The sequence below is a fragment of the Jejuia pallidilutea genome (assembly GCF_002973595.1).
Lineage (GTDB): Bacteria > Bacteroidota > Bacteroidia > Flavobacteriales > Flavobacteriaceae > Jejuia > Jejuia pallidilutea.
The window spans coordinates 173,014-230,684 of sequence record NZ_PVEO01000007.1 but is presented as its reverse complement, the minus strand read 5'-3'; the positions used below and the strand labels follow the sequence as shown (position 1 = coordinate 230,684).

The window sequence follows — 57,671 nt, the reverse complement described above, 5'->3', positions numbered from 1 at the left end:
TTGTGTATCGTTCACTAATGGCAAACTTAAATTTGGCACGTTATGTTTTGGCTTAATCATATATATTTTATTTTTTATTTTGTTGATCCTTTATGGTGTCAGAGTCGATATCAAAATCGTTTGTTTCAGATGTATCGTTACGCTTCGGATTTGTTGGATCGTGTTGTTCTTCTTTTCGTTTAAATTTCTTTTGATCTTTTATTTTTCCCATGATATTGTGTTTTTAATTATACTTTTTTATCTGTTAAATGGAATATAATTATCATCCGCAGATATAATTAACCCGAAGAAAATAATAATTGACTCAAAAGATAAAATTCTAAAAACCAGAATTTTGTCTTCTTTTTTTTTGATATCGTTAAAAAATTTTTTTTTTAAGCAAAAAGGTACGCTATTAATAAGGTACGTTTAATGGACTTTAATAAAAAAAGAAACAATATGAAACTTGAAGGAAAAAAAATAGCAATTTTAGCCACTGATGGCTTTGAAAAATCAGAATTATTTCAACCCTTAGAAACCTTAAAAAACGAAGGTGCTACGGTGCACATAATTTCTAATAAAGATGGAGCTATTAAAAGTTGGGACGACACCAATTGGGGCAAAACTATAAATGTTGACAAAACCCTAAACCAAGCAAATGAAAGCGATTACAATGCGCTAGTATTACCTGGCGGACAAATAAATCCAGATGTGCTAAGAATAGAAGATTCAGCCTTAAACTTTGTTAAAGCATTTTTTAAAAGCGGAAAACCAGTAGCTGCTATTTGTCATGCACCTTGGCTACTAATTAGTGCCGGTGTTATAAACGGTAGAAAGGTAACCTCTTATAAAAGTATAAAAGATGACGTTATAAATGCTGGTGGCAATTGGGTTGATGAAGAAGTAGTTGTAGACAGTGGCTTGATTACAAGTAGAAACCCAAAAGATTTACCTGCTTTTTGCAATAAAATTATAGAAGAAGTTAGAGAAGGCAAACACGAAGCACAACACGCGTAATTGAAAAAACCCTCACCCTTTTTCTACTAACAAAAAATAAAACTAAAATGATTATTAATTATGAAAGTGCCATAAAAGCATGCCAACAATGTTTGGTAGACTGCCAAAATTGTCTTGCGGAAATGGCAGGTAAGGAAAGTAAAAACCAATGTCCATATTGCTGTATGCAGTGTGTAGATGCTTGTTTAATTTGTATAAAATTTATGGTGGCAGACTCACCATTTGTTAAAAAATATGCACGATTATGCGCCGAAATTTGCGAGTGGTGTGCAGAACAATGTGAACAACACGACGATGCACATTGCCAAAAATGTGCTGCTTCTTGTAGAGCTTGTGCCCAAGAATGTAGAATGCACATGGCGTAAACACTAAAAATACCAATACACAAAAATTATGAAAAATACAGAAGATATAAAAAAGATAAAGTCCTTAATAGACACACCAAACGTAGTAATGATGGCTACCAGATTACAAAAAATCCCCTTTTCGGTATGCCCAATGACCATCCAAGAATTGGATGAGCAAGGAGATATTTGGTTTATTAGCAGTAAAAACAGTGGCCATTTTAAGGATATTGAACACGATAACAAAGTACAGCTTATTTATGCAGACGACAAGGCCCAAAAATACATATCTATTTTTGGCAATGCTACACATGTTGTAGATAAAAAAAAGCTGGATGAATTTTGGAGTCCGCAACTTTTACAATGGTTTACAGGAAAAGACGACCCCAATATTGCGCTCCTTAACGTAAACATTTCTAGTGTTAGCTATTGGAATAGCCAATTATATAAACTAGAATCTGTTTTTTCTAAAGATAACAGTGCTATTGCAAAAAATGAAACTGGTAATATTAATATGCAGAATTACTAATGCCATAAAATTCTCAAATTAGAAATCCGTTATATATTTTGAGTAAGAGCAAATCATAAGATATGTTGAAGTAATATTTCTTCAAAAGTATAACAAATTACATTGTTGGTTTATTAACCCAATAAAATTGTAAACCAAAAGAATCCCGCTTCTGGCGGGATTCAAAAATTGGAATATCAAACTAATTAACACTTTGTATTACGAAAATTATTTCCAATTCATTTTCATAATATCACCTATTTATTTTGCTGTATTTAAAAATTTAGGCTTAATCACCAACATCGCCCAAGCCCAGTTTTGCGTATCTTTTACTCCTGAAATATCTGCAACATCACTTGGCTCAAAGAAATGAGAGTAACCGCCTACTAAAGTAAATTCCTTAAATTTCTTAGCTAAAACAATATCTATTTCAGATCCTAAATCGTTACCCATACCGTCAAGATCAGATTGCTCAGTAAAGTAATGTCCAGCAACTGTTAGCGCTATACCTGCAATTTTAGTTTTATACGTTAATTGAAAATCGTTTAAACCACCTGCATTTCCATGATTACCAACATAAAATCTATCTATTAAACCATTAAATGCATGATTTGTTCCGTACAGTGGGAAGAAAGCAGCAGTCTCGCTATTTCTTCCAGAAATACGCTCTACCGTGGCAATAAGAGTACTTTTATCTGTTAATTTATAAGCAGCAGCTAAACTAGCTAAGTAGGCGCCTTTAACATCTACACCACCTAGTCGCTCTCCTTCTTGAAGAAACAAGTTAGTGGTTAACGTTAAATCGCCCAATTTATAATCTGCATGGATACCTGCTGTTATCAAACTAGATTTATTAGACCCGTCTACGTTAGCATCTTGAAAGGTATTTACCAAACCTAAAAATGTAAAATTTAATTTTTCACCCTTGCTATTTGCTCTTACAAACACCATATCTCTATAAGAAAATAATGCCGAGGTATCGTAAACCTCATCTAATGCAGTATTTAAGGAGCCCCCAATATCTAAACTCAATTTATTTTTATTGTATTTGTAAACCGCAGCATCATGCGTTCTTGCTTGTTGTGCCCATCCTAAACCACCAAGAATTCTTTGGTCATCATAAGATAATTGCTGACGACCCAATTTTAAACTAGAAGATGCACCCAGTTTTAAATCTGCCCAAGCCTCTTGTACTCTAAAGTTACCGTTTCCAGCCGTTGCTATCTGTGGTCTATCACCAAAGGCAAACACTTCTTGAAAATTAATAAACGCGGTATACGTTTCTGCTGTGTATTTCGCTTTTATTGCTGCTCTTATTGTGGTTCTTAAAAAGCCTTCATCGGCATCAGTAGCAGTTTGCGCAGGAAATGTACCGCCTGTAAAATTACCACCATTACCAAAATATTCACTACGTGGTCTAAATTCGCCTTCTAGTGTAAACTGTGCTTGCACATATTGAACTATCAATGCCATCACCCCTATTAAAATATATTGCTTTCTCATTTTCTACTTGTTTTTACGTTTAAATTGTGTTTGAGTTTTTTAATTATTTGTATGTTGTTTTTAGGCTGTAATTCGCCTAGGCTTGTAAAATTTCATCAACTTCACAAACTATTTGTATGTATTTATTTTCTTTGATGGGTTCTGCTTTTTAGTGCTCTAGAAAGTCTATCAAGTGTTTTCTGTATTTATAATAATCGTCGTGTTCCAATACGGCTTTACGTGTTCTTGGTCTTTCAAATTCAATATCCAGAACATCACCAATTTTTGCTCTGGGTCCGCTGGTCATCATCACTACACGGTCTGCTAAAAATATTGCTTCATCCACATCATGGGTAATCATTACCGCTGTAATTTTTTCTTTATTCCAAATCTCTATCAAAATATCCTGCAATTCGCCACGTGTTAATGAATCTAGCATCCCGAAAGGCTCATCTAGCAACAACACTTTTGGCTTTATCGCAAATGCTCTGGCAATACCCACACGCTGTTGCATTCCTTGTGATAAATCAGACGAACGTTTGTTAAATGCATCCTCTAAACCCACTTTCTGTAAATAGTATTTTGCAATGTCATTGCGTTGCCCTTTTGTTGCATGCGGAAATACTTGATTTACACCTAGCATTACATTCTGTAAAGCCGTCATCCAAGGCATTAAACTTGGTGCTTGAAATATCACACCCCTATCTGGTCCCGGGCCTTTAATATGTTTTCCTAAAACCGAAATATTTCCCCCAGAAATCGGATTCAATCCTGCAATCATAGAAAGCATCGTCGTTTTTCCACATCCCGAATGTCCGATAATAGTTACGAATTCCTCTTTTCTAATTTGAAGATTTAAATGTTCCAAAACCACATAGTCGCCTTTTGGTGTTGGGTACACTTTCTTTAAGTCTTTTAAATCAAGCATCACTTCATTAGAAGGAAAAATGCCATTATATCCCGTTGTTTTAGCCGTTTCTGTAATAATAGTACTCATAACTTGATGCTTATCTAAATTGGTTAACAAAATCTTTTGGTGCTAAATCTGGAAGTACAAATTCTTCCGAAGCTTGCGACTTACGCTCCTCCCCAATATCCATCAAATACTCAATAATGGCATTTCTGGTTTTTTTATAGTTTGGGTTGTCGTTCATTTCGGTTTTATCACGCGGACGCTCAATATCAATCTTAAACTCAGGTCCCAACGTTGCATTTGGTCCGGGACGCAAAGGAATGATACGATCTGCCATATAAATCCCTTCATCCACATCATTGGTAATCAACAGCGCCGTGCGCTTATCTTTCCCCCAGATGTTTAAAATCTCATCCTGCAACGTGCCTCGTGTTAAAGCATCTAGCGCTCCTAAAGGCTCATCCATAATAATCATCTCTGGTTTCATGGATAGTGCTCTCGCTACAGACACACGCTGGCGCATACCACCCGATAATTCTTTCGGTCTTTTATTAATCGCAGGCGTTAAACCTACCATATCTACATAATCCGCAACAATGGCGTTCAGCTCTTTTTTGCTCTTCTTTGGGAAAGCCTCTTTCACCGCCATATACACGTTTTGCCCCACGGTTAACCATGGTAATAAGGAGTAATTCTGAAAAATCACCCCGCGTTCATGACTCGTCCCAACAACCGGTTCACCCTTAAACAACACCTCACCTTTTGTAGGCTCCAGCAATCCATTTATCAAGTTTACCAACGTCGTCTTTCCACTTCCCGTAAACCCTACAATCGCTACAAACTCGCCCTCCTCTATTTCTAAATTAATATTAGATAGTACTTCGGTGGCGTTCTCGTCGGTTCCGTAGGTTTTATAAATATTTTTTAATTTTAAGTATCCCATTTTTCTCTGGTTTAAGCGTTTATTTGTTGATGCGTTTAATCGATTCCACGATTAAACAGTTAAACAATTCAACATTTTTAGGGCGTTCCCTCCGTTTCCATACCTACAAGGTTTTCAGAAACCTTGCAGGAGTCACTCCGGTCGGGCTTTCCGTTCCAAGTCCTCGCTTCACCCGCTTAGGCGGGATCCGCTGTGGGCTTTCCTCTGCAATCCCTAACGCGGGTCTATCCGCCAATTTTGTGTTTCAACCCTAAGCCTCAGTGTATCCGCAAACTTTCTCAACTTTAAACTTTGAACTTGAAACTTTAAACTCATTTTATATCGCATCTGTTTTTTCAAAAGACACCCAGTTTTGTATTGCTAACATCAAGCGGTCTAATAAGAACCCTATGATACCAATCACAAACATGGCAACTATTATTTTTGCGTTCGAGTCGTTTGCACCGTTTTGGAATTCCTCCCAAACAAACAATCCTAAACCAGGACTCTGCGCTAAAAGTTCAATAGCAATCAATACCATCCACGCTACAGATAATGTAATTTTTAAACCTGTAAAAATTAAAGGTAAAGACGATGGCAATACCACCTTAAATACCTTTTGAAAATTCCCAAGTTTCAACACCTTCGCAACGTTGATGTAATCTTTATCAACCGACGACACACCCATGGATGTGTTTACCAATGTGGCCCACATAGAACATAAACCTACAGCGATAAACGAAATTGAAAACGAACTATCTTCACTAGAATCTATCAATAATGTTTTTACAATCATAAACACTAACAAGTACCAAACTACGGGCGATACAGGTTTAAAAATTTGAATAAACCAGTTAAACGCACTCTTCAATGTTGGACTCAATCCAATAAAAATACCAAGAGGCACAGCAATTAATAAGGCTAAAAAGAATCCCGCGAAAACCGTTTTTAAACTTCTAAAAATCTGGTCTACAAACGATGGTCTACCTGTGTACACAATAGCATCTTTACCTTCGGCAATTCGCTTTTCGTTTAAGGCAGCCGTTTTTTCAATAAACGCCGCTTTATCAGCACTAATCAACGCATGATCGTTCAACAAGGATTGAAACGATGCCCAAACCTGAGAAGGCGATGGCAATGTATTGGGTTGACAACTCACATCTCCAGAAGCAATACAAGCAGCCATTTCATCAGCAGCGGCTTGCCCTTGTTCGTTTAATGCTTTTTCTATTCTAAAATCAGCTTCAACATTGTAAAGCGCTTTTGCACCCATGTGCCAAAGCCCGATAAATAATAGAACGGAAGCAATAGGCACAATGACTTTACGTAAAAAGGCTTTATAGTCTTCCTTTTCTAGCTTCCCAGTGAATAGGTCTTTAAAAGAACTTAAAAAACCTAAGCCCATAAATTTGGTTACTCTTCCTAATGTTACACTCTGCTTCATGATTCTTTTGTTTTATTATCGTTTAGTGTTTGTTATTTATAAATACCATTTGTCATTCCGAACGCAGTGAGGAATCTCATGAGATTTCTCGTCGTTCTAGCCTCACTCTGTCGAAATGACAAACGACATTAATATTTTACTGTACAGCCTTTTCTTTGTTACCAATTTTAAAACTGTTGATGTATCCAATAGGATCTTTAGCATCATACGTTGTACCGTCAATAAAGTCTGCCGTTGCAGGCTTATAACCATCTGTTTCTGGAATATCGCTTGCAGGAATATTACCTTCTTCAACTAAAAGTTTCGCAGCTTTAGTCCAAATATCAGGTCTGTAAATATCTTTAATTGTTGATGCATACCAATCTGCTGGCTTAGACTTAGGAATTTGTCCCCAACGTCTCATTTGTGTTAAGAACCAAATACCATCAGAGTAGAACGGATACGTTGCGTTGTACTTGTAGAATACGTTAAAATCTGGCATCTCACGCTTATCACCTTTTTCAAATTCAAACGTACCAGTCATAGAGTTTGCCAATACAGCCTCATCAGCTCCTACGTATTGAGACATAGATAATATTTTTACAGCCTCAGCTCTGTTTCCTGGTTCGTCTAACCACTTCCCTGCTCTAATTAGAGCTTTCGTTACAGCAATGGCAGTATTAGGATTTTCATCCACAAATTTCTTAGTCATTACAAATACTTTTTCTGGGTTGTTTTTCCAGATGTCGTAGTTTGTTGTTACAGGTACACCAATACCTTTAAATACCGCTTGTTGGTTCCAAGGCTCACCTACACAGTACCCGTAAATAGTTCCAGCTTCTAGTGTTGCAGGCATTTGTGGCGGAGGCGTTACAGATAATAATACCTCAGCATCAATTTGTCCTTGTACGTTGTCAGCAGTATACATTCCTGGGTGAATTCCAGCTGCTGCTAACCAATATCTTATTTCGTAGTTATGTGTAGATACAGGGAACACCATACCCATTTTAAACGCTTTACCAGAGTTTTTATATTCATCAATTACAGGCTTTAACGCCTCAGCTTTAATGGGGTGAATTGGCTTACCATCAGCACTTTTAGGTACATTTGGCTTCATTTTGCTCCAAACGTCGTTTGAAACCGTAATACCGTTACCGTTTAAGTCCATTGAAAATGGTGTTACCAATTCTGCTTGACGGCCAAAACCTGCGCCTGCAGCAATGGGTTGACCCGCTAACATGTGCGATCCGTCTAACTGACCATCAATAACGCGGTCTAATACGTTTTTCCAGTTAGATTGTGCCTCAACAGAAACAAATAAGCCTTCGTCTTCGAAGAATCCTTTTTCTTTAGCAATTGCTAAAGGTGCCATATCTGTTAATTTGATAAAACCAAAGGTTAACTGTGGCTTTTCAATGTCTAATGTTTTTGTAGTACTAGCTGGCGTAGCCTCTGCTACAACCGTTTCTTTTTTCTTTTCGCCACCACAAGCAAATAGTAGAACTACTACGGGTAAAATCCAAGAGGTGCGTTTTAATAGAGATTTCATGTTACGTGTTTTTTTGAGTTAACTAAGTATAAATACTTATTTTTTTGACAAATATATAAGTACACTTAGATTTTACCCATGTTAATCCCCATAAACACACCTCTTTTTACACATAAGCAAACCTGTTAAAACACAGGTTTTTATTTTATGTATTTGATTTTTAGATTATTAAAATAAATTTAAGCACAGGAAGATTTACTTAAAACACTACGTATAAACATGCTATTGTTGATAACATTTTACGTATTGTTTTAGTGACAAAGGGAACTATTGAACAGGAAATGGTGGGTTTTTTGGAAAAACTACGTAGTTTTCTTAACTACTAAAATATAATACAAGGCTTTTGATGAACAAAGCTAGAATTTAGAGTATATTATTTGGAGGAATGCTTATCGGTTTTGTATATGAAAAGTAGCGGATTTCTATGCACAAACTTTTCGGTTTTGCAATGACCTTTGTTCTATGTTTTTACTTTCTGTATTTATTGATATCATTCACTAAACAAATCGTTTATCCTATCAGTTTCATTGTATGAATTTGAGGAGTAACTACTGTTACCTCTTGGTCTTTCATCATAATAGTTTTCTGCTGAACTAATTTGATATTCAAGATAACCTTCTTCCATTCTTGAAACCAAATCTGAAGTGTCAATATTTAAGTCTGAGCTGGTTATAAATGGGCCATCTGATAAAAATATCATGTCTTGATACTTTATCAACTCATCTTCTATAATGCCATCGATATCATCACGTAATTCGAAACCATGAGTCTCTTCGATATATTCTTGCCATCCAACTTGTGTGTATTCTGTTTTGGGTTCAAAATCGTAATCTGTAACACTATCAATAATAGTTTGGTCGATTATTTCCGTTAAATAATTGATTAAAAGTTCTGAAACTGTTTGATTGTTATCACTATCGTTGATAAATTCATCATATGACTGTGAATAATCTTCAAATAAACTCACAATACTATTATATCTCGATTCATCATCAGCCCAATAGTACAAATCAAGAATTAATGTATTCCAATTCGCAATTATTATTTCTTTTAATTCATATATATGGCTAATTCTTTCAAGAACATAAATAAAGCTGTCAATACTTGTACCATTGATATTTTCTAAGTCCAACTTTTTGAATAGACGAATAATTACTTTTTCTTCAACTATACCATAGAATAAACTTAACAGGGTTTTTAAGAATTCTAATTCAAATCTTTTAGTACTTGTTAATTCTTTAATTTTATTCTCATTATCTAAAATTGCTTTATAATACTTTTTTCCCTCGGTTTTATTAAAATTCAAATAATCTTTGAAACTTGGATCGAATACATTTACGATTTGCTCAATAAATACCATCCCTTTAATCAATCTTAATTTCTCAAAATTGGATTGTTTTAAATAATTAATAAGAAAATCTGAGATAGAGGGATTAACAAATGAAATTATAACAGTTTCGTTTTTACCATCATAACTTGTTTTCAAATAAGAGCCTTCTAGATTTTTTATTGATTTGTTGAAAGAGTCATTTTTCACCACATGTCCAAAATTTTCAGCTTCATTTTCAATTCTTACATTAAATGCTTGTTCTAATGAATTTAATGTGGCCTCACCTCTTAACGTGAATAATGAATTTAAAAGAAATCTATCTTCGCTATCTATTTGATTTTCGTATGAATTACGCCAAATTTCGTCAGGATTATCCAAATTTTCTAGAATAAAATTCAAATAATTTTCTGGAGTTATTTCGTTTAGGTGAATTTCATTGGTGAAATATTCAATAAGTCTGGGATTATAGTTGTCGTGCTTGATAATTTTAAAATAATTTTCATCCTTAAAGATAAAACTTCGGTATTCGTCATTAAGGTTGCCAAAATAAATATGGTTATATAAAATTTCTGCTTTATGATAACGAGAATATTCGTCTAAATAAATTTCGAATTTAGATTCTTCGTGAAGTTTACGATATCTGAGTTTTTCGTAAGCCGACAGAGCTTGATTTAGAATTGTTGTTCTTGTCGTTAGAACTAAAAGCTTATTAGGATTTGCTCTAACTCGACTTATAAACCTAATTAGTGAATTCTCATTGTTCCTTGGATTCAATATCTCATAGATATTTGAACCAAGAAAATCATCAAAATATATGATTTGCTTCTTATTTTCATCTGGTGACAACAAATTTTCTGCTTCATTGATTTTGTCTTCAATTACCAAATGTTCGTATCCGTTATTGATAAAATCTAGAATAATCATTTGGGCTAAAGTGGTTTTCCCTACACCTGGAGCACCAGTTATTAAAAGTACCTTTTGGGTCTTTAGTATTTCTGTAGCCTTATCATGAAAATCAGTTTTTACATAATGACTTATTTTATTTTCTAATTCCGTCTCGAGATACGCAGATTTTAAGTAAGAACTATTGTTTAAAATATTAGTTAGAATTGAACTACTTGAAAACCATAATTTAAAATGATTCCTTTCTATATCTTGAAATTTTGAAAGCAATGCATTTATTCTCTGATTCCAATAAATGTCATTTAGACTAAGCACGAAAGGAGATAATATTTCTTTTATTTCCTCTGTTTCTTGAGGAGAAAGTTCAAGAGAAGTAGCTACAATGTAACGTTCGGGCTTCAGTTTCTTAATTTTTGGAAGTTCAGTATTGCTCAAAGTGTGTTTTAATTGAGCAAAAGTCGAATTAGCGTAGTGTTTAATCTGAACAACAATTTTATTATCTCTTGTTGTTGAGTATCTTAAATCTATACCCTTATCTCTTCCAGATTTAAAGCTTTGAAATTCAATTTCCATCTCAGCTGAAAGTAAGTCTCGAGTTAAATTCTCAAACTCTTTATCATTTAAGGTTTTAAAATTATAGTTACTCATTTGAACATTTGAATTTTCGGCATAAATTGTGTTTTTTTATAATGAAGGTCAACGGTTAGATATGGTTCAGTTTTTAATGCACTATAATGTCCGAAAAACAAAGCTAGACTTTTCCTACGATAAAACCAATACATACTTATACCTAGTTTTCAACAAAAATGCATTTTGATGAATGATGCACGAGTGTCTTGGTAATCTTGCGCAACAAAAGAACTATTTTATCTTTTTTATAGGGAGATTGCTTCACTGTGTTCGCAATGACGGGGAATTTAGAAGTGCGAGTTTCCCCTCTAAAAGCCTGTACTGAGCTTGTCGAAGTAAGGGGATTAAGGGGTGTGTAAAAATGACATTTGCAACTGTGATTGAAAAACACCTCCCTTACTCCCTCCTTATTAGGAGGGACACTCATGCCTTAAAACATGTTGCAAAATATTTTTGTGTTTTCAAAAAAAACGAATATAATTTTGGGGTTGGTAATGAAGCTGGCGGGTTGGCCCGCGTTAGGGATTGCAGCGGCATCCTTTTGTTTTTCTATTGATATATACGAACTATTCATTATAGCTTTTAATAGTGTTGTGGATTCCTGCCTGCGCAGGAATGACAAAACAAAAGATATAGCGGAAAGCCCGACCCGAGCACGGTAGTTTCATGAAACTTTATCATGTAACATCGAGGGGAACGCCCAAAACCTAACTATCTAAAAAGTAATTATGGTCGTTAATTTCTTTTTTAAGCGATTGGATAGCGTTAATACCAATTTTCTTGCCTTTAGCTGTAATTAGGTTTTCTTTTTTTAAAGCTGAAAACACGCGAATAACTTGCTCTTCTGTTGTACCAGCATAATCGGCATATTCTCTTCTACTTAAAGGAAGGTTTAGAAAGCCATTTAAATCTCCAAACTTTCGGTGTATGTATAATAGGGAATCGATGACACGCTCGCGCACCGTCATTTGCGAAATAGACTTTACTTTGTTTTCGCTGCGGTTAAGTTCGTTGGCATAAAACAACATCATATCGAAGGCAAACTTAGGATTGTCTAGCAGGGTTTCTTGCAGGTTTTCCTTAGAAAAATAGCACAATACAGCATCTTGAAGCGCTATAGCACCAATGGAATAGTACTCTTCTGTACCGAAACCGCGGTGGCCGATAATTTCGCCTTCTTTAGCTAAACGCACAATTTGTTCGCGTCCGTTAATTCCAGTGCGAAAAACCTTAACCGTACCTTTTAGAATGAAAAAGAGTCCGTTTACCGGCGCGCCCTCCATAATAAACTGTTGCCCTTTTTTACAACGCAAGGTGCTTTTGTTGTCTACTAACGTGGAATTTTCTAGAATGGAAAGGTTTCTATTTACTATACAATTTGAGTTATCGCAGGACGCACACGACGTATCTTTTAAGGAGCGAAATCTGGTATATGTAGACATGGCGACTGCGGGCATGTTAAGTGTTATTACTCAAAATTAAGTAATAATACTTAGTTTTTATAATTTAGATTAACTTTTATGAATTTGGTAAAATTTGAAAGGTTTTTTTCTCAAAACTATGTTTTGGTGCTTCACAAACTGAGCATTCGTAAGTACTTGGTAAATTCTCAAACGGTGTATTGGGCGCAATATCCTGAGTAATATCTCCATAAGTCTCACAATAAACTGTCTTACAATCTGAGCACTGATATACTTCTTCTTCCTCTCTTTCCTTTTGCGTCTCTGGCAGTGTTTCTGTTTCTTTCTCAACACCTAATTGCTCAAAATATAATTTGCTTAACTCCATTAATAATCCCGGAAGCTCCACCATATCTACATCTTGCACATGCATGATGTATTCGCGCGTATTTGGATCAAAATCTTTTGCGTACAAAAGGTTATAAGTATCTCTTATTGTAAAATTTCCAACCGTTTTGGGCTGTCTGTTTTTTTCAATTACAATTGAAGTAAAATTATAGGTATCACTATCATAACTTGTTATGCCAAACGTTAAACCATACGTACTTATATCGTTTTGATCAAAATTAGTTACCAAATACTTTTTTAAACTTAGCGCTTCTTTATCGTTAACAGGTACATGCCAGTTCATTTCTAACATGGAATGTCGCACATTAATACCAAATTTACCTAGAAGTTTTTCCCAATTGAGTTTTGAATGTAAGGGAATGCCTTTTACGATAAATGATTTCCAAGGTGTAATGGAAATCTTTCCTATTTTATTATCTGAACACAAATCGCACATGGCCTTTAAAAACTTTATGTCATACCGGTTATTTCTCCAATACAATCCCAACCAATACCTATCTGTTCCAATTCTATTCATACCTTCATAATACGGAAATGGGTAAAACGGTACTTCTAGAGGCTTATCCACTGTTCTATTATTAGTGTCTACAGCGTCACTAACTAGCTCAAAAACAGTTTCCATGGTTTCTGGTTCTTCAATTAGAATATTTTCAATGGCTAGCTCTATTCTATCTATATCCCAACTGTAAATTAAAGCGGGATATATTTCGGTGTTTTTCCAACCCGGAAGTCTTAAATACAAATACCAATAGTCTTCATGTTCTGAAGCTATAAAATTAACGTTTCCCGTAAACAATGGTACTAAGCGCTGTTTAGGATCTATAACATTTATCCTTAATTTAGGTTTATGTTTAAATTGTTCTAAAACATATAAGTAACGGTCGCTTGTTAACCAAGACGTACTTGGTAAAATTTCGGCTGAAACATAAGATGACGCAATATTTTCTACACCATCTCGCTTGGGTTTTACAAATTGAATTTTATCAAACTGGCAAAACTTGCTTTCATCTATTTTTTCAGGAAAAATAATGTCTTGTCGCGAGCCAAAAGAAATAGCATCTAAACCTAAACCTTCGGCAGCTTCACAAATATACTTCAACTCTCCTGGTGATAATACACCGCCGTTAATCATTAATCTATAGCGCTCTTCCATTACATTAAAACTTTAGAATTCATAAGTATCTCACGCACTTCACTTTTACAACTGCCACACCCTAAACCTGCGCCAGTTTCACTACATAGCGCTGTAAAATCCGTACAACCTTTTGCAATGGCATCCTCAATGTTACCTGCCCCAACCTGACTACACGAACACACTAATTTTCCAAGAACAGGCTCATCTTTAGATGAACCTCTCAATAAGGTATTTCGCTTATCGGCCATTTCAATTTTACCCTCTATCATGGTTTTAAATTCAGCAAATTCATTTTTATCACCCATTAAAACCGCACCAACCAACAAATCGTCTTTTACAATACATTTTTTGTAATAGCGCTTCTTTATATCAGTAAATATAATTTCCTCAAAACTATCATCGTTTTCAGGTACATTGATTTCTCCGATACTACATAGATTCAAATCGTTGAATTTCAATATATTCATTAATACTGAGCCTTTATAGGCATCACTTATATCTCCTGCAATAAAATTAGCCAGAATAGTAGCTTGCTCTTCCGCTGCGGAGGTTATTCCAAACAATTGATTATTAAATTCAGCTATTTCCCCTATGGCAAAAATATCAGGATGAGACGATTGCAAGTGCTCATTTACAATAACACCTCGTCTGCATTTAATACCATTTTCTCTTGCAATTTCAATATTGGGGATAGTTCCAATAGCGTAAACAATAGCATTTGCAGTTATTAACTTTCCACTTTTTAAAGTAATATTCAACTCACCGGTATCTTCATCATCAAATACGGTACTTACTTCATTATCAAAATAAATTTGAATACCGCGCTCTTGTACATCAATGGCTAAAAGTTTACTCGACACTTTATCTAACTGACGCTCCATTAAGCGAGACCCCCTTTGCACTATGGTGATTTTAGCATTTTTATGCTTCATCGCAGCCGCTAACTCCAGCCCAAGTAAACCGCCACCAACAATAACAACATGTTGCGCTTCTGGAGGCAATCCTGTAGCTTCCAGATGCGCCTTAAATTCGTCTGCATCAATTTTATTTCGCATGGTAAAACGCCCAGGTAAATTAATCTGAACGTCTTTTGGCACAAATGCGCGACTTCCGGTGGCTAAAATTAATTTATCAAACGTATGGGTTTCGCCATTGCTATCTTTTACTACTTTTTTATCCTTATCAATTTGAGAAATTGTAGTCTCAGGATGTAAATGAATATTAAGTTTATTAAGCTCTAGTTTTTTTATTTTTAGAAGTTGCTCCCAAGTTAATTCCTCAGTAACATATTCTGGAAGCAATACTCTGTTATAGAACAGATTTGGTTCTTTTGAAAACACATGAATTTCATCTCTTTCATTTTGCTCTCTATAGTTTTGAACAAACCTGAACGCTGCTGCCCCAGCACCTGCAATTATAATTTTCTCAGTAGGTTTTTTATATTTTGAAACAGCGACTGCCGTAAATTTAAAATCTGGTTCTTTTGAAACAGGATCTAGATGCGTATTTGTTAAATTATTGGTTCTATTTAGATTACTTTGCAACTGTTTACCCCAGTGCATTGGCAAAAACACCACTCCTTTTTTGATGGTATCAGTTACTTTGGCCCTTACCCGTACCTCACCGTTTTCTCCTTTTATTTGAGTGATATCACCATCTTTAATATGGTATAAATATGCATCTACCGGATGAATTTCTAAGACCGGTTTGGGATAATGCGTTTTTAAACGAGACACTTTTCCTGTTTTGGTCATGGTGTGCCATTGGTCTCTTACTCGACCTGTTGTTAGAATTAAAGGGTAGGATGCATTGGGTTGTATTGAAGTATTTATAATAGAAACTGGTAAATTAAACTGTGCCTTTGTTGAGGGTGTGTAGAATTTTTTATCCTCGAAAAGCCTTGGTGTTCCTTGATGCCTATGTTCGGGAACAGGCCATTGGAAGGTGCCTTCGTTTTTTAACCTATCATAATTCAAATAAGACACGTCAATATTTGTACCCTTTGTCATAGAAGCGTACTCGTCATAAATCTCGCTGGCACTATTAAAATTAAAGCCTCTAAAACCCATACGCTGGGCAAAATCACAGAATATTTCAACATCAGGTCTAGCTTCACCTGGTGGGTCTATTTGTTTTGGCAAGTATGAAATACGCCTTTCGGAATTCGTCATCGTTCCTTCTTTCTCCAACCAAGCAGCTGCCGGTAATACCAAATCACCAAAGGCGACAGTATCAGATTTATGAGAAATCTCCTGAACCACAACAAACTTTGCGTTTTTCATGGCTTTTTCAATACGATTCAAATTTGGTAAACTCACTAGTGGATTTGTACAGGCAATCCAAACCGCCTTCATTTTACCACTTTCTAAGGCATCAAACATTTCTGTGGCTGTTAACCCTGGCTTTGGATTGATTTGATCTACACCCCAAAATTGAGCCACTTCACGACGATGCTCTTCATTCATTAAATCTTTATGAACCGCCAAAAGATTTGCCATTCCGCCTACTTCACGACCTCCCATGGCGTTAGGTTGGCCGGTTAAAGAAAATGGACCAGAGCCCGGTTTTCCTACCTGACCCGTAATTAATGACAAATTTAAGAGTGACACATTTTTATCTGTACCTACAACACTTTGATTTAAACCCATGGCCCACATGCTAATAAAGCCTTTTGCAAGCCCTATAATATCTGCAGCTTTCCGAATATCCTTTTCAGGTACACCACATAATTTTGATGCTTGCTTCAAAGAGGTGCTAAAAATTAAATCTTTGTACTCTTGAAATCCTTCAGTATGTTTATTTATAAAGTCTTCGTCTATTAAACCGCGTTTATACAAGCACCTTCCAATCGCATTATACAATATAACATCGGTTCCTGGTAGTAACTGTAAATGTAAATCTGCAAAATTTGCTGTATCCGTTTTTCTAGGATCAACTACAATAATTTTTACATCTGGATGCTCCTCTTTGTGTTTTTCTAACCGTCTAAATAAAATAGGGTGACACCAAGCAGGGTTTGCTCCTGTAATTAAAAACGCATCTGCCAATTCAATATCAGCATAAGAAATGGGCACACTATCTTCCCCGAATGTTTTTTTATAGCCAACAACAGCAGAACTCATACATAAACGGGAGTTCGTATCGATATTATTAGTACCTAAAAAGCCTTTGGTTAGTTTATTGGCAATGTAATATTCTTCGGTTAAACTTTGTCCTGAGACATAAAACCCAACACTATCTGGCCCATGTTTTTTAATAATAGATTTAAAAACGCTTGCAGCCCTATCCAAAGCATCATCCCAACTTACACGTTCCCTTGGATGGGATCTGCTCCAACGCATTTCTGGATATAAAATTCTATCGGAAGTATCGTTAGCCACATAATGCAGATTCATTCCTTTGGAACAAAGCATTCCTTTGTTTACAGGGTGATCTTTATCGCCTTCTACAAATACTTTATTGTTATTATCTTTTTTAACAACAATACCACAACCAACACCACAGTAGGAACAGGTAGTTTTTACTTCGCTTTGTATCATTTATAAGCGTTTTAAATTATGAATGAGATGCGTATTGAAGTGATTCAAACAAATTCTCAATGTACCAAAACTACGTATTTATACTTAATTTTTGTGTTAAATATTAAGTAATTTAAAATTTATGTGAAGTCTTTAATTTAAGAAAGTGGATTTTGAGGATTTGGCAAAATTAGATAATTTAAACAACTCGTATTTAAAAATACGGCTGAACCCTTAATCTTAATTTCTTTCTGAAACTGAAAGAATGAAAACATGCGCATAACCGGGACCAAGTGTAGTACATGGTTGGATTTCATCTTCATTATTTGGATTTACTCCTCTTACCGAAACGTTTATTTTCTTGCCTACAACTTTATATGCTTCAGGTAAGTTTTGCCCAACATAAATGTTATCAATTGAGTTAATTCCCAATGGTATTGCCTTGAACCTAAGCAAAAAAGAATTGTTACAATCTATACTCTCTCCTATAACTTCTGCGTCATACAAAACGACTTCATCATTAGAACAAGAAGTCATAATAATCAAACAAATTAAAATTTTAAATATAGATTTCACCTTTTTAGTTTTTACTTAGATTCAAAATTCACAAAAAGGTTGCTTAAAAGATGTTACTTATTACACCAAACCGAACTCTTTTGCCTTTTCAGTAAGTTCTTTGAGATTGGAAACCTCTAATTTTTTCATCAAGTTAAAACGATGTACTTCTGCAGTACGCTTGCTAATTTTAAGTTCATCGGCAATATCTTTATTATTCTTAAGCTCTAAAACTAAACCTAAAATTTGTTTTTCGCGTTTTGTTAATTTAAAAGGATCTTCTTTTATGTCTGCGTTTGATGCAACTGCAGTATTTGTATTACCGCTCACAAAATTATTCATAATAATTGCTGACACATCTCCTGTAAAATATTTACCTCCATTAGCCACTTTATGCAGTGCTTTTAAAAACTCTTCTTTACTAGCTCCTTTAAGCAAATAACCATCTGCCCCAGCTTGAATAGCTTGCACTACGTATTCCTCAGAGTCATGCATAGATAAAACCAATGTTTTTACATTTTGATGCAACTTCTTAACTTCACCAACCACTTGAATCCCGTTCATTTCCGGCATTCTAATATCTACAATTAACACATGAGGTTTATTTCTTCCTAGTACTTCCAATGCCTCAACACCATTGGAGGCTTCATCAATTACTTCAATACCAGATTGGTCTTCTAAAAGTGCCTTGATACCATCCCTTACTAAAACATGATCATCGGCGAGTACAACATTTATTTTGTCCATAAATTAAATAGAATAATTACAAAAGTAAGAAATTAAGTAATACTACGTATTTTAACTTTTGAATGCGGAACTTTGCCTTATAAGTTTTCTTTTCATGGTTTGTTTATATTGAAATAGGCCACCTAAATGACTTGTTAAATAGATTTTAGATGTCTATGTCATTTCGAACGCATATGAGAAATCACATTTCACTTTCAATATTCTATGTCAATTTTTCGAAATTATTGGTTTAGTAATTTATAATAAAACACTGCATTTAATTTATGCTTTATAAATACTTCCTACATATAACGACAAATCAATACCGAACAATGCTACACATTGGTTTCACTAATAATATTCAAAACCAATTATCACATATTATTTTAATAGCCAAAATGCTAAAAAATCGTTTTCTAGAAAATACAGCTGTATCTATTTAGCTTATTATGAGACTTTTGAGTACCCATAAGATGGTATAGCAAGAGTAAAATAGTTGAAGAAGTGAAGGCGAGAAAAAAGAATAAACTTATTCTGGATTTTAATCCTAGTTGGGAAACTTTGAATAATCAGGTGTTCTAATTTACCATCCATAAAGCCAAATATAAAAAGAGGTATTAGGATAATTACCTGATGAGTTTAAGATACTCAAATCTCAGCTATTTGTGAGATATCTCATATTCATTCGACATTACAACATCAGCAAAATTAATTATTTAACGGCACATTCAAGGTAATTCTAGTGCCTTTGCTTTCTTCAGAAGTTATAAATAAACGCCCATCAATATATTTAATTCGTTCTTTCATAAACGTCATTCCCATTCCACCATCTCCTGTTTTTACATGTTTTATTTTATCAGGATTAAACCCTTTACCATTATCATCTATAACAATACTAAGTATTTTAGCACTATGTGATAGCGATACAATTATATGGGAAGATTCTGCGTATTTAATAGCATTATTAACCGCTTCTTGTACAATACGGTATATATTTATTTCAGCAAGCGATTCCATTCGCTGGTTAAAATCGGTTTTATTAAAAAGCACAATTTCCTTACCAGTTAATCGTGCCAACTCTTGTGTTAACTTTGTAAGGGCAGGAACTATACCATGATCTGTTAGCTCTGGAGGTGTTAAATTAAATGTTGCGGTGCGAACACCCTTAATGATGTTTGAGGTCAACTCTTTTAAATGCTCAATTTTAGATGTTGCTTTTTTAACATCTTTCATATCGATACTTTCCAGGTTATATTTTAAACCCGTTAACATTTGCCCTATACCATCATGTACATCTTTGGCTATTCTATTTTGCTCTTTCTCCTGGTTTTCAATAATCTTGCTAGAGATTATTTTTTGTTGACTCATCTTCTCCTCAAAACTCTTTTCTGTCAATCTATCAATTTCTAATTGGGCTACTTTGCGTTCTGTAATTTCAGAAGCTATTATTAGTAATTCTGACTTCTCGTCTGTGGTACTAAACGGAATTACCGCCATTTCTAACCAAACATCATCACCCTTTTTAGTAGTGGCTTTAACTTCTCCTTGCCACCCTGTTTTTTTGTGCTTACTAATTATGTTTTCAATAGCTTCTTGTTCATGCTCATTGGTCGATAATACATTCCAAAATAATGCTGAATCGTTAAACTTCGAGAAACTAAAAAGGTGAGAAAACTTATTTCCCATATGCACCAAAGCTCCATTTGGTAAGATTCTAGCAAATAAAAGCGTATCATCCATTGCTCTTGTAAGTGCACTCAGTTCCTGTATGGATTTCTCTTTTTCCTTACTGAGTTCATCTGCATCAAAAGCCATTTTTTTAGCTTTACCTTCCGCAGCCAATAACTCCTTTAAAGTATATCGTACTGATTTTGCTGCGGGCCAAAAAATGTATACAAACTCACCCAACAGTATTAGTAAGGTTAGAGCCATTAACAACAACTCTAGTTTACCTAACCAAGCTACTTTTTCCTCGGCTTCTTTGTCGTATTGGTTAACAATAGCATCCATCTGTATCAAAAAATCACCTTCATGATTTCTAACTTTTTCAATATCTGAAACATAACTATCTAAAGGTAGAGGCGGTACATTTTCAATTTTCGTAATTATAGATTTTGAAGCATCTTTTATAGAATCAAAAATGGGATTCAGCACCTTAAATTTAGCTATAACTTCTTTTGAATTTTGTTTTGGCAAACCTAAACTATCATTGCCGTTTTGAAGCGCATCGTGTGATAGTTCCCAAAGCTTTACAGTCTTTTTTAAATCCTCTTTGATGATGAATACATCTTCAGGATGCTTTAAAGCCAAAAGAGATATAGCGTCTTTTGCTAATTTCTGGCTCAACATCCTCTGCCTTCCAGCAATATTGATTACTCCAGAATCACTTTCTTGACGACTTAAATGTGTTCGGATTAAAATCTGACTCACAATCACCGAAAGTGCAATGGTACTAAAACCGATAATATATAAACGGCGAAGTTTATCAAAAGTCCGTTGGTCTAGTGAATTGCCGTTTTTTGTCATAATTCTAGGAGATTTATGAAATAGCTTGTTTTACTAAAGCTAAAGATTTTTTAGAAAATTTGAGTTTCAAAGCTTCTTGCTGGCCTGCTTCACTCATCTTTACCCATGTTTTTTGCAGAATATCAATCACCTTTTCATCTGGATGTTTTTCAGCAAATTCCTCAAAATAATAATCTAAAAACACTAGGCAAATGGTGTCCTCTAAAGCCTGAGACTCCTCGTTTTTTTTAATGAGCTTTTTTAGAATAATTTTTCTAATTCTATCATCAAACTGTTCATCGTAGCCAACTTTCTTTAAGATTTCCGATGTTAAATCAGCATGCATTTTTTTTAAAGTTTCACGCCATTTTAAATACCCCACGCGATCCATTGGGTATTCATCTCTTGGAATTTTCCATCTACAAATGTGTTGCGCACGTGCAGCAATTTGTAAAGCCTTAGACGCATCCGGCTTAAATTGCAATAACTTTCGCGTCATACGTTGCGAGTATAACAATTCTTTAGGATATTGTATTCCAGCAACTTCGTAAGTATTTATATCTTCAGAATTTGCCTTGTCTATAAGTGCAATAGCCGTTTCAAAACGTGTGGGCTTCATAATCTATTTTGAGTTGAATTCTATGATAGCCAAGATACATAATTACTTTTTTTAATTAAATGTTGTATCTGGAATTTTTCTAAACGATTTCTAACTAAATGTTCTAGTTTTAACTACTAAAATCACCAAAGCATTTGCGATAAAATACAGAATATTTGGGATTTTGTCTAAGTAATTTAATAACCTCTTAACCCAAAGTCCTTTACATATAACAGCACGCTTTGGCAAATACCATCTTAATCAATAAACCCCACATAAACATAACCTTCTTCAATCTTTACAGGGTAGGTTGCTATTGGGTTTAAATCACCGTTTAAATTTTCGCCACTCTCTAATGAGAAGGTTTTTTTATGTAACGGGCAAGCCACTTTTGGCATACCTTTATCATCACCTATCATACCTCTACTTAGTACCATTTCCATTTTATGCGGACAAAGGTTTTGGCACGCATACCACTTACCTAATCTTGAAAAGTTAAAAACAGCTATTTGCTTATCCTTATATTTCACACAAGCGCCTCCATCAACTGGAAAATCTTCAGTTGAAGCTGCTTTAAACCAAACAGTAACATCTTCAATTTTTGTGGCTGTATATTTCTCTAGAATGTCTTCCATTTTAATGTATTTTGATAAACTAAAACCAGTTTAATTTATTAGTTTTTATAATTTGGGCGTTACCCTATCGGGTCGGGCTTTACGCTACAAGTCCTCGCTCTGTACCTCCGCTGTGGGCTTTCCACTGCAATCCCTAACGCGGGCATACTTGCTAGCAACAAACTCACCCCAGATTTTTAGCCTTTTACCTTAGTCTTAAAAAAGAATAGTCAATCCTCTAAATACTAACTACTATTTACATACTACACCCAAGGCTCAGGCATTTTTTGATCCCGCATCGGAACAAAAACTAGATTATCGTCTTCCGCTTCACTATTCACAAAATGATTGAAACGTTTCATCATTTCCGGATCATTTACAGCTTGCGTCCATTCACATTCAAACTTATTAACCAGAGTTTGCATTTCTTTTTCTAAGTCTTCTGTAATACCTAGTTTATCTTCAATAATCACTTCTTTTAAATACTCTAATCCACCTTCCAGCTTTTCTTGCCATGCGGCAGTTCGTTGTAATGGTTTAGCGGTACGCATGTATAACATTAAGTATCTGTCTAGATATTTAATTACCGTTTCGTTATCTATTTGTTCGGCAAATAATTCGGCATGTCTTGGGTTTGCACCACCATTTCCACCAACGTATAAATTCCAACCACCTTCAACAGCAATTAAACCAAAGTCTTTCCCCCTTGCTTCTGCACATTCGCGAATACAGCCTGAAACGCCACCTTTAATTTTGTGAGGCGCACGTATGCCTCGGTATCGATTCTCTAATTCAATTCCAAAACTTACACTTTCATCCATACCATATCTACACCAAGTAGATCCAACGCAGGTTTTTACAGTTCTTAAAGACTTACCATAAGCGTGACCACTTTCAAAACCGTGACTTATTAGTTCTTTCCAAATTAATGGCAACTGATTTAAAGTAGCTCCGAATAGATCGATACGAACACCTCCTGTGATTTTAGTATAGAGGTCATATTTCTTTGCAATTTCGCCAAGTGCAATCAACTTATCTGGTGTAATCTCTCCTCCTGGAACCCTTGGCACAACCGAATATGTTCCGTTTCGCTGTATATTGGCCAAAAACCTATCGTTTGAATCTTGTATGGCGTATTCTTTATTCGCTGTATCTGCATGAATTGAAGCCATTAAAGATGCAATTACAGGCTTACATATTTCGCAACCGTGTCCGCCATTACCATGACTATCTAATACTTCATTAAATTTAGTATAGCCTTTAACTTGAATAATTTTATATAAATCCTGTCTGTTATAGTCAAAATGTTCGCAAATAGAGTCCTTAACCTCAATACCTAAGGATTTTAATGTCGCATTGGTTAAATCTGCTACCATTGGCTTACAACCGCCACAACCCGTTCCAGCTTTTGTACAACTTACCACATCTCCTAAATCTGTAGCATCCCCATTTTCAATAACACCGCATATTTGGCCTTTAGTTACACTCTCGCAAGAACATATTTGTGCCTCATCTGGCAAATCCATAACATCACCAAGTAATGCGCCACCTTCACTTACAGGCAATATTAATTGCGCAGGATCTTCAGGAATAGCCATTCCATTTAGGTATACTTGATGCAACATGCTATAATCTGCAGCATCACCAACAAGAATTCCGCCTAATAACTTTTTACCATCATGACTTACATTAATTCTTTTGTACAAGTATTGTGTTTTATTTTCAAATATAATAGAATGCCCTTTTGATGCAGGCATAAATGGCTCTCCAAAACTTGCTACATCTACACCAATTAATTTTAATTTGGTAGACATATCTATATCTGAAGGCATAACTTTATCGGCATTCCCTAATATTTGCTGTACAGCAATATCTGCCATATCGTAACCTGGGGCTACTAGACCATAAATCATTTGATTATATAGGGCGATTTCACCAATAGCATAAATCGCATCATCTGAAGTTTTCATGGTATTATCTACAATTACACCACCGCGAACACCAACTTCCAACCCACATGCCCTAGCTAACTCATCTCTTGGCCTAATACCTGCTGAAACGATAAGCATATCCACATCTAAAATGTCATCTTCTCCAAATTCCATCCCCGTAATACGACCGTTTCCTAAAATTTGATTTGTTGCTTTACTTAGATGAATATTTAATCCTATAGACTCTAATTTCAATTGTAATACTTGAGAACTTCTAGAATCTAATTGCCTTGGCATTAACTTGGGTGCAAACTCTACAATATGAGGTTCCAAGCCCATATCCATTACAGCTTTACCAGCTTCTAAACCCAGTAATCCACCTCCTAAAACTGCTGCCTTAGCATTAGGTTTTTCAGCCTTCAGTTTAGCAGCATAAGCAAGCATACCTTCTAAATCTTCAATAGTTCTATAAACAAATACACCTTCCTTTTCAACACCTTTAATTGGAGGTACAAAAGGAGAAGATCCTGTGGCAAGGACTAAATAATCGTATGAGAACTCGCGATCTTTTGCCGTAGTAATGGTTTTTGAACTTCTATTGATATCAGCAACACGTTCTCCTGTAATTAAGTCAATATCATTTTCAGCATACCACTCAGCTGGAGCCATCTCTAAGGCTTTAGCATTCTGACTTTCAAAGAATTCGCTTAAATGAACTCTATCATAAGCTGGTCTTGGCTCTTCACCAAATACTGTGATTTTAAAAGCTTTGTTTTCTTTTTGAGCTACAAATTTCTCACAAAATTTATAACCAACCATCCCGTTTCCAACTACAATTATATGCTGCATAATTACGTATTTAAAAAACAAAACTAAGTATTTATACTTATTTTTTAAGCTGATTTACTAATAAATTTACGTAGAAACGTGATTATTACGTATTTCTCAAATTGTAATATTAAAAATTACTTAATAAGAAAATTAAGAGATAGGTTTTTATCGAAATATTAAAAACAATACATTAACATTTGAAAAATGTCTTAACATAATAAACAAAACCACTATTATAACATTGCTAAATACTATGAGAAAGATAAAATGCCAGAGGAAAAATTCCTCTGGCATCTTTTTTGTCGGGGTGGCAGGATTCGAACCTGCGACCTCCGCGTCCCAAACGCGGCGCGATAACCGGGCTACGCTACACCCCGAAATAGTTATCTAAGCGGGTGCAAATATACTTATTTCTACTAGTTCTAAAGTGTTTTTTTAAGAAAAATTTAGTTTTTCAAACTTTTTCCGATTCTATAAAACAACTACTTTGCAGCAGTGAAAAAAAAACAATGGCTTCCCTTTATTATCGCAGTGCTAGTAACGCAAGTTTACTTCTGTCAAACTACTAATCTGAATAGAATTATAGATTCAGAAAACGGTAATCTTGTTTCAGAAGTTGAGATTACACAACTTCAAAATGATTCTACATTTACTAGTAATACTGGTTTTTTCAAAATAAAAACTTCTGGCTTATATACTTTTAATAAAAAAGGTTATATTCTTAAAACACTTAAATTAAGCCCACTAAACAACTATGTTGTAAAGCTTCAAAAGCAACCAAATGCGTTAAATGAAATAGTTATAAATGCTAGTCACCTACCAATTGAGCTTAAAGCATCAACCTCTAGTGTATCACTTGTATCCAGCAAAGCTATAGAAAGGGCAAACACCGTTAATATTAACGAGGCTTTAAATAGAGTTCCAGGAGTTTTTATGCAAACTGGCGCGCTTAACACCAACCGTATTACTATTAGGGGCGTAGGTTCTAGAAACCTGTTTGGCACTGCAAAAATTAGGGCCTACTTTAAAGATATTCCATTAACGAATGGCAGTGGGGAAACTAGTTTGGAAGATTTTGAATTAGGTGCTTTATCGCGAATAGAAATCACTAAAGGGGCTACTTCTAGTACTTATGGTGCCGGCCTTGGTGGCGTTATTAGGTTGCTTCCAAAAACATCCTCTTTTAATAGTACTGGTTTTGAAAACGAAACTTCTATCGGCTCTTTTGGGCTCTTTAAAAACTTATCACAAATTAATTATGGTAATGCTTCCAACAGTTATAAACTAGTGTATAGCAATACGAAAAGTAATGGTTTTAGAGAAAACAACGATTACAAAAGGCACGCATTAACTTTAAACACTGTTCATAAATTAAATGCTAAAAACGAACTCTCTATTTTAGGGATATTCTCAGATTTAAAAGCCTTTATACCTAGCTCTCTAAATGAAACAGACTTTACAAACAATCCTGAATCGGCAGCATTTACATGGAAGCAATCTCGCGGTTTTGAAGACACAAAACGAGGTATTATTGGTATTTCCTTAATTCATAAATTCAACGAAAAACTTGAACAAAGTACAAGTGTTTTTATGTCTTTTAGAAATTCTTACGAGCCAAGACCCTTTAATATTTTAGATGAAACTGTTTTTGGTTACGGACTAAGGCATCGCATTACAGGAAATTTCACAGTGAATGATAAAAAAATTAATTGGACATCTGGGATAGAGTTTTTTAAGGACAACTATAAATATCAAACTTTTGAAAATTTATATGAAGATTTTCCTGAAGCAAACAGCAGTATTAAAGGTGTAGCTTTATCGAATTTCAAAGAAAAACGCTACTACTACAATCTGTTTTTTGAAGGGAGATATCCTGTTACTTCTAAAACCGATGTTGTTTTTGGTATTAATTATAACAAAACAAGTTACAACCTAGAAGATAAATTCCCTGTTTCAAGTACCAACCCAAATGAGTCTGGGAGTTTTGATTTTAAAGGCTTAGTTTCTCCAAAGTTAGGCGTATTGTACCGTGCAAGTACTGCTTTAACTATTTATGGTAACATTAGCCATGGTTTCTCCCCGCTTTCTTTAGAAGAAACATTACTACCAAACGGACAAATAAATACTAATTTAAACCCAGAAACAGGTTGGAATTTTGAGGTGGGTACCAGAGGATACGCTGCCAAAAACAGGTTGCAATACACTGTTGCGGTATATAGATTAGCTATAAAAAACCTATTGGTAGCAAGACGTACCTCCCAAGATGAATTTATTGGTGTTAACGCAGGAAAAACACATAACGACGGATTGGAAGCAGAAATTAATTATACGTTTACTAATTCTAAAGACCTACAATTATCGGCCTTTGGAAGCTATGCATTACACCTTTATAAATTCAAGAATTTTATTGACGATAACTCAGATTTTTCAGGTAACGATTTAACAGGTGTTCCACAAGATGTTTTAAATTTAGGTTTAGATTTTAGTTCTAAAGTGGGTATGTATGGAAATATTAACTTTCAGCATGTTGGTAAAATGCCAATTACAGACAGTAATAGCTTATTTAGCGAAAGTTATACGGTTTCAAACATAAAAATAGGGTACCAAAATACCTTAGCGCCAAAGCTAAGGTTAAATGCTTTTTTAGGCGTAAACAATATATTTAACACTGCCTATGCATCTCAAATATTAATAAATGCCACTGGTTTTGGTAATAGTGCGCCTAGATATTTTTACCCAGGAAATCCATTAAATTATTATTCTGGTCTCGCTTTAAATTATTCGTTTTAATGTATCTTTACTCTATAAATCTATCAAAATGAAACAGTTTACATTACTTTTAGCAATAGCATTAATATCTTTTTATTCGTGTGCCCAACAAGAACCTTCTAAAGTTTCAGCCGAAACACCTGTTAAAATTAATTATGTTACAGAAGTTGTTGTCCCAGAATTAGACATTCCGTGGGGAATGGAGTTTTTACCCGATGGCAGCATGCTTATTACTGAAAAAGCAGGAACACTTATTCATTTTAAAGACGATAAAAAAACAATAATAAATGGCCTCCCCAAAGTTTATGTTCGAGGACAAGGTGGCTTAATGGATATTAAACTACATCCCGATTACAAAAATAATGGCTGGATTTACTTTTCTTATGCTTCTGCCGAAGGTGAAGACGATGGTGGCAATACTGCAATTATGCGTGCAAAATTAAATGGCAATACCGTTACCAATGTAGAGCACTTATACAAAGGGGTTCCTAACACAAAAAAAGGACAACACTGGGGGTCGCGTTTAGAGTTTGATAACGAAGGGCACTTATATTTCTCTATTGGCGATAGAGGTAATAGGGATGTAAACCCACAGGATATTACCAGAGATGGTGGCAAAATATATAGACTACATGCAGATGGCTCCATTCCAGAAGATAACCCGTTTACAGACAACAACAATGCTAAACAAGCCATTTTTAGTTACGGTCACCGCAATCCGCAAGGTATGGCGCTACACCCAGAAACAGGAAAAATTTGGGTAAACGAACACGGACCAAAGGGAGGAGACGAAATAAATATTGTTGAAAAAGGCAAAAACTACGGTTGGCCCGTTATTTCTTATGGCATTAATTACAGCGGTACAAAATTTACCGAAATTACTGAAAAAGAAGGCATGCAACAACCGCTGTTTTATTGGGTACCCTCTATAGCACCAAGCGGAATGGCGTTTCCTACATCTAGCAATTATCCAGATTGGGAAGGTAGCGTATTAGTAGGCTCCTTAAAATTTGAGTACCTAGAACGCTTGGTCTTAAAAAACAATAAAGTTGTAAAACGCGAAAAGTTGTTTGAAGGCCTTGGCAGATTTAGAGATATTAAACAAGCTCCCGACGGCTATTTGTATGCTGCCGTAGAAGGCTTAGGTATCGTAAAAATTGTTCCAGATTCATTTTAAACCAATAATTATGAAAATTTTTTTATGTGCAATTTTAAGTGGTTTGGCAACTTTTATAACTCTTACAGTGTCGCAGCAAGACCAATTACAAGAAAGCATCTCTAGAGGACAGGAAATTTATTCGGATTTTTGTGTAACCTGCCACATGCCAAATGGCGAAGGCGTAAAACACACCTTTCCGCCTTTAGCAAAATCTGATTACCTAAAAAATAATAGAGAAGCTAGTATTCGTGGTATAAAATACGGTCAACAAGGTGAGATAACCGTAAACGGTATTATATATAACGGAAAAATGGCACCTATGGGTTTAGATGATGAAGAAATTGCCGATGTAATGAATTTTATAAACAACAGTTGGGGAAATTCCAATAAAAATATTGTAACTACTGAAGAGGTTGCTGCCATAAAAAAATAGCCAATTAGTAACCATATCATTTTACATTTACTAACTTTGTTTTTACGGTAAAATTTCAATAAAAATATGTTGGTAATAGGAATTGCAGGAGGTACTGGCTGCGGAAAAACTACAGTAGTAAATCAGCTTTTAAACGAACTTCCAGAAGGGGAAGTTGGAGTAATTTCCCAAGATTCATATTATAAAGACACATCGCACTTAAGCTACGACGAACGGGTTAAAATTAATTTCGATCACCCAAGGAGTATAGATTTTGATTTACTGGCAGAACATTTAAGAACTTTAAAAAACAACAAACCTATACACCAACCCGTATATTCTTTCGTTAAACACAATAGAACCGGAGATACGGTTTTAACGCATCCCAGAAAAGTTATGATTGTTGAAGGTATTTTAATCCTTACCAATCCTGAACTTAGAGAAATGTTCGATATTAAAATATTTGTGCACGCCGATAGCGACGAGCGCCTAATAAGACGCCTAAAACGCGATATTTCAGAGCGTGGCAGAGATTTAGATGAAGTCTTAACGCGTTATAAAACCACATTAAAACCCATGCATAATCAGTTTATAGAACCCATGAAAGAGTATGCAGATATTATTATACCAAACAACCACTACAACACAGTAGCCATAGATATAGTTCGCACAATAATTAATGATAAATTGTAACAAATAGTGAAAAAAATTAATTTAAATCACCGTTTTTTAAAACCTTTTAAGAATATTTATATTCTTATCTTGGTGGTATTTGTGGTTTGGATGATTTTTTTTGACAGTAACTCATGGTTTATTCACAACGAACTAAATAACGAAATAGACGATTTAAAAGCAGAAAAGGAATATTACCAAAAAGGGAAAGAAAAAGACGAAAAAGAATTTAAAAAATTAAGCTCTCAAGAAGGTTTAGAAAAATTTGCTCGCGAAGAATATTATATGAAACGCGAGAATGAAGAAATTTTTATTATTGAATACGAAGACAGTATAAAAACAAAGGATAATGAGTAACTCGTTATTTAATGAATTTGAGCCCGTTTCTGCAAAACAGTGGAAACAAAAAATACAGTTCGATTTAAAAGGAGCCGATTATAATGATGCGCTAGTTTGGACAAGTAATGAAGGTATACAAGTAAAACCCTTTTATCATGCCGAAGACATTACGGCTACACCAAAAACTGTTAAGACAAAAACCAATGGCTTTAAAATATGCGAAACTCTTTTTGTAGCAAACGCCAAAAATGCAAATACCAAGGCGCAGACTGCTATTTTAAGTGGCGCAAATAGTATTAAATTTATTATACCTTCTAAAACAATTTCGTTAGAAGAACTATTAAAAGATATTAATTTAAACGATGTTGCCATTCATTTTCAATTGCAGTTTTTATCAATAGAATATCTAAATATAGTTTCTAAAATTTCCAAAACATCTGAAATTTATATACATACCGATATTATTGGTCAGTTAGCTAAATCTGGTAATTGGTTTTTTAATTTAAAAGAAGATTTTTTAAAATTTAAAAGTGCTATCACGCATTTAAATTCTTTTTCAATACATACAGATTTATATCAAAATGCTGGCGCTAATATGGTACAACAATTGGCATATGCAATGGCGCATGCTAACGAATATTTTAATTATATAGAAAACACTTCAAAAGAAATAACATCAAAAATTAATATTGTATTTAATGTTGCTATCGGCTCAAATTATTTCTTTGAAATCGCAAAGTTAAGAGCGTTAAAATTACTGTTTAACACACTTGAAAAGGAGTATTTGGCAGATTATAATTGCCATATTTTCGCAACACCTTCAAAACGAAATAAGGCCATTTACGATTATAATACCAACATGCTACGTACTACAACAGAATGTATGAGCGCCATTTTAGGCGGGGCAGATACTATAAGTAATTTACCTTACGATGCTGTATTTAAAAAGTACAATAATTTTGGAGCGCGCATTGCTAGAAATCAACTATTAATTTTAAAGCACGAAAGCTACTTTACCGCGGTAAATAATCCTTCAGACGGCAGTTATTACATAGAGAGCTTAACCGAACAACTAGCCGAAAAAGCCCTAACATTATTTAAGGATATTGAAGCCAATGGAGGGTTTTTAAAGCAATTAAAAAATGGCACAATTCAACGCAAAATAAAAGAAAGTGCTAACAAAGAGCAAGAACAGTTTAATACTGGCAACGAAGTTGTTCTTGGCAGCAATAAACACCCCAATACAGATGATAAAATGAAGGATAATTTAGAAATTTATCCTTTTGTAAAAATTGAAAAAAGAAAAACTTTAATAGCACCTATTATAGAAAAACGTTTAACCGAAAACTTAGAACAAGAACGATTAAAAAAAGAGTAATTATTATGAATTTAAAATTTAAGCTTTTTGCATTTTTATTGGTCCTCGCTTTATTTAGCTGTAAAAAAGAAGCCGAAGAAAAAACCTTAGACGAATATAAATACACTGAAAAAGGTATTGTGCTAAACTGTGATAAATTCGACTTAAAACTCCTTAACGAGGCTTTATTTTCTTTTGAAAACGATATTTTAGAAGCTTACGGAAAAAACGGACAAACGGGAGCACCTAACTTAACACGCGCTTATTCGCAATTTATTAGAAACGCCATGTATGGCCGTATAAATTATGCCGATATTGTATCGCCCCATACCGCAAAAGTGTTTGAAGTTTTAAAATCCAAACAGGAATTATGGGACTTAAACAATGCCAACACCAAACTAAATTACAATAGTTCTGTTATGGCATGTATAGCTAACAATATGATAGACAGAAGCCTAAAAACAACCCTAAATGCACTATTAGAAACCAATAGTATGAGCCCTAAATTATTTGGTCCAGCATTACAATCAAACTATGGTGCGGCTATTCGCGATAAATACCTATCTGCTTATGTGGCTTTAGAGTTTTACTACGGGAAATTGTTTGATGTAGATTTGTCTCAAGTTGCTGAAAAACCAGAACCTAAGGTAGATTTTAATAAAATTCCACCGCAGACACCACAAAATGATCCTCATGCAGGACACAATCACTAATAAATTTGAGAAAGAATCTTCAACATATTAAGATAAGGCTGGAAGAACAAGACCCAAAAACAGATGTAAATACATTTGCCACTGCTGAAGGTATTGATGTAAAATCTGCTTACAGTAAATACGATCTTCATAAAGTTGAACATTTAAATTTTGTAGCTGGTATCCCGCCATATCTACGTGGACCATACAGCACTATGTATGTACGAAGACCTTGGACGATTCGCCAATATGCAGGATTTAGTACTGCCGAAGAAAGCAATGCCTTTTATAGACGCAACCTAGCTGCCGGACAAAAAGGTCTTTCTGTGGCTTTCGATTTAGCTACGCATAGAGGTTACGATTCCGATCATAAACGTGTTGTTGGCGATGTTGGTAAAGCGGGTGTAGCTATAGATTCGGTAGAGGATATGAAAATTCTCTTCGACCAAATTCCACTAGGTAAAATGTCTGTTTCCATGACTATGAATGGCGCAGTATTGCCCATTATGGCATTTTATATTGTAGCTGCCGAAGAGCAAGGCGTAAAGCTAGAGCAGCTTTCAGGCACCATTCAAAATGATATTTTAAAGGAGTTTATGGTACGTAATACCTATATTTATCCGCCTACACCGTCCATGAAAATCATCTCTGATATTTTTGAATTTACAAGTAAGCACATGTCTAAATTTAACAGTATCAGCATTTCTGGCTACCATATGCAAGAAGCTGGTGCTACTTGCGATATAGAGCTGGCCTACACGCTGGCCGATGGTTTAGAGTATTTAAAAACCGGACTAAAAGCAGGTATGGACATTGATACCTTTGCCCCTCGCCTTTCGTTCTTCTGGGCTGTTGGTATGAACCATTTTATGGAGATTGCCAAAATGCGAGCTGCTAGACTATTATGGGCTAAAATTGTAAAACAGTTTAACCCTAAAAACCCAAAATCTTTAGCCTTACGTACACATTGCCAAACTTCTGGATGGAGTTTAACCGAACAAGATCCGTTTAACAATGTAGCTAGAACCACTATTGAAGCAGCGGCGGCCGCCTTTGGAGGCACACAAAGCCTACACACCAATGCCCTGGATGAAGCGATTGCACTACCAACCGATTTTTCAGCACGAATTGCCAGAAATACACAAATTTTTTTACAAGAAGAAACTAAAATTACAAAAACGGTAGACCCATGGGCAGGCAGCTTTTATGTTGAAAAACTAACACATGATATTGCAAAAAAAGCCTGGGCATTAATTCAGGAAGTTGAAGACTTGGGAGGTATGACCAAAGCTATAGAGGCTGGAATTCCTAAAATTAGAATTGAAGAAGCTGCAGCCAGAAAACAAGCAAGAATTGATTCTGGGCAAGATATAATTGTTGGAGTAAACAAATACCAATTAGAAAAAGAAGATGCCATTTCTACTCTAGAAGTAGACAATCAAACCGTTAGAAACTCTCAAATAGAACGCTTAAAACGTATAAAATCTGAAAGAAATGCTGCTGAAGTAACATCAGCTTTATCAAAATTAACTAAGGCAGCAAAATTTTCCTTAAATTCGGATAATAACGTTTCAACTAAAAATACAAAAGATCCCCACTTTCGTGAGGATTATAATTTATTAGGTTTAGCTATTGAAGCTGCAAGGTGTCGTGCTACTTTAGGTGAAATTAGCGATGCTCTTGAAGCTGAATATGGCCGACATAAAGCACAAATAAAATCATTCTCTGGCGTGTACAGTAAAGCGATTGAAAACGACGAATCTTTTAAAAAGGCACAAAAACTAGCTGATATTTTTGCGGAACAAGATGGACGCAGACCACGTATTATGATAGCAAAAATGGGACAAGATGGTCACGACCGTGGTGCAAAAGTAGTCGCTACAGGATATGCCGATATTGGTTTTGATGTAGATATAGGCCCACTATTTCAAACACCTAAAGAAGCCGCTAAACAAGCCGTTGAAAACGATGTGCATATTTTAGGAGTGTCTTCGCAAGCAGCAGGCCATAAAACTTTAGTGCCTCAAGTTATTGAGGAATTGAAGCACTATGGACGAGACGACATTATGGTAATTGTTGGTGGTGTTATTCCAAAACAAGACTATCAGTTTTTATTTGATGCAGGAGCAGTTGCTGTATTTGGTCCAGGTACAAAAATAAGTGAAGCTGCTATTAAGATTTTAGAGATTTTAATTGACTAGCACACCATTGCCCCACACCAAAAATTTTTAAAATTTTAAACCTTGCTAGTGTGTATGCAGCTATCACTATTATTTAAAACTTATACATCTACACACATTTCAAAAACAAATTAAATGGAAGCAAAACCAAACAACCTCAACACATTTAGAATTCTTTTTCTTGTAAAAGGAATTATAACCTTATGCTTTTCAGTATTCTTCATCCTTTATGCCGGTATGGGTTTTTTCTTTAACGCTGCTATAGAACATTCATCAGAAAACCCAGAGTTACCATTTAATTTTGGTTGGTTTTTTGTCATTATTGGTGGGCTTGGTGTAATTATTTGTATAGTTTTAGGAATACTTACACTTTTAGCATCTAAATATTTAAAGGAGGTTAAAAATTATAATTTTATTTTTGTTATAGCTATTTTAAATGTTTTAACCGGTATTCTTGGAATTTTATTAGGTGTTTTTACATTGATAGAACTCACAAAACCAGAGGTAAAAAAACTATTTGGTAAATAAAACTTTAAAAGCCCAAAAACAAAAGCGGATTAGGGCAATTTTGCAAGTAAAACTCTAAATCTTTTTTTGAAGTTACTCCTGGGTAGTCTCCTAAATACCCTTCAATATCTTTTATAATTTGAAAGTGCAAATGTGGCGGGTAATCGCCATTTACAGTGGCATCGCCCAAAAACGCCAATTGCTCTCCTCTGCTAAATGTTTCGCCTACTTTTAAATTAGCAATAGAGGCTAAACTTAAATGCCCGTAAAGTGTGTAAAAAACAGTTCCTGAAATGTTATGCTTTAAAATAATAGTTGGTCCATAATCACCATAATTGGTATTATTTTTAAAACTATGAATTTCACCATCAATAGGTGTAAAAATTGATGTTCCTTCAGCACACCACAAATCTATACCCAAATGGATATTACGTTTTTCGCTAAGGCTATCAAAATGTGTACTTCTGTTATATATGTTACGTAACTCGTTATAACCTCCATAGGCAACTTTGGCGTTATGCTGTTTTAAATATGAATTGATATATATTGAAAATTCTTTAGACGAAGACACATCTACATACTGAAGTTCGGTATTGCGTTCTGATAAATCTAAAGCAATGTATTGCGATTTTGGAATGGAAGCATCTAAAACGTGAAGTGGTTTAGGTTTAATGCTTGTAAGGAAGTTTTTAAATTCGCTTGAGGTCATTCAAATTAAATTTACTCAAAGCTAATAAATTACTCTATAATTACTTTACTATATTTTGCATTTACAGTAACTGTTTTATTGCTTTCGGTATTACTCATTGAAAAAGAGCTTGCGTCTGTTTTACCACTTGTATTATTTGGGTGCACCAAGTAAGAATGCATTCCTTTGTAGTTCATATTATAGTTTTCCTCTGGCATAACTATATAAGCTTTATTGTTTTGAAAAATAAAGTTTAAGTTGGTAAAACTATCGGCAACATTAAGGATTTTTAAGTCTCCAATATTACTATCTACAATAGCACTATTTAGTACATTATTTATTTTAACGTTAGATGATGTACAATTTAACACCACATGCTTTACGGTTTCTAATTCGGCTTGTTTTACGTGTTTTAAATTCAATTCACCCAAATTCCAGTTGCTAATAAAAACCGGTGCATAAGCTGCACTAATGGAAGTATTACTTCCATTAATGCCTTGTGCCTTAAATGAGGTATGAGATAAATGTGCTTGCACATCATCTAACACCGATGCAAACTCTAATTCACCATGTCTTACATCAACTTTAATTTTTGCCTTTTTGGGCATTTTTATAATAATAGTTTTTTTAAGTTGTGAATGATTGGTTTTATCGCTCCATCTATTAATAAATATTGCTCGTGTTTTATTTTGTTTTGCTTGTTTTTTTGCCAATTCCGCCCTTTTTTCTGCTATTTTAGCTCGTTGTTCTGCCATTTTTTCCATTACTTCGGCACGCCTCTCATGCATTTCTGCATTTCTTTCTTGTTGTTCTGCAATACGTTCTGCTTTTCGCTCCATTAAAGCTGCATAACGCTCACCCCATGCTTCCATTTTTTTTGCGTAATCTTCTCCAAATTGTTCACCAAACTTTTTGCCCCAAGCTTCCATTTTTTTGGCATAATCGTCTCCAAATTTTTCTTCCCATGCTGTACCAAATTGTTCACCCCAGGCTTCCATTTTTTTTGCATACTCTTTTCCGTAAGTAGACTCAAATTTTTTAGACCACTTTTCTAGATAGGCATCCCCGTCTTTCTTGTAAGCTTCATAATCAAAAGCTACAGCTCCAACACCTTCTGGCAATTCAGGCAATTCGGGTAACTCAGGCATCTTAGGAAATTTGGGTGCTTTTGGTGGCTCTGGCGGTTCTGGAATATCAATAGTACTAAAATCGAAATTCATTTCGGGCATTTCTGCCAATTCATATTTTAATTCCTTAAGCACTCGTTTTACCTCATCGTTGTAATGGGCATTATCTGCAATCCAAACGTTAGGAGAATGGGAGCTTCTTGTGTTTATAGCAACTAAATTTGTAGAACCATCAATATCTAGTTGCCAACTCTTAGCTATTTGCTCTAATTCGTCTTTAGAAAGTTCATCGCTCTCAACAAATGCCTCAATTTGTACTTCATTTTTATTCCAGGTATCAAATACAATATTACAATAACTTGTATTTAAATCTATAGTCACATTTTTATCTACATTTATTAATTGTGATACTTTAGTAACTTTTTCTTGTGCCGTTAGTGTTGTTATGGTAAAACAACTTAGCAACAACACGTTTAATATTATAATTTTACTGTTCATTTTTTTTGATTTTTTTTAGATTGCTTCTGTTCTTTCTTGGGGTAAATCGTTTGAAGCATTCAAAGTTTTTAACTGATCTCTTAAGCGATACAATAAGTTTAAACGGAATCTTAGATTATCTATCAATGCGCTTATGGTTAACTCTGTGGCGCCATTTTTTGTAAGTTCTAAGGATAGTGTTTTGTATTCTTTATTTAACTCATTCAACTGTTCTAGATAGCCGTCAAAAATTACTTTAGTTTCTGGTGTTGGCTTTATTTTAGACAATTCTAAATTTATACTGGCCAAATAATAATCTTCCACCTTTTTTAAATCTGGAGACACATCGCCCAAAGTTTTAGTTGTGGCATTAGCTAATACATTTTCAACATCTGGTTTTTTGTGCTGAAAGCCATAATAGGCTCCAAAACTTATCCCAATTAACACTACAACACTAGCCGCGACAGATAACCAACTATACTTTGGCGTTTTCTTTTCTTTAGGGAAAGCTTGCTCTAGCTTTTCTAAAAAACGTGCATCGTGATTATTAGGCATATCCTCGTGCTTCACTTTTTCGTTTTTAAACAAATCTCTAATATCCTGTGCCATTATTTTGTTGTGTTAATAATTCTTGTAATTTAACTTTACCTCTCGATAGCTGTGTTCTAGAAGCCACTTGGGTAATACTTAGTATTTTTGATATTTCCTCATGGTCGTACCCTTCAATTAAATACAGCATCACTACATATTTATATTTTTCTGGTAGCTTGCAAATTGCCTTCCTCACATCGTTTACCGTTACCGTATCTTCTACCAACCATTTGTCGTTATGTGCCGTATCGACCACTTTAAGGTGCACCTCATCTAATTCTACTAACTGTTGTTTTTTTGATTTTAGAAAGTCGATACTTTTATTAACCACAATACGTTTTAACCAAGCCCCAAAAGTAACTTCGGCTTTGTACTGGTGTAGTTTAGAAAACGCTTTAATAAACGCTTCTTGCACCACATCTTCAGCATCATTAGCATCCTTAAGAAATCGTTTTGCCACAATGTACATACCGTTGCAGTACTGGTTGTACAACTGCATTTGTGCCTTACGATTGTTCTGTTTACATTGTTCAATAATGTCAACTTTAAACATGCTACTACTTTTGGTCTTAAGTTAGTTCATTTAAAAGACGATAAAAAATTGAGAGTGTTGCAAAATTTTTATTTTTTTTATCAAGAACTTTAAATATTGTGAGAGGAAAGTAAAAGAAGGTAAAACCAACACAACATAGCTAAATAATTTAGCGTTTCTATTTTATAAATACTTCAACATCAAGTATCTTTACCACCTATAAAATCTCTCATTTATGAACACGTTTTTAAAACGCATTATTTTTATTTTGCTTCTGGCAGCTTCAGTTATTTTTGTGTATTCTTATTTAAACGATGGTTTACAGAAACGAAAAAGTCCGAAAAAAAATGTAGCCTTTAAAGTAGACGATTTAAAGCTAAATGTGTTTTACAACCGCCCATCAAAACGAGGAAGGGAAGTTTTTGGGGCTTTAGTGCCCTACGGCGACGTTTGGAGAACAGGGGCAAACGAAGCTACTACTTTCGAGACCAATAAATCTCTAAAAATAGGAAACGATTCGTTACAACCTGGGAAATATACACTTTGGACGATACCGAACGATACGGCGTGGACTGTAATTTTTAACTCAAAACAATATCCTTGGGGTGTAGACCATAAAACATTAGAACCACTTCGCGAACCTGAATTTGATGTTGTAAATTATAGTGCTCCTGTAGAAAAATTAAATACCGAGGTAGAACAGTTTACGATTGCCTTCGATAATTCTACAGACAACCTTTTTATGACAATGGCGTGGGACAATATACGTGTAAAAGTGCCTCTAAAATAATTAAAAGCGTAACTTAGAGTGATTATTTTTTAATTGTGAAAAACAAAAAAAAGTCGGCTTTAAAACAAACAGAAGGTGTTTCTAATTCAGAAATAATCAACAATAACTTTGTATCAAATTTTAAATCGAAGCAAAGTAAAACCATAAATCCAGAAACGTTAGTTAAAGGTATTTTAAATAAAAATATAAGTTATTTAAGTCGCGCCATTACACTTATAGAGAGCTCTAACCCAAAGCATCAGGACTATGCAAATACTGTATTAAAATCTTGTTTACCATATGCTAATAAATCCATTCGTACTGGTATTACAGGTGTGCCTGGTGTAGGCAAAAGCACATTTATAGAAGTTTTTGGCAAGCACTTAACAGCACTAGGCAAACGCGTAGCTGTATTGGCTATAGACCCTAGCAGCTCTTTAACTAAAGGTAGTATTTTGGGTGATAAAACCAGAATGGAAACTTTAGCAAAGGATGAAAACGCCTATATACGTCCGTCAGCTTCGGGAGACTCTTTAGGAGGTGTAGCCCGAAAAACCAGAGAAACTATTATTTTATGTGAAGCTGCAGGCTTTGATGTTATTTTAATAGAAACAGTAGGTGTTGGGCAAAGTGAAATTGCCGTACACAGTATGGTAGATTTCTTTTTATTACTAAAACTTGCAGGAGCTGGAGATGAGTTACAAGGGATAAAACGAGGAATTATTGAAATGGCCGATGCCATTGCCATAAATAAAGCAGATGGTAATACCCTAGAAGCAGCCAAATTAGCTAAAGTAGAATTTAATAGGGCGTTACACCTTTATCCACAAAAGACCTCTGGGTGGACTCCAAAAGTAACATTATGCAGCGCTTTAAAAAATGAAGGTATTATTGAAATTTGGGAAATGATTTCAGAGTATATAAAACTTGCAAAAGGCACTAGTTATTTTGATAAAAGACGGCATAAGCAAAACACCTATTGGTTGCATAAAACCATAGAAAACCGTTTGAAGTCTGATTTTTTCAATCAACCAAAAGTTAAAGTTGCTTTACAAGAACAATTAAAACGTATTGAAAATAATGAAACCACACCATTTGCTGCTGCGGAATATATTTTAAGCCTTAACAAAACGCTTTAAAAGGTATTGTGCCAATTTGTAAAACAAAAACCCAGAAATAGCACCAAAGGTCATACCACACAATACATCTAAAGGGTAATGTACACCAACGTAAATACGGCTGTAGGCTACAACTGCACTCCAAAACAACAACATGAATATTAAGTTTTTATAAAAGGGACGCAGCATTAAGCCTATAAAAACAGCTGCCGACATAGAATTTGATGAATGTCCAGAAAAAAATCCATATTTACCACAGCGTACTGCAATAAACCTTAACTCATCCACCAAATTAGGCACGCCACAAGGCCTTGGTCTTTCAAAACCTCTTTTAAAAACATTTGTAATTTGGTCTGTAAACGTAATCATTAAAGCCACTACTACCAATATTACCAAAAGCGATTTAAGTCCAAATTTTTTATACATTAAATACAGTAAAACAACATATAAAGGTATTGAAGCGAACTTGTGCGTTATAAATAACCAAAATGAATCCCAAGTTGGAGACCCCAGATTATTTAGAAACAAAAAAAGTTCAGTATCGTATTCTAAGAGTTGATCTATCATTTGAAGTGTCTATTCGTCGTATTTAGCAATTTCAGCATCATAAAACTCGGTAGCTAATTTTATGGCGTTCTCGGTTTCGGTTTCTAATTCCTTTTGGTCTTCAGCATCAAAGTCTTCAAACCATTCTACCTCATCGTTTTCTAAATTAATTATGAATCGAGGAAACTCTGTATGAATTACATAAATAGCATTCGGATGCTCGGTATTATCACCTAATATAAATTTTGGAAGTGTCATATTTTAAGTTTCAAGTTATTAGTGTTTTTAACACTTAAAGTTTTGTGTAACGAAAATACTTAAAGTTCTAGGTTTTAACTTTACATGTTTAATATTTTTATAGTTTTTAAAATAAAACTTAGTTAAGATTCATCTCAATTAAGCATCAGTATTTTGTACTTAAAGTATGTTTTTTACATGAAATATTATAAGTAATTAATCGCTATTAGAACTAATTAATTTCTTTGTTAAATAATTAAATCTGGCATATAACAATATTGCTGCAACGGTTAAACCTGCTAATAACCCAATCCAAATTCCAATACTGCCATAAACCTCGGCTTTTCCTAAAAACCAAGATACAGGAAAACCAACAACCCAATATGCTACAAATAATAACAACATTGGCACTTTTACATCCTGTAAACCTCTTAAGGCTCCTAAAACCAAAACTTGAATACTATCACTTATTTGAAATACGGCTGCAACCAATAATAATTTTGATGCTATTTCTAACACCTCTATATTGTCCAAGGCATTTTCCACATCATTATAATCTAAATATATTTTGGGTAATTGATTGTAAAATAATAGAAACAACACAGCGAAACCTACGGCAAAAATAAACCCAAATAAAAATATTGAAAAAGCTATACGCCGTAACTCGCTGTAGCGTTTTAGTCCTTTTTGGTTACCCACACGAATCATAGCTGCTACACTTAAGCCCATTGCTACCATAAACGTCATGGATGCAAGGTTTAAAGCAATTTGGTTTGCCGCTTGCGGATTTTTCCCTAATAAGCCACTTAACCAGATGGCTGCTGTAAAAATAGCAACTTCAAAAAACATTTGCATTGCACTGGGGACACCTAGATTAAATATTTTTTTAAGCATTAATCGTTCTAAAACAAAGAATTTTATTTTGGAAACATAGTGGCGTGAATTTCCATTGCGTTTTAATAAAAACCATAAATGTGCCACCATAATAATTCTAGAAGCTAGCGTACCATAAGCAGCACCAACTATTCCTAATTCGGGCATTCCAAATTTTCCAAAAATTAACAAGTAGTTTAAAACAATATTTACCAAATTACCTAATAATGTGGCGTACATAGGGTACTTAGTCATCGATAAACCATCGCTAAACTGTTTAAACCCTTGAAAAATTATGAGAGGAATTAACGATACAGCAACCAAATCTAAATAAGGAATAGCTAAAGCAACAACCTCATCGGGCTGTTTCATAAAATACATTAAAGGTTTAGCAAAAAAAACCAGCAAAAACAACAAAACCCCTAAAACCGTACATAAAAACAAGCCATGTTTAAAATAAGATTTACCAGTTTTAAAGTTTTGTTCAGCATCAGCCTCTGCAATTAAAGGGGTTATAGCGGTAGAAAAACCAATACCTAAAGACATGGCAATAAACATAAAGCTATTTCCTAAGGATACTGCAGCCAGTTCTGCAGTACCTAATTGCCCAACCATAATATTATCTACAAAACTAACAAAGGTGTGCCCTAACATACCCAACATTACTGGGGCGGCTAGTTGCCAATTGTATTTAAACTCTTTTGTATAATTTTGAATTTGCATGCTGCAAAAGTATAGTTTCCATTTGGCATCACCACACATTTATTTATCAACAAATGTTAATATTAAATTAAGAAACATTCACCTAATTATAAGTTTTTTCTTATTTTTTAAATACAACACCATCTCTTTACAGGACATGATAGCATTATGAAACATATAGTTTTCATTTTATAAGGATTGAATTATTAAACGTATATGTTTCTAAATTATCAAGGGGAAAGTAAAATTTCCCCTTTTTTAATTAACATTTTCTTGGTAAAACAATGTACGTCTTTTTATATATTGCTCTTTAATAAAAGCCGAAATGAGAGTAACATACACAACACTCCTTCTAGTTTTTTGTTTTATTACTGCCTATTCGCAAGAAAACATTAAACCTGTTTTACCTGAAATTGTAACACAATTTCCAAATGTTAGAGATATTGCCATTTCACCGAAGGGAGACGAAGTGCTCTTCACTGCTCAGAATGTTTTAGGTACACTTTCTGCTATTGTTGAAGTAAAGAAACAGGGAAATGTATGGGGTCCTCCACAAATTGCTTCATTTTCTGGACAGTATTTTGATTTAGAACCTTACTTCGGAAAAGACGGACTTACCCTTTATTTTGCATCAACTAGACCGAATAAAAACACTTCGGAACACAGTAAAAATTTTGATATTTGGTACGTGACAAGACAAAACGTAAACGGTAAATGGACCGAACCCATTAACATGGGAAGCCCCATAAATACTGAACATGGTGAATTTTACTCTTCTATTGCTGATAATGGCAATTTTTATTTTACTAGAGATAACCCATCGCTAAAACGAAAAGACGACATATACGTTAGTGAACTAAAAAAGGGCAGTTATACCGAACCAAAACCATTGCCCGATACCATAAATTCAGAGGGTTATGAATACAACGCTTTTATAGCACCAGACGAATCTTATTTAATTTTTGGTGCCTATAATAGAAACGATGGTTTAGGCAGTGGCGATTTATATATAAGTTATAAAGCCAAATCTGGATGGAGCAACGCACAAAACATGGGAAGTTCAATAAATTCTGATAAAATGGACTACTGCCCTTTTGTTAAGAACAATGTATTATATTTTACTAGCAAACGTGATCATACAAATACGGAATTTGATACACCCCTATCTGTTACAGAACTACTCGAAGAATTTAATACTTATGAAAATGGACAAAGTAGACTGTATAAAACGAATTTAGAGACGCACTTAAAAGAGTAAATTACATATCACCAACACGAGATTTTGCTTCTTCAAACTCAGCAATTATCTCTTCAACAATAATTTGCACGGGTTTTATATAATGAATTAACCCTGCTATTTGTCCAATTTCCAACTCACCCTCATCCAAATCACCTTCAAACATACCTTTTTTGGCACGTGCTCTTCCTAATAACTCCTTAAGTTCATCAACTGAGGCACATCGCTTATATAAATCTTGAATATTATTGTAAAACTTATTTTTTAATAATCTTACTGGAGCAAGTTCTTTTAAGGTTAACTCGGTATCGCCTTCTTTTGCTTCTACAACCGCTTTTTTAAAGGCCTCGTGTGCCGAACTTTCTTCGCTAGCTACAAATCTACTGCCAATTTGCACACCGTTGGCACCTAAAACCATACATGCTAACATAGCTCTACCTGTGGCAATTCCGCCTGCTGCTATAAGTGGCACTCTTATTTTTTCTTTTACCATAGGAATTAAGGTAAGTGTAGTAGTTTCGTTTCTACCATTGTGCCCACCAGCCTCAAAACCTTCTGCAACAATTGCATCTACACCAGCTTCTTGCGCTTTTATAGCAAACTTCACACTACTCACAACGTGTACCACCGTAATACCTTTATCTTGAAGCCAACGCGTCCAAGTTTTCGGATTACCGGCAGACGTAAATACTATCTTTACGCCTTCTTCAACAATAACATCCATAATTTTTTCAATATCTGGATATAGCATTGGTACATTAACCCCAAAAGGTTTTGATGTTGCCTTTTTACATTTTTGAATATGCTCTCGCAATACTTCCGGATACATAGATCCTGCACCAATTAAACCTAAAATCCCAGAATTACTAGCTGCTGAAGCTAAGCGCCAACCACTGTTCCAGACCATTCCTGCTTGAACAATAGGATATTCAATTTTGAATAATTTTTTAATTTTATTCCCCATTATTGTTTCACAATTTTAAAGACTTTTGCCATCGTTTCGGTTTCAACCTTGGCAATATATAATCCTTTTGATAAAAAAGAGACGTCAACCATACTTTTATTTTGTGAAACGGAATAGGACGTAATGTATTTACCCAGAGTATTGTATAGATGCAAGGCACAAGTTGCAGTATTAGAAGGCCATTTAATGTATAGCTTAGCGTTAACCGGGTTAGGAAACAAGTGAAAGTTTTCATTATCTGCAGTAAACGAATTAGCAGAAAGCGCTACATTTAACGCCGATTGTAAATCTGGAATTCCGTATCCTTTAAAGTTATCTGGTGTAGTATATTGCGAAGCCGATTCGCGAACCAGTTGCATTATTTCGGCATTAGTTTTTTCTGGTATTGCTTGCCACAAACATGTTATTGCGCCTGCTAAAATAGGAGCGCTAAACGAGGTTCCATTGGCTTGTGCAATGGTATTTGATTCAGTAATAACATAGCTTAATCCACCCTGAGCCACAACATCCGGTTTTTGTGAAGGCTGATGTGCCGTACCAACCGAACTAAAAGACACATAGTTACCCGAGGCATCTACAGCGCCTATAGATAATACGTTTGGCGAATCTGCGGGTGCTGTAACCCCCCAATTTCCAGAGTTACCGGCCGAGGTTATTAGAAGCATTCCTTTTTCAAAAGCTATATTAGCGCCTCTGGTGATAAATGCAGTTGCGCCATTCATATCGGCTTGCGAGTAATCGTATTTAGTACCGTCAAAATCAGAATACCCTAAGGATGTATTAATCACATCAACCCCTAAACTATCAGCTCTTTCGGCAGCTTCTACCCAATAACTTTCTTCAACTGGAGTTTCACTAGAAGCATCTTCTGTGATAAACAAATAATATGAGGCATCTGGAGCGGTTCCAACAAACTGATTTTCAACATAACCTGCCATATCACTTAACACTAATGTACCGTGATTACTGTTAGCAGTATAAACATCGGCGTGTCTGTTTACAAAATCGAAAGTACCTAGGATATTACCTGCGCTCCTTAATCTTTCAAACCCAAGCATGGTGTTTACATTTGGAAAACCAGAATCTAGCACCGCAATAATCATTCCTGCACCAGTATAATCTAGCAAGTGCAGCTCATCGCCATTAATCATTTCAATTTGGTTCGCTGCACTTCCGTAGTTAAAATTAGTAAGTTCACCTTCTAACTTAAACTCCTGTTTTTGCTGGAATGATTTGGTTGCATTTAAACTTCTATCCGCAAACTCTACACGACTTACAAAACTTAAGTTTTCTAGAGTTTCAATAGCGGTTTGTGAACCTCTAACATGTACTGCATTAAACCACTTAGATTTTGCTAAAATCGTAATGCCCGTAGTGCTTTTTACTTGTGAAATGTACAATTCGTTTACTGGCACATCACGAGCATCAATAGCTACTCCATACCGGTTTTTTCTATCAATAGCTTTTTGAGTTAAAATGGTATTGGGGTTTGCAATTGCTGTAGCAACATTTTCTTTATCCGTGAAAAATACCCAAGCGTCTTCTTGACCATTTACCATTAATGGCAACAGTAAAAGTAAGTTTAAAATGAGAACTTTGTACATAGCAAACCGATTTGGAAATACTAAGTTACGAAATTACTCCAGAACCTATTAACTCATCGTTAATATACCAAGCTGCAAACTGTCCTTCGGTTATGGCAGATTGTAAGGTTTCAAATTCAATATAAAGACCAGTAGCTACTTTATGCAATGTTGCTTTTTGCAACGGTTGCCTGTAGCGAATACGGGCATCAACTTCCTTGGTTTCATTAACCTTTAATGCTAAATCTTCCCGTATCCAATGTAATTCATCATTAGTAATAAAGAGTGCTTTCTTTAAAAGACCGGGGTGACTTTTTCCTTGTCCGGCATATATTATATTGTCTTCAACATTAGTATCAATCACAAATAATGGTTCAGGAGTTCCTCCTACTGCTAAACCTTTACGTTGCCCCTTGGTAAAATAATGTGCGCCTTGATGTTTGCCAACAACTTTACCATTTTTAATTGTGTAATTTAATTTTCTAGCTAAAAAACTTAATTCTTCTTCTTTAGAATTAAAATTATGGTTTTCAACTTTATGGATAGGTTCATCATCTGAAACTTCAACAATCACCCCTTCTTTAGGCTTTAATTGTTGTTGTAAAAAGTCTGGCAGTTTTACTTTTCCTATAAAACATAAACCTTGGGAATCTTTTTTCTCTGCAGTAACCAAATCCAACTTAGTGGCAATCTCTCTAACTTCTGGTTTAGTTAATTCACCTATGGGAAATAAAGCCTTAGATAATTGCGCTTGAGATAACTGACATAAAAAATACGATTGATCTTTATTACCATCAACACCAGCTAAAAGTTGATATATCTCTTCTCCGTTTTTGTGCAATGTACCTTTTCTACAATAATGACCAGTAGCTACGTAATCTGCCCCTAAGCCTAAAGCAATGTCCATAAAAACATCAAACTTTATTTCTCTATTACAAAGCACATCCGGATTAGGCGTTCTTCCTTTTTGGTATTCGTTAAACATATAATCTACAATACGCGCTTTGTATTGTTCGCTTAAATCTACTGTTTGAAATGGAATACCCAACTTATCGGCAACTAACATGGCATCGTTGCTATCGTCTAACCAAGGACATTCGTTTGATATAGTTACAGAATCGTCGTGCCAGTTTTTCATAAACAAGCCAATAACTTCATATCCTTGCTCCTTTAATAAATAGGCGGCAACGCTAGAATCTACACCTCCAGAAAGCCCAATAACAACTCTTTTCATTAGTTCAAATACGCAAAATTAAGAGTGCAAAGATACATATTTTGTTTACTATTAATTACAACTAAAAACATCGGTAAAATACATAAAAATGATGTTTTGTTTAATTTTTACAAATATTTATGAAACAAAATTTGCTTTTATGTTTAATTTATTTATACTTTTGTTGAACAAAATAATATTAATCAATAAAAATACTATGAAAACATTAACAGCAACAAAAAAATTAGTAGTTCTATTTTTAGCAACTATGTTTGTATTATCATGTAGTGATGATGATAACGACCCTATTCCATTTGTTCCAACAGACAGCATTGTTGAAATAGCACAAGACACTCCACAACTAACTAGCTTAGTAGACGCATTAACAAAATATCCAGATTTAGTTAGCACACTTAGCGGAGATGGTACTTTTACTGTTTTTGCTCCAACTAATGATGCTTTTGATGCATTATTAACAGCCATAGGACAAGATGATATTGATGACATACCTGAAAGCGTTCTTAGAAACGTATTAGAATTTCACGTGCATGCATCGGCTGCAATTACGTCCGGACAAGTGAGCCCTGGTACTCTACCAATGGTGAATGGCGAGTCTGCCACAATAACTTCCGACAGTAATGGCCTTTACGTAGAAGGCGCACAAATAGTAGCTGTAGACGCTTTAGCTACAAATGGTGTTGTACATTTAATTGATGGTGTTATGGTACCACCTTCAATAGCACCAATAGTAGGTACTATTGTAGCACCAGCATATTTTAATAAAGACTTTACAACTCTTATAGCTGCCGTAGAAAATGCAAACGCCGATATCTTATCTGTTCTTTTAGGAAATGGCCCTAGTGGCAACGGCTTAACTTTATTTGCACCAACAAATGCTGCTTTTGAAGCTGCCGGTGTAACCGATGTTAATGGCGCAGATGCAGTTTTAACTTATCACGTTATAGATGCTACAGTAAGAGCTGCTGATTTACCAACAACTGCAGGTTCTGCTACTCCTGTAACGACAATAGGTGGAGATGTTTATTTAACAAACGCGGGCAGTGGTGTTGCTTTAAATGGTACAACTAATGTTGTTTTAACTGACATTGAAGGTTCTAATGGTGTTGTACACGTAATAGATAGAGTTTTATTACCACCAACACAAACCATAAACGAAATAGTAGCTGAATTTGCTGGAGGAAATCCAGGAGAATTTACATTATTAGCTACAGCCTTACAGAGAGCAGGTTTGGGTGATACGTTTGGAACAGCAGGTCCGTTTACGGTATTTGCACCTACAGATGCTGCATTTTTAGCAGCTGGTTTAGATGCTGATGCTATAAACAGTACTGATCCTACTGCTGTTGCAGGAATATTAACGCACCATGTAGTAAAAGCTAGTGCTTACGTTTTTTCAAGTGATTTAGTAGATGGAGATGTTGAAATGTTAAATAACCAAAATGTAGGTATTAATGTTAGTGCATTAACCGTGCAAGATGCTGCTGGCAGTAATCCTCCAGCAGGTTTGGTTCCAAGTTTATTAAATGTACATGCAACTAATGGTGTTGTTCATGTTATAGATAAAGTGTTGCTTCCAGCTGCGCAATAATATAGTTTGGTTTGTTTAGTATAGGCAAGTTTTAGGTATTTAGTTTATAAAATTGTCTATAAAAAAAGTCCTCTTGAGAAATCAAGAGGATTTTTTTATCACTTCCTAAAAAAAAGGTAACAGCTTGATTAAAAGCTAATTATTTTATTGATAATATATGTACTAAAACTTTTATTTTGTTTAAATTATTTGTAAATTCGTTAAACAAAATAAGGTGTAAGTTTTAGAAAATTATAAAATTAATACAGTTTAAAAATATTATAAAAAAAGTAAAGGTGAATATAACAGCAAATATTACAGGTGGTACAGCCTTATACGATGCAAACAACAGAGTAAGCAACATAATTGCTGTTGATGTTTAAGCTTAAATGGTGTTATATATGCAACAGTAAGGTTGTTTACCACCTATACCTTTAAGATATTTAATTTTAGTTTGGTTTGTTTAGATTAGGCAAGTTTTAAAGTTTATAGTTAGTAAAAATTGTCTATGAAAATGGTCCCTTGAGAAATCAAGGGACTTTTTTATGGTTTATATTTTCCTTGTACAGTAAAATTCTTGGTGTCTTTTAACTCGCCGTTGTCGTAATAATTCCATACACCATGTTTTTTTCCTTTTTTGTAATGCCCCTCTACTAATAACTCTCCTTTAGGATTGTAAAATTTAGCATCGCCGTGAAGCTCTCCAGCTACATAAAACAAAGTTTTTAGTACAATACCTTTTAAGGTATAATTAATAGCCGCACCATGGAGTAATCCCTCTTTATAATTAGTCTCTTCAGCTACTTGTTCGTTATCATAATATACAAATCGTTTTCCGCTAAGTTGTCCTTTGTCATTATAAAACTCTAATGTTAAAAGTTTATCTGAATTTTTTTGATAATACTTCCAAGTGCCAACATATGTTTTGCCTCGCATATTACCTTCGCTTACTACTTTTCCTTTTGAGGTAAAAAATTTAACCTCGGCAATATCTGTACTATCATTAAACTGCCTTGTAGCACTTAAAACGGCTTTACCCTTTACATTCTTATAAAATTTGAATACTCCAACCTCTTTTCCGTGGTTAAACCTACCTTCATACCGTTTAACATTTGAATCTTCAAAAAACTTTAGCCATACACCATGACGCTTCCCTTCATCATCAAATTGGTTGAATGTTTGAGCAGCTGTGTTATTAATAATAGCGAATAATAAAAATATAAAGACCAGTTTTTTCATTTTAAAAACTAAAATGTTATTTTGATAAAAATGCTAACGTAATTTCTACAATTTTGGTATAAAAAAAAGCTGCCAAAAGGCAGCTTTTTTTTTGGTATTGATTATACTATTTCTTTCTTTTTTGTTGCATTTGCTTTTGTTGTTCTGCCTGTTCCATCATTTGTTTCATTTTAGTTTGAAACTTACTTTGTTTCTTAGGCTTCTTTTTATTCTCCTGAATTTGTGCATGAATTTTATCTTCATCAAGAATATAATTCTTGATTACTAAAATAATACCAATACTAATTAAGTTTGAAATAAAGTAATACAAACTTAAACCAGAAGCGTAGTTATTAAAGAAGAACAACATCATTATTGGAGAGAAATACATCATGTACTTCATCATTTTCCCCATATCTGGCATACCTTCTTGTTGTGGCTGCGACTGAATGTTTTGTCCTGTTGTTAACTTCATATAAAAGAAAATAGCTATTGATGCTAAAATTGGAAATAAACTTACATGGCTACCATAAAACGGAATATGAAAAGGTAATTCTGCAATGGTATCGTAAGACGATAAGTCTTCTGCCCAAAGGAAACTTTTCTGCCTCAAATCGAAAGCAGAGGGAAAAAACTGGAATAGCGCATAAAACACGGGTAATTGTATTAACGCTGGTAAACAACCAGATAGCGGACTTGCACCTGCCTTAGTTTGTAGCGCCATGGTTTCTTGTTGCGCCTTCATTTTGTTATCCTTATATTTTTCTCTAATGGCATCTAACTCTGGCTTTAGAATTTTCATTTTAGCCTGAGACAGGAATTGTTTGTATTGTACGAACGACAATAATATTTTTACCAAAATAGTCATCACCACAATAGCTATTCCATAAGGTAAAAAGCCTCCTAAAAATGCAAACAATGGCATAAAAATGTATCGGTTTATTAAACCAAAAATACCCCAACCAAATGGCACAATTTCGTCTAGATTTCTATCGTAGTTATTTAAAATTTCAAAATCGTTAGGACCAATATACCAATCCATAGATTCGTTAAACTCGCCACCTTTTAATTCTAAAGGTATTTTAGACGTAAACATTTTAGTATAAACAGTGTCTATTTCTTCGTCTTCCACTAAATTTTCAGCAGTAATTTTTGCTGTTTTAAAAGGAATATCGGTTAATAACACTGATGAGAAAAAATGTTGTTTATACCCTATCCAAACCACATCATTTAGCGCTTCTTCAGAGTCCCTAGCACCAGTATAATCTGCATTTCCGCCATCATGCTCATAATGTATATCGGTATATCTATTTTCATAAGAAATACTTTTAGCATGACGGTAACCTTTAAGTTTCCAATCTAAATTTATGCTTTGCGAACTATTAATAACATCGTTTAGCCCCTGCGATTTTATACTAAAATCTATCATATAATCGTCGGGCTTTAATTCGTATCTATATTCTAAAAATTTACTTTCAGATACTTTTAGCTTCATGGAAACAATGGTGTTGTCTCCATTTTTAGATACACTTGGTGTAAAATATAAATCTTGAGTATTTAAAATTCTACTATCTGTAGTACCAAAATTTATATTAAAAGCTGCATTTTGGTCTTTTATAATGTATATAGGTACGGAATCGTAATCTACAAATTGCTTTAATTTTACTTCTGACAAGAAACCGCCTTTATTTTTAAATTTCAATTGAAAAACATCGGTTTCTATAGTAGTTTCTTCATCTGCTGCATTGGCAGCGGCATAAGCAAATGCACCTAATTTATTTTTTAGTTGTACCATTTGAAGAGAGTCTGCGCCTTTTCCAACAGTAAAATCTTCGGGTGTAGTAACTAAGGTTTGTTTATCTGCTTTAGCTTTTTGTTCTGCTTCAATTTGTTCTTGCTTCGCTTTTTCTTGAGCCTCTATTTCTTCTGGCGTTGGTTGGTTTTGCCAAAACATATAAATCATTATCCCAAAAATGAGAGCGAAACCTATAATAGAGTTAGTGTCTAACTTTTTTTCTTCCATAATTTAAAATTACTCCTATTAAAAAGGAAAGGATAACCTCTGCTAGTCAAAAAGCTATCCAATTTATAATAAAATGCCACAATGGCATTTATTTAGATTTTTTATGTTTTAATGCCGCCTTTACAAATCCGACGAACAATGGATGCGGATTAGCAACTGTACTTTTATATTCTGGGTGGTATTGTACTCCAATAAACCAAGGGTGATTTGAAATCTCAACGATTTCTACCAAACCAGTTTTGGGATTTAAACCAGTAGCCAGCATACCTCCTTCTTCTATTTGGTATCTGTAATCGCTATTAAACTCATAGCGATGTCTGTGACGTTCGCTAATATGTTGATTTTTATAAATTTTTTCAACTTTACTCCCTGGCATAAGCGCACAATCCCAAGCACCCAAACGCATTGTACCTCCTTTATTTTTAATGGTTTTTTGTTCTTCCATTAAATCTATTACAGGGTGTTCGGTTTCAGGATCCATTTCAGTTGAATTCGCATCTTTTAAATTTAAAACATTACGAGCAAATTCTATTACTGCCATTTGCATACCTAGACAAATACCTAAAAACGGTATATTATTCTCTCTTACATATTTTACAGCACAAATTTTGCCTTCTATACCGCGTTCTCCAAAACCGGGTGCTACTAGCACGCCATCTAAATGCGCAAGCATTAAACCAGCATTTTCATCGTTCAAATATTCAGAGTGAACAGACTCTACGTTTACCTTTACCTCGTTTTCTGCACCTGCATGGATAAAAGATTCTAAAATAGATTTGTAGGAGTCTTGTAACTCTACGTATTTACCAATTAAACCAATATTGATTTCGGTTTTAGGATTTTTATGTCTGCGTAAAAACTTGTTCCAATTTTTAAGTTCTGGTTTAGCACTTTCTAAAGCAAGTTTCTTTAAAACAATTTTATCTAAGCCTTCCTTTAGCATTAGGTTAGGTACATCGTAAATGGTAGATGCATCGATAGATTGTATCACTGAATCGGCAGTTACATTACAAAATAATGCCAATTTTTTACGTAAATCCTTAGGTAGGTTATGCTCTGTTCTACATACTAAAATATCGGCCTGTACCCCACTCTCCATTAGTGTTTTCACACTGTGTTGTGTGGGTTTTGTTTTTAATTCGCCAGCTGCCGATAGATATGGCACCAACGTTAAGTGAATTACAATACCGTTATGTTCGCCTAAATCCCATCGTAATTGCCTAACGGCTTCAATGTAAGGCAAGGACTCAATATCACCAACAGTACCACCAATTTCGGTAATTACAATATCGTAGTCTCCAGATTTTCCTAATATTTGTACACGACGTTTAATCTCATCTGTAATATGTGGCACTACTTGAACGGTTTTACCTAAAAATTTTCCTTCACGTTCTTTTTGAATAACACTTTGATAGATGCGTCCCGTGGTTACATTGTTAGCTTGACTTGTGGGAACGTTTAAAAAACGCTCATAATGTCCTAAATCTAAATCGGTTTCTGCGCCATCTTCGGTAACATAACACTCACCATGCTCGTAGGGGTTTAAAGTTCCTGGATCTACATTAATGTATGGGTCTAATTTTTGAATAGTAACCCTATAGCCCTGAGACTGTAATAACTTGGCTAAAGAGGCAGCTATAATGCCTTTTCCTAGTGAAGATGTAACCCCGCCGGTTACGAAAATGTACTTAGTATTGGTTGTCATGTTGCGCTTATAAACGCAGGCAAATTTACAAAATTAAAATAGTTATTCAGGAATTGTTTTTTAACTATTTAAAGCCATGTTATTAACAGCGGTTTTTCTTTTAGAATATAGTACGGTATATTAGCCTTGTAATAATAATATTCTATGTTCGTTTAATACTGAATGTAAGCCATTATAACGACGTATATTCTGGAAAGTTAAACAAAGCTAAAATTTATTTTTAATATTGAAACTAACCACTTTATTACTTGTAACGACTTTAACTATGCAAACACAAACTATTTTTGATTTTAGTAATGCTTCGATTATTGAAAATTGGGTAATTGTTGACGATGGTGTTATGGGTGGCAAATCTTCAGGGGATTTTAAACTAAACAACGATGGCTATGGCACGTTTTTCGGTAGTATTTCATTAGAGAATAATGGTGGCTTTTCTTCTGTACGCTATCGTGGAGAAACCATAAAGACACTTGAACATACCAAAATAATATTGCGAGTTAAAGGTGACGGAAAACGCTACCAATTTAGAATAAAAGACCACTTAAACCAACAATACTCTTACGTTACTTATTTTAACACCTCAGGTAATTGGGAAACCATAGAAATTAAGTTAAACGATTTAATGCCAAAATTTAGAGGGCGCCATTTAGATATGCCAAATTTTTCTGCGACTACTATTGCTGAACTTGGTTTTTTGTTTGGCAATAAAAAGTTAGAAGATTTTAAGTTATTAATTGCTTTTATAGGTTTGCAATAGGCCTATTGTATACTTAAAATTGAGGGGTCAGGTTGCCTCTGAAGGTATAAACGGTATAAGCTACTTTTTTAAACTTTTGTAAATATACCGTAAATTTAAAGTATATAGAACAACGTAATCTGTTTGTTTTAAATAAATTGGCGCTAGTTTAGCAATAACATTTAGGCTGTATTGGTTTAGAGAATCTTCCGCTTACAGTAGGCTACAAAACTACACCATTCCTCAGTTTTAAATAGTAAAAAAGCCCGTTAACTTTCGCTAACAGGCTTCTTACAAAATAAAAATTCGAGTTAGTTTTTATTTTTTCCTTCTAATTTTTTTACTGAATCGTACATTATTGGCGTTGCAATAAATAACGATGAGTAAGTACCTACTATTACACCTACTATTAAGGCAAACATAAATCCTCTAATGGAATCGCCACCAAAAATAAAGATAGATAATAATACTACCAGTGTGGTTAACGATGTATTTAAGGTTCTACTTAGTGTACTACTTAATGATACATTTACTACGCGGTTAAATTCCCAGCCAGTATGCTCGTTGAAGAACTCACGAATTCTATCGAAAACTACCACCGTATCGTTTAAAGAGTAACCTATTACCGTTAAGATTGCAGCTATAAATGCTTGGTCTATTTCCATATTAAACGGCATAAACTTATAGGTTAACGAGAATATACCCAACACAATTAATACATCGTGGAATACTGCTGCTACTGCACCTAACGAGTATTGCCATTTTTTAAATCGTAGTAAAATGTATAGGAATACTACAATTAAAGAGCCTAATATTGCCCAAAACGATGCTTTTTTAATATCATCGGCTATAGTAGGGCTTACTTTATCGTAACGCATTAAACCTACGGTTTTACCTTCTGCATCGCTAATAAAATCTTCATAAGTCATTCCTTCAAAGTAAGGTTGTAAGGCATTAAATAACGATACTCTTATTTCTTCATCAACCTCTGCACCTGTTTCGTTTACCTTGTATTTGGTTGTAATTTTTAACTGGTTGGCATCACCAAAAGTTTTAGCATTGGCACTACCAAAAACAGCTGGATCTGATAATACATCAGTAATTTCAGAAGCGTTCATGTCTTGTGCAAAGCGTACTTGGTATGTTCTACCACCAACAAAATCTACACCTTGATCTAAGCTATTAGTGAATAAAGATCCTAAACTCACTAAAATAAATGCTGCAGAAATGATGTATGCTACTTTACGCTTTTTCAAAAACTCAATATTGATGTTTCTAAAAAGTCCTTTAGTTAATCCAGTAGAGAATTCTAATTTTCCTCCTCTATTACTGTACCAATCCACCAACAATCTTGTGATGAAAATTGCAGTAAATAATGAGGTTGCAATACCAATTAATAACGTAGTTGCAAACCCTTTAATTGGCCCTGTACCAAAAACAAATAGAATTAATGCAGTTAAACCGGTTGTAATATTTGCATCTAGAATTGATGATAATGCATTACCAAATCCATCTTTAATGGCTTCTTTTTGTCCTTTACCTTTTGCAAGTTCTTCTCGAACACGCTCAAAAATAAGTACGTTGGCATCAACCGACATACCAATAGTTAATACAATACCTGCAATACCAGGCAGTGTTAATACCGCTCCTAATCCTGATAAAATACCAAAAATTAATAGGATGTTTAGCAACATAGCAATATCTGCAAAACCACCTACTTTACCGTAGTAGAAAACCATCCATAACAATACAACTGCTAATGCAATTAAGAAGGACATTGTACCACTATCTATAGCTTCTTGCCCTAATGATGGCCCTACAACTTCACTTTGAATAATATCGGCAGATGCTGGTAATTTACCCGCACGTAATACGTTAGCTAAATCTATAGCTTCGTTTAAGGTAAAATTACCTGAAATTGATGAATTACCACCAGAAATTGGTCCTGATGTTACTCCTGGTGCAGAATACACCACGTTATCTAAAACTATAGCAATTTGGCTACCTTGGTTAAAGGCTCTCCCAGTCATTTCTTCCCAGATTTTAGCACCTTTGCTATTCATTTGCATAGATACTTCAGGCTTACCTGTTTGCCCAAATGTATGTCTTGCATCTGTTACTACCGCACCACTTAACTCTGGTGTATCATCTCTATTACCTTTTAAGGCATATAAATCTACCAACTCGCTATTTTTCTCTGGTTTACTAAATGCAAACTTCACATAACGCATATCGGCAGGTAACAATGCTCTTACTTGTGGCATGTTTAAGTACTCAAGTACTGTTTCTTTATCTTTAATTTCGAAAGAAGCCACAACTGGTCCACCTTGGTAACCAAAGCCTCTAATTAAGCTAATTAATGGTCTTGTTGATGCTGGATCTACTTGTGTAGAATCTGTAGCTGCTTCACCTAAAAGTTCATCAATTTTATCCTCT

48 protein-coding genes and 1 tRNA gene (2 of these 49 only partly in view) are annotated in these 57,671 nt (G+C 34.6%); 17 read left to right on the top strand and 32 right to left on the bottom strand.

Annotated elements, in window-relative coordinates; translation table 11 throughout:
- Both CLV33_RS12855 and CLV33_RS17555 read right to left on the bottom strand, forming a co-directional pair.
- A protein-coding gene (locus CLV33_RS12855) for a peroxiredoxin-like family protein (protein WP_105474253.1) crosses the window boundary here: on the bottom strand, positions 1–60 show its 5' end (the start). It extends 453 nt beyond the left edge of the window; the window shows 60 of its 513 coding nt (coding positions 1–60); its start codon is at positions 58–60; its stop codon lies off the left edge, out of view.
- Positions 61–67: 7 nt separating this feature from the next.
- Positions 68–211 carry a hypothetical protein gene (locus CLV33_RS17555; RefSeq protein WP_162834938.1) on the bottom strand — a complete coding sequence of 48 codons (144 nt, stop codon included), beginning with the start codon at positions 209–211 and terminating at the stop codon, positions 68–70.
- Positions 212–438: 227 nt separating this feature from the next.
- On the opposite strand from CLV33_RS17555, the gene CLV33_RS12850 reads away from it, so the two are divergent.
- The 3 genes from CLV33_RS12850 to CLV33_RS12840 are packed head-to-tail and all read left to right on the top strand — an operon-like array spanning position 439 to position 1,869.
- Positions 439–996, top strand: a complete 558-nt coding sequence (locus CLV33_RS12850; RefSeq protein ID WP_105474294.1) for a type 1 glutamine amidotransferase domain-containing protein — start codon at positions 439–441, stop codon at positions 994–996.
- 47 nt (positions 997–1,043) lie between these two features.
- On the top strand, positions 1,044–1,361 hold the full coding sequence (locus CLV33_RS12845; RefSeq protein ID WP_081956248.1) for a four-helix bundle copper-binding protein: 318 nt from the start codon (positions 1,044–1,046) through the stop codon (positions 1,359–1,361).
- Between the two features lie 28 nt (positions 1,362–1,389).
- Positions 1,390–1,869, top strand: a complete 480-nt coding sequence (locus tag CLV33_RS12840) for a pyridoxamine 5'-phosphate oxidase family protein (RefSeq protein WP_105474252.1) — start codon at positions 1,390–1,392, stop codon at positions 1,867–1,869.
- Between the two features lie 240 nt (positions 1,870–2,109).
- Here the strand turns inward: CLV33_RS12840 and CLV33_RS12835 are convergent, their stop codons facing one another.
- The 16 genes from CLV33_RS12835 to CLV33_RS12750 form a co-directional block, all read right to left on the bottom strand.
- Positions 2,110–3,351, bottom strand: a complete 1,242-nt coding sequence (locus CLV33_RS12835; protein ID WP_105474251.1) for an alginate export family protein — start codon at positions 3,349–3,351, stop codon at positions 2,110–2,112.
- Between the two features lie 148 nt (positions 3,352–3,499).
- A complete protein-coding gene (locus CLV33_RS12830; RefSeq protein WP_105474293.1) occupies positions 3,500–4,327 on the bottom strand; it encodes an ABC transporter ATP-binding protein in 828 nt (275 codons plus the stop codon).
- A gap of 10 nt (positions 4,328–4,337) precedes the next feature.
- Complete coding sequence (locus CLV33_RS12825) at positions 4,338–5,186, bottom strand: ABC transporter ATP-binding protein (protein ID WP_105474250.1); 849 nt, start codon at positions 5,184–5,186, stop codon at positions 4,338–4,340.
- A 316-nt stretch (positions 5,187–5,502) separates the two neighbouring features.
- Positions 5,503–6,609: an ABC transporter permease gene (locus tag CLV33_RS12820; protein ID WP_042244096.1), complete on the bottom strand. Its 1,107-nt coding sequence runs from the start codon at positions 6,607–6,609 to the stop codon at positions 5,503–5,505.
- 136 nt (positions 6,610–6,745) lie between these two features.
- A complete protein-coding gene (locus CLV33_RS12815; RefSeq protein WP_105474249.1) occupies positions 6,746–8,137 on the bottom strand; it encodes a CmpA/NrtA family ABC transporter substrate-binding protein in 1,392 nt (463 codons plus the stop codon).
- A 490-nt stretch (positions 8,138–8,627) separates the two neighbouring features.
- Positions 8,628–11,018, bottom strand: a complete 2,391-nt coding sequence (locus tag CLV33_RS12810; protein WP_105474248.1) for an nSTAND3 domain-containing NTPase — start codon at positions 11,016–11,018, stop codon at positions 8,628–8,630.
- 689 nt (positions 11,019–11,707) lie between these two features.
- The gene (locus CLV33_RS12800; protein WP_105474246.1) at positions 11,708–12,442 is read right to left on the bottom strand and encodes a Crp/Fnr family transcriptional regulator; all 735 of its coding nucleotides are present in this window, start codon (positions 12,440–12,442) and stop codon (positions 11,708–11,710) included.
- Positions 12,443–12,518: 76 nt separating this feature from the next.
- Positions 12,519–13,961, bottom strand: a complete 1,443-nt coding sequence (locus CLV33_RS12795) for a rubredoxin (RefSeq protein WP_105474245.1) — start codon at positions 13,959–13,961, stop codon at positions 12,519–12,521.
- Positions 13,961–17,482 (bottom strand): nitrate reductase, encoded by a 3,522-nt coding sequence (locus CLV33_RS12790; RefSeq protein WP_105474244.1) that lies wholly within the window; start codon positions 17,480–17,482, stop codon positions 13,961–13,963. The genes CLV33_RS12795 and CLV33_RS12790 overlap by 1 nt, the downstream gene beginning before the upstream one ends.
- A 219-nt stretch (positions 17,483–17,701) precedes the next feature.
- The gene (locus CLV33_RS12785; protein WP_146109741.1) at positions 17,702–18,037 is read right to left on the bottom strand and encodes a hypothetical protein; all 336 of its coding nucleotides are present in this window, start codon (positions 18,035–18,037) and stop codon (positions 17,702–17,704) included.
- 60 nt (positions 18,038–18,097) lie between these two features.
- The gene (locus CLV33_RS12780; protein WP_105474242.1) at positions 18,098–18,763 is read right to left on the bottom strand and encodes a response regulator transcription factor; all 666 of its coding nucleotides are present in this window, start codon (positions 18,761–18,763) and stop codon (positions 18,098–18,100) included.
- A 687-nt stretch (positions 18,764–19,450) separates the two neighbouring features.
- Positions 19,451–21,268 (bottom strand): sensor histidine kinase, encoded by a 1,818-nt coding sequence (locus CLV33_RS12770; protein WP_105474241.1) that lies wholly within the window; start codon positions 21,266–21,268, stop codon positions 19,451–19,453.
- A 13-nt stretch (positions 21,269–21,281) separates the two neighbouring features.
- Positions 21,282–21,866: a DUF4202 domain-containing protein gene (locus CLV33_RS12765; protein ID WP_105474240.1), complete on the bottom strand. Its 585-nt coding sequence runs from the start codon at positions 21,864–21,866 to the stop codon at positions 21,282–21,284.
- A 236-nt stretch (positions 21,867–22,102) separates the two neighbouring features.
- A complete protein-coding gene (gene nirD / locus CLV33_RS12760; protein ID WP_105474239.1) occupies positions 22,103–22,480 on the bottom strand; it encodes a nitrite reductase small subunit NirD in 378 nt (125 codons plus the stop codon).
- Between the two features lie 242 nt (positions 22,481–22,722).
- Positions 22,723–25,239: a nitrite reductase large subunit NirB gene (gene nirB, locus CLV33_RS12755; RefSeq protein ID WP_105474238.1), complete on the bottom strand. Its 2,517-nt coding sequence runs from the start codon at positions 25,237–25,239 to the stop codon at positions 22,723–22,725.
- 284 nt (positions 25,240–25,523) lie between these two features.
- A tRNA-Pro gene (locus tag CLV33_RS12750) sits at positions 25,524–25,598 on the bottom strand.
- 118 nt (positions 25,599–25,716) lie between these two features.
- Here CLV33_RS12750 and CLV33_RS12745 point away from each other — a divergent pair.
- The 9 genes from CLV33_RS12745 (at position 25,717) to CLV33_RS12705 (ending at position 35,329) form a co-directional block, all read left to right on the top strand.
- Positions 25,717–28,011 carry a TonB-dependent receptor family protein gene (locus CLV33_RS12745; protein ID WP_105474237.1) on the top strand — a complete coding sequence of 765 codons (2,295 nt, stop codon included), beginning with the start codon at positions 25,717–25,719 and terminating at the stop codon, positions 28,009–28,011.
- Between the two features lie 28 nt (positions 28,012–28,039).
- Positions 28,040–29,167, top strand: coding sequence for a PQQ-dependent sugar dehydrogenase (locus tag CLV33_RS12740; protein ID WP_105474236.1), 1,128 nt, complete (start codon positions 28,040–28,042; stop codon positions 29,165–29,167).
- Between the two features lie 10 nt (positions 29,168–29,177).
- Complete coding sequence (locus CLV33_RS12735) at positions 29,178–29,582, top strand: c-type cytochrome (RefSeq protein WP_105474235.1); 405 nt, start codon at positions 29,178–29,180, stop codon at positions 29,580–29,582.
- Positions 29,583–29,648: 66 nt separating this feature from the next.
- Positions 29,649–30,254 carry a uridine kinase gene (gene udk / locus CLV33_RS12730; RefSeq protein WP_105474234.1) on the top strand — a complete coding sequence of 202 codons (606 nt, stop codon included), beginning with the start codon at positions 29,649–29,651 and terminating at the stop codon, positions 30,252–30,254.
- A gap of 6 nt (positions 30,255–30,260) precedes the next feature.
- Entirely contained in the window at positions 30,261–30,590 is a 330-nt protein-coding gene (locus CLV33_RS12725; protein ID WP_244906433.1) for an FtsB family cell division protein, read from the top strand.
- The gene (locus tag CLV33_RS12720) at positions 30,583–31,950 is read left to right on the top strand and encodes a methylmalonyl-CoA mutase subunit beta (protein WP_105474233.1); all 1,368 of its coding nucleotides are present in this window, start codon (positions 30,583–30,585) and stop codon (positions 31,948–31,950) included. The genes CLV33_RS12725 and CLV33_RS12720 overlap by 8 nt, the downstream gene beginning before the upstream one ends.
- A 5-nt stretch (positions 31,951–31,955) precedes the next feature.
- Positions 31,956–32,642 carry a hypothetical protein gene (locus CLV33_RS12715; protein WP_105474232.1) on the top strand — a complete coding sequence of 229 codons (687 nt, stop codon included), beginning with the start codon at positions 31,956–31,958 and terminating at the stop codon, positions 32,640–32,642.
- 5 nt (positions 32,643–32,647) lie between these two features.
- Entirely contained in the window at positions 32,648–34,822 is a 2,175-nt protein-coding gene (gene scpA, locus CLV33_RS12710; protein WP_105474231.1) for a methylmalonyl-CoA mutase, read from the top strand.
- Positions 34,823–34,936: 114 nt separating this feature from the next.
- The gene (locus CLV33_RS12705; RefSeq protein ID WP_042244063.1) at positions 34,937–35,329 is read left to right on the top strand and encodes a hypothetical protein; all 393 of its coding nucleotides are present in this window, start codon (positions 34,937–34,939) and stop codon (positions 35,327–35,329) included.
- 4 nt (positions 35,330–35,333) lie between these two features.
- Here CLV33_RS12705 and CLV33_RS12700 read toward each other — a convergent pair whose 3' ends face one another.
- The 4 genes from CLV33_RS12700 to CLV33_RS12685 are packed head-to-tail and all read right to left on the bottom strand — an operon-like array spanning position 35,334 to position 38,744.
- Entirely contained in the window at positions 35,334–36,017 is a 684-nt protein-coding gene (locus CLV33_RS12700; protein WP_105474230.1) for a peptidoglycan DD-metalloendopeptidase family protein, read from the bottom strand.
- A 29-nt stretch (positions 36,018–36,046) separates the two neighbouring features.
- Positions 36,047–37,621: a hypothetical protein gene (locus CLV33_RS12695; RefSeq protein ID WP_105474229.1), complete on the bottom strand. Its 1,575-nt coding sequence runs from the start codon at positions 37,619–37,621 to the stop codon at positions 36,047–36,049.
- Positions 37,622–37,636: 15 nt separating this feature from the next.
- A complete protein-coding gene (locus CLV33_RS12690) occupies positions 37,637–38,209 on the bottom strand; it encodes a hypothetical protein (protein WP_105474228.1) in 573 nt (190 codons plus the stop codon).
- Complete coding sequence (locus CLV33_RS12685; RefSeq protein ID WP_042244059.1) at positions 38,193–38,744, bottom strand: RNA polymerase sigma factor; 552 nt, start codon at positions 38,742–38,744, stop codon at positions 38,193–38,195. The genes CLV33_RS12690 and CLV33_RS12685 overlap by 17 nt, the downstream gene beginning before the upstream one ends.
- A gap of 214 nt (positions 38,745–38,958) precedes the next feature.
- On the opposite strand from CLV33_RS12685, the gene CLV33_RS12680 reads away from it, so the two are divergent.
- Together CLV33_RS12680 and meaB are read left to right on the top strand one after the other, a co-directional pair.
- Positions 38,959–39,513, top strand: coding sequence for a DUF2911 domain-containing protein (locus CLV33_RS12680; RefSeq protein ID WP_042244057.1), 555 nt, complete (start codon positions 38,959–38,961; stop codon positions 39,511–39,513).
- A gap of 35 nt (positions 39,514–39,548) precedes the next feature.
- A complete protein-coding gene (gene meaB / locus CLV33_RS12675; protein ID WP_105474227.1) occupies positions 39,549–40,631 on the top strand; it encodes a methylmalonyl Co-A mutase-associated GTPase MeaB in 1,083 nt (360 codons plus the stop codon).
- Here meaB and CLV33_RS12670 read toward each other — a convergent pair.
- From CLV33_RS12670 to CLV33_RS12660, 3 genes are all read right to left on the bottom strand, one after another.
- Positions 40,608–41,177 carry a phosphatase PAP2 family protein gene (locus tag CLV33_RS12670; protein ID WP_042244055.1) on the bottom strand — a complete coding sequence of 190 codons (570 nt, stop codon included), beginning with the start codon at positions 41,175–41,177 and terminating at the stop codon, positions 40,608–40,610. The two genes, meaB and CLV33_RS12670, sit on opposite strands and share 24 nt — an antisense overlap.
- Before the next feature lie 9 nt (positions 41,178–41,186).
- Entirely contained in the window at positions 41,187–41,414 is a 228-nt protein-coding gene (locus tag CLV33_RS12665) for a hypothetical protein (RefSeq protein ID WP_042244052.1), read from the bottom strand.
- Positions 41,415–41,609: 195 nt separating this feature from the next.
- Entirely contained in the window at positions 41,610–42,989 is a 1,380-nt protein-coding gene (locus CLV33_RS12660) for an MATE family efflux transporter (protein WP_105474226.1), read from the bottom strand.
- A 304-nt stretch (positions 42,990–43,293) separates the two neighbouring features.
- Between CLV33_RS12660 and CLV33_RS12655 the strand changes: the two genes are divergently transcribed.
- Positions 43,294–44,226, top strand: a complete 933-nt coding sequence (locus CLV33_RS12655; protein WP_105474225.1) for a TolB-like translocation protein — start codon at positions 43,294–43,296, stop codon at positions 44,224–44,226.
- A 1-nt stretch (position 44,227) separates the two neighbouring features.
- Here CLV33_RS12655 and CLV33_RS12650 read toward each other — a convergent pair whose 3' ends face one another.
- From CLV33_RS12650 to mnmA, 3 genes are read right to left on the bottom strand one after another with little or no spacing between them, the layout of a single operon-like run.
- Positions 44,228–45,169: an NAD(P)H-dependent flavin oxidoreductase gene (locus CLV33_RS12650; protein ID WP_105474224.1), complete on the bottom strand. Its 942-nt coding sequence runs from the start codon at positions 45,167–45,169 to the stop codon at positions 44,228–44,230.
- Entirely contained in the window at positions 45,169–46,773 is a 1,605-nt protein-coding gene (locus tag CLV33_RS12645; RefSeq protein WP_105474223.1) for a S8 family serine peptidase, read from the bottom strand. The genes CLV33_RS12650 and CLV33_RS12645 overlap by 1 nt, the downstream gene beginning before the upstream one ends.
- 25 nt (positions 46,774–46,798) lie before the next feature.
- Positions 46,799–47,986, bottom strand: a complete 1,188-nt coding sequence (gene mnmA / locus CLV33_RS12640) for a tRNA 2-thiouridine(34) synthase MnmA (RefSeq protein ID WP_105474222.1) — start codon at positions 47,984–47,986, stop codon at positions 46,799–46,801.
- Positions 47,987–48,182: 196 nt separating this feature from the next.
- On the opposite strand from mnmA, the gene CLV33_RS12635 reads away from it, so the two are divergent.
- The gene (locus tag CLV33_RS12635; RefSeq protein WP_170064018.1) at positions 48,183–49,574 is read left to right on the top strand and encodes a fasciclin domain-containing protein; all 1,392 of its coding nucleotides are present in this window, start codon (positions 48,183–48,185) and stop codon (positions 49,572–49,574) included.
- 522 nt (positions 49,575–50,096) lie between these two features.
- On the opposite strand, the gene CLV33_RS12630 is transcribed toward CLV33_RS12635, so the two are convergent.
- From CLV33_RS12630 to CLV33_RS12620, 3 genes are all read right to left on the bottom strand, one after another.
- A complete protein-coding gene (locus tag CLV33_RS12630) occupies positions 50,097–50,792 on the bottom strand; it encodes a toxin-antitoxin system YwqK family antitoxin (protein ID WP_105474220.1) in 696 nt (231 codons plus the stop codon).
- A 106-nt stretch (positions 50,793–50,898) separates the two neighbouring features.
- On the bottom strand, positions 50,899–52,794 hold the full coding sequence (gene yidC / locus CLV33_RS12625; RefSeq protein WP_042248516.1) for a membrane protein insertase YidC: 1,896 nt from the start codon (positions 52,792–52,794) through the stop codon (positions 50,899–50,901).
- 88 nt (positions 52,795–52,882) lie between these two features.
- Positions 52,883–54,499: a CTP synthase gene (locus tag CLV33_RS12620; RefSeq protein WP_105474219.1), complete on the bottom strand. Its 1,617-nt coding sequence runs from the start codon at positions 54,497–54,499 to the stop codon at positions 52,883–52,885.
- A 265-nt stretch (positions 54,500–54,764) separates the two neighbouring features.
- On the opposite strand from CLV33_RS12620, the gene CLV33_RS12615 reads away from it, so the two are divergent.
- Positions 54,765–55,256: a CIA30 family protein gene (locus CLV33_RS12615; RefSeq protein WP_105474218.1), complete on the top strand. Its 492-nt coding sequence runs from the start codon at positions 54,765–54,767 to the stop codon at positions 55,254–55,256.
- Positions 55,257–55,546: 290 nt separating this feature from the next.
- Here CLV33_RS12615 and secDF read toward each other — a convergent pair whose 3' ends face one another.
- Positions 55,547–57,671 carry the 3' portion of a protein translocase subunit SecDF gene (secDF, locus tag CLV33_RS12610; RefSeq protein ID WP_105474217.1) on the bottom strand. The gene runs 869 nt beyond the window's last position, so only the last 2,125 of its 2,994 coding nucleotides appear in the window; its start codon lies beyond the right edge, outside the window; its stop codon occupies positions 55,547–55,549.

What these genes read in the sequence shown, in the direction of transcription:
- CLV33_RS12840 (WP_105474252.1), top strand. Translation starts at nt 1,390, where the DNA reads ATGAAAAATACAGAAGATATAAAAAAGATAAAGTCCTTAATAGACACA.
- CLV33_RS12820 (WP_042244096.1), bottom strand. Translation starts at nt 6,609, where the DNA reads ATGAAGCAGAGTGTAACATTAGGAAGAGTAACCAAATTTATGGGCTTA.
- CLV33_RS12700 (WP_105474230.1), bottom strand. Translation starts at nt 36,017, where the DNA reads ATGACCTCAAGCGAATTTAAAAACTTCCTTACAAGCATTAAACCTAAA.
- CLV33_RS12815 (WP_105474249.1), bottom strand. Translation starts at nt 8,137, where the DNA reads ATGAAATCTCTATTAAAACGCACCTCTTGGATTTTACCCGTAGTAGTT.
- CLV33_RS12720 (WP_105474233.1), top strand. Translation starts at nt 30,583, where the DNA reads ATGAGTAACTCGTTATTTAATGAATTTGAGCCCGTTTCTGCAAAACAG.
- nirD (WP_105474239.1), bottom strand. Translation starts at nt 22,480, where the DNA reads ATGGAAGACATTCTAGAGAAATATACAGCCACAAAAATTGAAGATGTT.
- CLV33_RS12850 (WP_105474294.1), top strand. Translation starts at nt 439, where the DNA reads ATGAAACTTGAAGGAAAAAAAATAGCAATTTTAGCCACTGATGGCTTT.
- CLV33_RS12800 (WP_105474246.1), bottom strand. Translation starts at nt 12,442, where the DNA reads ATGTCTACATATACCAGATTTCGCTCCTTAAAAGATACGTCGTGTGCG.
- udk (WP_105474234.1), top strand. Translation starts at nt 29,649, where the DNA reads ATGTTGGTAATAGGAATTGCAGGAGGTACTGGCTGCGGAAAAACTACA.
- CLV33_RS12705 (WP_042244063.1), top strand. Translation starts at nt 34,937, where the DNA reads ATGGAAGCAAAACCAAACAACCTCAACACATTTAGAATTCTTTTTCTT.
- CLV33_RS12740 (WP_105474236.1), top strand. Translation starts at nt 28,040, where the DNA reads ATGAAACAGTTTACATTACTTTTAGCAATAGCATTAATATCTTTTTAT.
- CLV33_RS12660 (WP_105474226.1), bottom strand. Translation starts at nt 42,989, where the DNA reads ATGCAAATTCAAAATTATACAAAAGAGTTTAAATACAATTGGCAACTA.
- nirB (WP_105474238.1), bottom strand. Translation starts at nt 25,239, where the DNA reads ATGCAGCATATAATTGTAGTTGGAAACGGGATGGTTGGTTATAAATTT.
- CLV33_RS12665 (WP_042244052.1), bottom strand. Translation starts at nt 41,414, where the DNA reads ATGACACTTCCAAAATTTATATTAGGTGATAATACCGAGCATCCGAAT.
- CLV33_RS12780 (WP_105474242.1), bottom strand. Translation starts at nt 18,763, where the DNA reads ATGGACAAAATAAATGTTGTACTCGCCGATGATCATGTTTTAGTAAGG.
- CLV33_RS12835 (WP_105474251.1), bottom strand. Translation starts at nt 3,351, where the DNA reads ATGAGAAAGCAATATATTTTAATAGGGGTGATGGCATTGATAGTTCAA.
- CLV33_RS12845 (WP_081956248.1), top strand. Translation starts at nt 1,044, where the DNA reads ATGATTATTAATTATGAAAGTGCCATAAAAGCATGCCAACAATGTTTG.
- CLV33_RS12830 (WP_105474293.1), bottom strand. Translation starts at nt 4,327, where the DNA reads ATGAGTACTATTATTACAGAAACGGCTAAAACAACGGGATATAATGGC.
- CLV33_RS17555 (WP_162834938.1), bottom strand. Translation starts at nt 211, where the DNA reads ATGGGAAAAATAAAAGATCAAAAGAAATTTAAACGAAAAGAAGAACAA.
- CLV33_RS12790 (WP_105474244.1), bottom strand. Translation starts at nt 17,482, where the DNA reads ATGATACAAAGCGAAGTAAAAACTACCTGTTCCTACTGTGGTGTTGGT.
- CLV33_RS12765 (WP_105474240.1), bottom strand. Translation starts at nt 21,866, where the DNA reads ATGAAGCCCACACGTTTTGAAACGGCTATTGCACTTATAGACAAGGCA.
- CLV33_RS12650 (WP_105474224.1), bottom strand. Translation starts at nt 45,169, where the DNA reads ATGGGGAATAAAATTAAAAAATTATTCAAAATTGAATATCCTATTGTT.
- CLV33_RS12670 (WP_042244055.1), bottom strand. Translation starts at nt 41,177, where the DNA reads ATGATAGATCAACTCTTAGAATACGATACTGAACTTTTTTTGTTTCTA.
- CLV33_RS12615 (WP_105474218.1), top strand. Translation starts at nt 54,765, where the DNA reads ATGCAAACACAAACTATTTTTGATTTTAGTAATGCTTCGATTATTGAA.
- CLV33_RS12690 (WP_105474228.1), bottom strand. Translation starts at nt 38,209, where the DNA reads ATGGCACAGGATATTAGAGATTTGTTTAAAAACGAAAAAGTGAAGCAC.
- CLV33_RS12770 (WP_105474241.1), bottom strand. Translation starts at nt 21,268, where the DNA reads ATGACAAAAAACGGCAATTCACTAGACCAACGGACTTTTGATAAACTT.
- mnmA (WP_105474222.1), bottom strand. Translation starts at nt 47,986, where the DNA reads ATGAAAAGAGTTGTTATTGGGCTTTCTGGAGGTGTAGATTCTAGCGTT.
- CLV33_RS12635 (WP_170064018.1), top strand. Translation starts at nt 48,183, where the DNA reads ATGAAAACATTAACAGCAACAAAAAAATTAGTAGTTCTATTTTTAGCA.
- yidC (WP_042248516.1), bottom strand. Translation starts at nt 52,794, where the DNA reads ATGGAAGAAAAAAAGTTAGACACTAACTCTATTATAGGTTTCGCTCTC.
- CLV33_RS12655 (WP_105474225.1), top strand. Translation starts at nt 43,294, where the DNA reads ATGAGAGTAACATACACAACACTCCTTCTAGTTTTTTGTTTTATTACT.
- CLV33_RS12825 (WP_105474250.1), bottom strand. Translation starts at nt 5,186, where the DNA reads ATGGGATACTTAAAATTAAAAAATATTTATAAAACCTACGGAACCGAC.
- CLV33_RS12685 (WP_042244059.1), bottom strand. Translation starts at nt 38,744, where the DNA reads ATGTTTAAAGTTGACATTATTGAACAATGTAAACAGAACAATCGTAAG.
- CLV33_RS12645 (WP_105474223.1), bottom strand. Translation starts at nt 46,773, where the DNA reads ATGTACAAAGTTCTCATTTTAAACTTACTTTTACTGTTGCCATTAATG.
- CLV33_RS12735 (WP_105474235.1), top strand. Translation starts at nt 29,178, where the DNA reads ATGAAAATTTTTTTATGTGCAATTTTAAGTGGTTTGGCAACTTTTATA.
- CLV33_RS12810 (WP_105474248.1), bottom strand. Translation starts at nt 11,018, where the DNA reads ATGAGTAACTATAATTTTAAAACCTTAAATGATAAAGAGTTTGAGAAT.
- CLV33_RS12680 (WP_042244057.1), top strand. Translation starts at nt 38,959, where the DNA reads ATGAACACGTTTTTAAAACGCATTATTTTTATTTTGCTTCTGGCAGCT.
- CLV33_RS12620 (WP_105474219.1), bottom strand. Translation starts at nt 54,499, where the DNA reads ATGACAACCAATACTAAGTACATTTTCGTAACCGGCGGGGTTACATCT.
- CLV33_RS12795 (WP_105474245.1), bottom strand. Translation starts at nt 13,961, where the DNA reads ATGGAAGAGCGCTATAGATTAATGATTAACGGCGGTGTATTATCACCA.
- CLV33_RS12715 (WP_105474232.1), top strand. Translation starts at nt 31,956, where the DNA reads ATGAATTTAAAATTTAAGCTTTTTGCATTTTTATTGGTCCTCGCTTTA.
- CLV33_RS12630 (WP_105474220.1), bottom strand. Translation starts at nt 50,792, where the DNA reads ATGAAAAAACTGGTCTTTATATTTTTATTATTCGCTATTATTAATAAC.
- CLV33_RS12695 (WP_105474229.1), bottom strand. Translation starts at nt 37,621, where the DNA reads ATGAACAGTAAAATTATAATATTAAACGTGTTGTTGCTAAGTTGTTTT.